Source organism: Myroides sp. C6-3 (assembly GCF_050522425.1).
In the GTDB taxonomy this organism is placed as follows: Bacteria; Bacteroidota; Bacteroidia; order Flavobacteriales; family Flavobacteriaceae; genus Flavobacterium.
The window spans coordinates 1-57,671 of sequence record NZ_JBMVQP010000010.1 but is presented as its reverse complement, the minus strand read 5'-3'; the positions used below and the strand labels follow the sequence as shown (position 1 = coordinate 57,671).

Sequence of the window (57,671 nt, the reverse complement as noted above, 5' to 3'; positions counted from 1 at the left end):
GTACTCCAATAATAATTAGATTCGTTGCATAATAGGTATATTCTCGTTGGGGTAAAATCCCAATAACCAAGAGTAAAATTGCGTGGTACATTTGGTATTTCACTCCCGTTTCATAACTTTCTAATCGTTCAGCATCCATGTGCTTTTTCAAAGCATGTGCGCCAAAAGCTCCGAAAATAATTGCCAAAGCGCCCAAAATACTTCCGGCGAGTAATGCTGTTGTATTGGTAATATCCATTGTATTTAATTTTCTAAGGTTTAATTTAATGTTAGTTGTCCTAAAATTTCTTCAGACATAAAAGGTCCACCAGGATAACGGGCCGTATAATCGAGATTAAGCCAAATTTGACCGCGTTCATCTACGTGATAATGTACTTCTTTCCCCGCACTCTCTTCTTTAAATAAAACCTCTTTGATCAAAAAGATGACTTTTTCCAAATGATCCTTATTTTCAATCAACATCTCGGGATACATATGTTCTTTGGTGTGAATTAACCTTGGAGTTCCCCCAATTGATCGAACCAAAGCGGCCATTAAAATAGAGTAATCATCACAATCACCCGAAAAATGCATGAGCGATTCAGAGGCAGTGGCGATATACTCTCGTCCCTTAGGATCATTGACGTAATTCCAACGTGTACGCACTTCTTTAAAAATGGCTAAACACTGTATAATTTGACGATATTCGCCATATCCCTGTACTTTTGAAAAATTTTTCGTCGTCGCTAATAAGGCAAAATTTCTCACTTTGGGATTATCGTATTCAATGGCTTTAATCACTTTAGATTTATTGGGAAACGGCAAAAGCTTAGAGATAATCAAATCTTGCGGATTTTGCGTACTGGCCATAGCGTATATCATAACGCGATAATCATCAAAAATGGATTCTAAATCATACTCGTCATGAGAGGTTCCAATGAAGAAAATACCGAGGTAAACTACAATACAGATAAACAGTATCGTTTTTAGTTTTAATAAAATAAACTGAAAGACCGCTAGAATTGCCAAGCACAATAAAATACGATCCAAATGATAAGGCCATTCAGGATCGATTACATTTTGATGGACAATGATAAATACAGGAATAGTAAGTAGTACGTTTAATATAAAAACAATGATATTATCCCATGGAGAAGGTATTCTCAGGTACTCATACCATTTTTTTTTCTTCTTTATAATTTGTACTTCTTGATTGTTCATCTATTTTACACAAAAAAAATTACATCTTGACTTCTTCGTATTTTTTTGGATTTTCAATTAACTGAAGGTCCATTAACTGTTGTTGTATTTTATTGTAATTAACGGCAGACAATTGTCTTTGCGACCATCGCGTAAGGGATAACCACTGTTGGATATCTTCTACTTTTTGATCATAGCGTTCTGCGAGCGTACGATCGATACTGGGAATCAGTTTAAACTCTTCGGTAGTTGTATTAATTATATCTACTAGATGTTGCACTAAGGCTTTGTTTTTTGCCACAAAATCTTGATTTCCGACGAGTAAAAAAGAAGGCCACGGTGTAGGGCACTCCCCTATTCGCCTGAATACTTGTTGATCAACGAGTGGTTGCGTCATGAATCGCTCCCACATAAAGTAATCTGCCTCTTTATTTTGCAAAGCAATCACTGCTTTATCCAGCGTATCAACCACGACAAATTCCAATTGATCTAAATCCCAATTCATTTGTTTGGCATGAACAATAGCCATTAAATGAGAGCCCGATCCATATCGGCTAATCGCAATGCGTTTGTGTTTTACATCCTCTATTGTTTGAAAAGGCGCATCTGCGGCAACGTGAATCCCCCAGAGTAAGGGAGAAGCAACATATTCTTGTACAATAGACGTGGGATTGCCCGCTGTAATGTCTTTGATAATTCCCTCTGATAAGATAATAGCTAGATCTGTTTCATTTTGACGTAGCATCTGACACATTTTACCCGTTCCCTCAGGAACATCTTGCCATTGTAAATCTATTCCTGCCTCATTAAATTCTCCGTTTTCTATACACAAATGCCATGGTAAATTAAAGTGTTCTGGCACACCAACAATTCTAACTACTTTCATTTTTATAAGTTCTGTACATTTTACTGCTAAGATAATAAAAAGTATCTTCCGTGGTTCGGAAAATGGTACACAACAAAAAAAATCTCTACAGTTTTGTAGAGATTTTAACGGTTATGGTTTCATAGAACCTGTTTGTTTTAGACGGGTATGAAATTTGAATGCTTCTTCCAAAATATGAGGAGTATGTCCTCCTAATTCCTTCGCGCGTTCAAAGTAATCTCTTAGCTCTGCTTTGTAATCAGGATGTACACAATTTTCAATGATCACCTCTGCTCGTTCACGCGGAGAAAGTCCACGTAAATCTGCTAAACCTTGATCTGTAACTAGAATATCCACATCGTGCTCCGTATGGTCTACATGGGAAACCATAGGCAGGACGTGAGAAATCTTATTCTCTTTAGAAGCCGCCTGTGTAACGAAAATACTCAGATAGGCGTTTCTTGCGAAATCTCCGGATCCTCCAATACCATTCATCATTTTGCTTCCACTGATATGTGTTGAATTTACATTTCCATAGATATCAAACTCAATAGCTGTATTGATGGCGATAATCCCCAACCTTCTAATCACCTCTGGAGCATTGCTAATATTTTGTGGACGCAAGACTAATTTGTCTTTATACTGATCAAAGTTGTTGATGATTTTTTCATAACAAGCCTCTGTCACCGTAATAGACGACCCTGAAGCAAAAGTCATTTTTCCAGAATCAATTAGATCGAAGGTACTATCTTGTAAAACTTCTGAATACATCGTTAGGTCTTTAAAAGGTCCATCAATAAAACCTGTCAACACCGCATTCGCCACTTTTCCAATACCAGCCTGTAAAGGCAATAAAGCCTCCGTTAGGTTTCCTTTTTTCACCTCTGCTTCAAAGAAATTTAATAAATGCGTAGATATCGCCGTTGTTTTCACATCTGGTTCTGGTAGAATAGCGGGGGTATCTTCAATACTAGAAAAAACAACAGCTACTACACGTGCAGGATCTAAGCGAATGAAGGATTCGCCAATACGATCTTTCACCGTGTGAATCGGAATCATCTCTCTTCTCGGTTGCTTCTTAGGCACACAGTTGTCGTGAATTCCTTCTACACTTAACGGAATAGCGGTATTGATCTCTACTATAATTTTTTGCGCAACACTTGCAAAATAAGCAGAGTTACCTATAGAAGTAGTCGGAATGATATATCCCTCTTCGTTAATATAAGTAGCTTCAATAATAGCAACTTCCACTTGTGGAATATGCTTCTCTTGTAACTGTTCAATGGTTTCACTTAAATGTTGGTCAATATATTTTACTTGACCACTATTAATAGCATGTCTCAAATCAGAATCTGCTTGGAAAGGCATTCTGCGGATTAATGCATTATTTTTTGCCAAATCGGCATCGGTTGTTTGACCTAAAGAAGCTCCCGTAATTAAGGTAATCGCTACTTTTTCATTTGCTGCTCGCTGAGCAAAAGCAGGTAAAACTGATTTACTATCTCCTGCTTTAGTAAAACCACTCGCTCCTACAATTGCTTTATCGTGAATTAACAAGGCTGCTTCTTCTGCAGATAGAATTCGCTCACGGTATGGGGCGAATTTGATTCTCTCTAAATTAGAATCTTCTTTCATCATTTCTCATTCGTTTTATTAGCTGCTTAAAAATAGAACTTTTTATTAATATTTAACGGGTATATAACTACTTATCGTTATTTATACGATAATTTACTCCCGTTATCATAAAATAATAAAAACAAATACTATATTTTAAGATTATAAAACGATTCTAATAATTTAACCTAAGTATTCTTCCCAAAAAGGGAAATAGCGGTCTTTTCTTTTTTCAGATTCTCATTTCCTTCTTCCTTCCAATCTTCTTTTATTTATAAAAAAACCGCCCTACCTCTTGTTTTATCTCGTTTTTTAACAATATTCCCTTTGCCTCCTAACAGGTAAGAAAGAGGAAAAAAAAGCGGTATACGACATCAAAATGAAACAAATACAACTAGGTCCTCACATAAAAAAAGGCAACAGCCGTACAGCTGTTGCCTTTTTTTTAGTATTAAGTTGTCGAATTAGACTTGAATCTAATTTCTTATTTTAAAAGTTCTTCAACTTTTTTATACAATTCTTCACCGTAAAGATTGATTGCTAAAATCTCTCCTTTTTCGTTGATCAAGTAATTGGCAGGAATTGCTCTCACACCGTATTCAGCAGCAATTTCATCATTCCAAAACTGCAAGTTAGAAACTTGCCCCCAAACTAAACCGTCTTTTTCGATAGCCTGTACCCATTTTTCTTGCTCTTTATCTAAAGAAACTCCAATGATATCCAATCCTTTGTCTTTAAATCCGTTGTATAGTTTTACCACATTCGGATTCTCAACACGACAAGGACCACACCAAGAAGCCCAAAAATCAATCAAAACTAATTTCTTTCCAGCTTTAAATGCTTCTAAAGACAATTCTTTTCCTTCAGGAGTTTTACTTGTAAAGTTTGGTGCGATATCACCTACTTCTAATCCTGCAGTAGCTTCATCCAAGCCCATCATTTTCAGCATTGAATCAATTTTCTTTCCTACTTTAGATTCTTTTAACTCTGCAGAAAACTTATCGAATTCTTTTACGAAATCTGTTTCTCCATCTTGAGAAGACATCATTTGTTGAGAAAGTAACAACAAGCCGAATGCATTGTTTTCATTGTCAGCTAAATACTTTTTATATACTTCGTTGATGCTCTCAACATAACCCATATATTCATTTTGCAGTGCCTCTAAAGCTTGGCGATCTTCATCGTTAGCGGATTGACTTAACTGCATCAATTTCATTTGATTTTCTTCAATAAACGATCTTAATTTAATCACCGTTGGCTTCACCTCTTCTTGCAATTTCTGCAATTTGACGTTGTTCTCACTTCCACCTAATACCGTTTCTGTAGGTTCGTCTTTTGTATATGAAATAGTAATATGTCCTGGTTCTCCAATGAAAAACACATTGTTTTGCATTTCACCTCCCAATACCATATAAGCTTCTTCTAATTCCGTAAAAGGATTGTCTAAAACCAATTTATTGTCTTTTACCGTTCCTGTGTAAACAACAGTTGGAGAAGGATTACCTACTTCCGAAGTCATGATCTCTATCTTTGTATCGTCAGCTACATCTTTAGTAGTAATCTCAATTGTATTATTTTGCTTACATGAAAACATTCCTAATGCTAGCAAAACAACTGCTAATTTCTTCATATTAATGATTTATAATTTAACGTCCTCGTAAAAGTATCAATAAAATCATGATATCAAAAAGAAGTTTCGTTAATAAATTCGTTAATATTAGTTTAGCGCCAATAATATAGAAATAATCTTCTTTTTTCTCAATAAAAAAAGGAATCTATTAACTAAGCCAAAGCTTAAAATCGTTAACTTTTTCTCTACTAACGATGAGTTCTTCCTCAAAATCAACGAGCAAACTCAACTTCAATCGAGAATTGCTATAGGCAATAATTTCTTTAATTGCATCCAAAGCGACGATGTGTTTGCGGCTAATGCGGAAAAACTGCTCTGCTTCTATTGTTTTTTCTACCTCATCTAAGGAATGATCCAAAATATAGTCTCTTCCTTCTTTTGTTTTGAGGTAGGTAATTTTGTTCGCACTAAAAAAACAGGCAATCTCTCCTACTGGAATAATTTTCAATTGCGTTCCGAGTTTAATGAGAAAGCGTTCTTTGCTTTCCTTTGGCGAAGTAGATAAAAAAGATTTAAACAAGTTCAACTGTTCAGTAAAGGCAAAAAAGGAAGCACGTTGTTCGTTAAATTTGTCAATAGCTCCTTTTAAATCTACGTCTCCAATTGGCTTTAACAAATAATCTATACTGTTGAGCTTAAATGCTCTCAATGCATAAGCATCGTAGGCAGTAGTAAAGATGATTGGACTTTTCACTACTACTTGATCGAATATTTCGAACGATAGTCCATCTGACAATTGAATATCCAAGAAGATCAGATCCGGTTCTTCTTCTTGTTGAAACCATTGAACAGCTTCTTCCACACTGGTTAATTTCTCCAATACTTGATACCCTAGTTTTTCTATTTTACGCTCCAACAAACGCGCTGCGGGTTTTTCATCTTCAATAATGACAATTCGAAGTGGTTTCATCTTTTAGTTTTAATTGATATTCGTAAGTGTATTTTAACCGTTCAAATTCCTTTTGCTCTAAATAATCTTGCCATTTAGACAAAAACGGAAGAGACTCAGCATAAAAAAAAGCAAATTGTATCAATAACAAAACGAACCAAAACAAAGGTAATTCATAAAACATTCGCTCTGAACTTTTATAGGTAGGCGTATGAATTCCGATTACCACATTTTCAAATCCAAAAAGTTGTTGGTAAAGCATGACAGCGGTGAACAACAACCACAAAACAACTTGAATACAAAGCCTTTTCAAATCCCCCCTTCTTTGCTGCTTATAACGCCCATATTTTTGTTCTACTTCTTTGCTATAGAAATTCATTATTTTCTTTATTTCCAATTCGTACTACGTTTATTCTGCTGCTCCATGTATTCGCGGATCTTGCGATCTTCCCAATCTTTTCCTAAGAAGAAATGATAGTTATAGGTTTTCATCCAATCCGCTACCAGTCCAATTCCCCAGGAAAACACGACAATCAAGCTCCACATAAAACGGGAATCAGTCATCATATTTAAAACAATTAAAAAAGTATTCACCATAATATACATGGTAAGGTGAGCGTAAAACTTTTTGATTCGTTCTACGTTCTTTTTGGCTTGAATCAAGATTTCTTGTTCATTTTCTTGTACATCGATTATTCTCATTGGTTCAAATAGTTTAGTTAGGATCGGTATGCGAACGGTAAATTCAGTTTCTGTTTGATCTATTTTAATGGGTTTACTAGTCAACAAGGCGTAGCGATCGGCAATATTAGTTAAGCCAATTCCCTTTCGATCTTCATTGATTTGGCGTAAATTCAAATTATTAGCTACTACTAGGTAGCCATTTTCTTGTTTAATAAGAATATGCAGGGGCTTATTCGACGTGGCCTTATTGTGTTTAATTACATTTTCCAACAGCAACTGCAAAGACAACGGCACCACTTTAGCTCCTTCTTGTTTAATTTCTTGATCGATCTCAAAGGTCAGACTATCTTCAAAGCGCATCTGCAACAGTTCAATATACGTCTGAGCAAAATCCAATTCCTCTTCTAATGGAACCAGTTCTTTGTTTTTTTGATCTAAAATATAGCGGTAGGTTTTAGACAACCCGCTGGTAAATTCTTGCGCTTTTTCAGGATTTTCTTCAATTAAAGCATTCAATACATTCAAGCTATTAAATAAAAAATGAGGATCGAGTTGATTTTTCAAACTTTCAAATTGAGCAGAGACACTTCCTGTAATAACCTTCTGCTCGGCGATACTCCTTTTCTTATCTAAAGAAGTAAAGTAGGTGTAATAATAAATATACACCAAAATACTAAAGAAAAACGAAGTACTAAAAATGGAACTAAAACTACTCGTATCCATAAAGTAATCAAAGGATCTCCCTCCGATAAGATGCGTATCAAAAATTTTCAAGGCTAAACTAACCAACCAAATAAATCCAAAATTTACGGCTGTAACGATAGCTGTCACTTTGTGTACACTGTTTTCCTTTCCATCTAAACTTTGCGTCAACTTGGTCCAATAATTTTCTTTCCAATATTGATTCACAAGTACAATGATGCCTACGAAAGAAACCAAATAGCCTAAAAACAGGGATAAATCCATGAAATGAAGCTTCAATACTTGTGTAAAAAGAATAAAAACGATAAAAGCTAAGAGTACTAATTTGAAGTAATTATTTCTCATTTTGTTTTTTATAAATTTTAATTCCCTTACTTCTATAGCTAGTTTCCTCTTTTTCCTGCTGCACAGCAGTTTCCTCACTATACGTTGAAGGGACAGAGACTAACGTCACAAACTGAAAGGCGAATTGTATTAGTGTTACAATCATCAAAAATATAAATTTCATAACTACTTCATTTGATTTACAGGACAAAGATTAGAGAATAGTAAATAGTAAAAAAAAAATAGTAGACGAACTGTTATTTTAGAACGATGAATTGTAAAAGACAGTAATCTTTTGATTTCCAACCGAGAAAAAACAGAAGCTTGGTTTACAAATAAAAAGAGTTCATTTATAAGAAAAGAGTTAATAATAATTTTAAATTTGCAGTTCTAATTGGTTTAAAAAATTATGGTTTATAAATTCAGAGTTATCCTTGATACTGAGGAAGATATTTTTCGCGACATCGCTATAGTAGAAGACGACACCTTAGAAGATTTGCACAATGCTATTGTAAATGCATTTGGCTTTGACGGTATGGAAGCGGCTTCATTTTATGCTTGTGACGACAGCTGGACCCAACAAGAGGAAGAGATTTCTCTTTTTGATATGAGCGACGATCAACAGGCAGGAAGAACAATGGCTTCGACATCTATCAATTCGGTTTTGGATGAAGATCAAACGAAGATCATCTACGTTTATGACTTCCTTAATATGTGGACATTCTTCGTCGAATTAGCTGCTATTGAAGAAGAAGAACCAGGGGCACTATATCCTGAATTGTTATTCTCTCATGGTATTTTACCTGACCACATTCCTACAAAATCATTCTCAGCGGATCCGGTATCGAACGATGATATTTTCGGTGATTTTGACGATGATTACGACGAGGAAGATTATGATATGTTTGAAGGCGATGATAGCTTTACAGACTATGGAGAAGATAATTGGAATTAATTTTTTAATTTAAAAAATAACAGATCTATAAACGATCTACTACATATATAACTAGTATTATGATCAACCTTTTTAATGCACACGTAGAAACTTTATCTATCCATAGAGTTGGAAATAAAAGTAGAAATGAAGCAATCTTTTTATCAGATGAGCCTTACAGTTTGAATGACGAAATCGCACCTCTATTAAAAGAATATTTCTTCAAACCTTTCCGTGAGAAAGAAGAAAATTATTTTCAATTTGTACATGATGTTGATTTAGAGTTCAACGATATGTTTAATTATGCGGCAGAATTATTCAATGCGCCTTCAACAGAAAAAGCACATGAAATCTCTCAGAAAATAACCAGACATCTATTTGAACAATCCAATCATCCGCATATTAAAAACGGAGAAGTTTATGTTACGTATTTAACGAATACTTCGATTGACAACAATGTAGTTGATGCAATTGGGATTTTCAAAAGCGAGATCAAGTCTGATTTTTTACAATTTCAAGAAAACGGTTCTAATTTAGAAATGATTTTACAACAAGGTATTAACTTAAACAAGTTAGACAAAGGTTGTATCATCTTTAATTACAAAAAAGAGGAAGGATATAAAATCCTTACTATTGACAGTAACCGTTATGATGCGCGTTATTGGTTAGAGCACTTTTTAAGTGTTGATATTTTCCAAGATGAGGCGTATATGACAAAAAAATACTTGAAGTTTTGTCAAGATTTCGCCAAAGATGTAGTCCTACCCGCAGAGGATAAGAAAGAAGAAGTGATGTTTATGAATCGCTCTGTAAACTACTTTGCGAAAAATGACGAATTTGAAGAAACTAATTTCTTAAATGAAGTGATCGACAATCCAGATCTAATTTCAGAGTTCAAAAACTACAAAGTAGATAAAGGCGAAAAATACAGCATTGAAGATACGACTTCGTTTCCTATTGCAAATAACGCGGTTTCTGATGCGCGTAAGAAAATTAAAAACGTAATTAATTTAGATACGAACATTCAGATTAAGTTAGACTTTATCAACCCTGAAAGTGCAGATAAATTTGTAGAAAAAGGATGGGATGAAGAAAAGCAAATGTACTATTACTTAGTATACTTCAACAAGGAACAAAAATCATAAAGCATAAAAAAACCGAGACTTGAGTCTCGGTTTTTTTATGTATTTATTTCACAATAATTTTCTCTGTTATCTTGCGTTCTTTACTCTCGTAAACAACGATATAGTTTCCTGTTTTCAACTGCGGAATTTGGATTTTATTTTCTCCTTTTTCCACGGTAAAATCTTGTGTTACTTTTTGTCCTGCCATAGAAAAGAAGGTCACACTTCCTTTTTCATCCTTAATCAATACGGTTAATTCTCCGTTTGAAACAGGATTAGGATACATGCTAAACACTTCTTCTGTCAGTTCAAAGTCTTCAACCCCCATATTTTCTCTTGGCGTTTCTAATAGACCTACAGCATACCAAGCGTCGTAAACCGTTAGGTATTCTTCAGAATCTTCTCCAAACAGATCTTCTGCTGCCGTTAAAGAACCTTCAACTGCATCTGCAAACTGTGAGTTTCTACCTAATTGAGTCATTAAGGTATGATAGGCAATTTTTTCTGCTCTTTGCAAACCAATTCCCGACACAATATATTCTTTCGCAGGGGTGATGATTTGACCTTGGCGATCTAGAATAGGATCTGTCATTCCCGTACCACCTTCGGTTAGCAAATAGTACCAATAGTTGATCACACCACTGTTGATGTGTACACCACCATTGTCCCAATCCATAAATCCTGTTGCTGCCCAAAACTCACCTTTGTAGGTATTAGGCTGTCTCGCATATCCACGTCCCTCTTTCGGGTTTTTCATGTTTCGCATAAAGGGATATGCATTGTCTTTTAGCACGCCCATTCCCATATACCAATCCGCATGATCAACTGTATAAAACTCAATTGATGTTCCAAAGATATCAGCAAACCCTTCGTTTAAGGCACCTGATTCTCCTTGGTACTGCAGTCCACCTCTATCATTGTTATCTACAACTAAATGCGTGAACTCATGCCCTGTAATATCCAAAGCTGTCAATGGATTATAGTCTCTTGATCCTCTTCCAAAAACGAGAATATTAAAGGGTGATGACATAGCTACTGCATTGTTAGGAAATCCTGATTCATCCCCATCCATTGCCACTGGATTATAATAAGCGGTTATTTCTCCATTATCATTATCATAACTCTTTCTGTTGTGCACTTCACGGTAATAGTCATACGTTTTCGCTAATCCCCAGTGAACGTCATTGGCAGGACTTGGAGCGAAAATTGGCGTATCACTTTCATATACTGTTCCTTGTTTTCTGTAAAACTCCCAATCTTCACTTACTGTTGTTCCATCTATGGTTTTTAATTTTCTTTCTGTATCATGCATTTTGTATTTACCGTCTTCCAACGTTAAGTTTAGCGGCAAATTATCAGCATAAAACCCATCACCTGAACCCGTTACATTTACATGCGCTAGCAAAGAGATTTCGTTTATAATTTCTCCTTTTTCAACACTGATGAAAACGTTTTTACTCATCATTCTTGCTTTGGAGAAATCTTCAATTCGAACCTTATGCGCGAGAACAAATACGCCATCCTCTTTAGCAGAACGCATAAATACCGTTTCTACGGGATAATCCGTTTGGCGATCACCTGTTATTTTATTCGCTTGCAGTGCAATATCCAATGCCTTAGCTGAAGTAATCACTGGTTTTCTATTTACATTGGCTCGTAAACTGTATAAACTCTTTTTATTTTCAATGTTGATAATAGTTCCATTTACAGAAGTTACTCTTCCATTCTTATCTTGGTGAACAATAAACATTTGTCCTTCTACTGCGTACTGGCCAACATAGTGTTGGTAGGTATTGTGTATTTTACCTAACACATCGGTATAAGAACTCAATAACTTAAAGGAATTGGTTTCGTTTAAACCAAAAAAAGTATTGGCTTTTGCTAGAAACTCTTGCTCTGTCAGGTGGGTCTTTTTATCCATTCGAATAACAAAAGAACCATAATCATTCAACGGTTTGTAAGTGGGTAATTGTGTTGCATACACCTCTACTCCAACCGTATTATCAAGCTCTACTGTAGCCGCATAGCCCGTTCCAATCCAGAGAAAGGAAGCTAAAGCAACATAGATAGAAGAAAGCCTTGCGTAATTTTTTTTCATGTATTTGTTTTGTTTTGCATTTGGGTTATTAACATTTTGGAAATATACCAAAATATATCTAATATTTATTTAACAAAACATTTATCGCAAATATTTAACATTACCCACAAACAAATCCTCCGATAAACTAAACAATTAAGTGTCTGTATTAAAAAAATCAAGGCTTTACACTACAAAACAAAGAATGAAGCAAGAAAAGCCTTAACTTTTTTTTATACTATCTCACCACAATCTTCGTTGATATTTTTTTTGTATTACTTTCAAAAAACACAATATAAGTACCTGTTTTAAGCTGAGGAATATGAATTTTATTTTCTCCTTTTTCTACTGTAAAATCGGGGGTTGCTTTTTGCCCTGCCATAGTATAGAAAGCAACACTTCCTCTTTCCTCTTTGAGCAAGATGGTTAATTCTCCATTTGAAACAGGATTCGGATACATACTGAATACCTCTTCGCTCAATTCAAAGTCTTCGATTCCCATATTTTCTCTTGGCGTTTCCAATAAACCGACAGCATACCAAGCATCGTAAACAGCTAAATACTCTTCAGAATCTTCACCGAACAAGTCAGTTGCAGCCGTTAGCGTACCTGCTACTGCATCCGCGTATTGTGAATTACTTCCCAATTGACTCATCAAGGTGTGATAAGCAATTTTTTCTGCTTTTTGTATCCCTATTCCCGATACAATATAATCCTTCGCTGGAGTTACCACTTCGTTTTGTTCATTGAAAATAGGATCTGTCATTCCACTGCCTCCCTCAGCTAGCAAATAGTACCAGTAATTCATCACACCACTATTAACGTGTACACCGCCATTATCCCATGCTCCAGCCCTTGTATCAGCCCAGTTTTCTCCTAAATACGTATTGGGTTGTCTACTTGCTGGATGGTTGTTTTTAGGGTTTTGCATATTGCGCATATAGCTATAACCTGTAAAATTCACAATACCATCTCCGATAAGCCAATCGGCATCATCCGTAGCAAAATGCTCAATAGACGTTCCAAAAATATCCGCAAATCCTTCATTTAACGCCCCTGATTCACCTTGATAGACCAAACCACCACGTCCGTTATGTCCCACAACTAAATGACTGAATTCATGGCCTACAACATCCAAAGTAACCAACGGATTAAAATAACCTGATCCACGGCCAAACACTAAGAAATTTCCCCGGATATTATGCATGGCAAAGGCATTATCAGGAAAACCAGAGTTTGAATCCCCATCTAAAAAAATAGGATTGTAATACGCCGAAATCTCCCCGTCTTTTCCGTCAAAGCTATTCCTATGGTGTCTTTCTTTATAATAATCGTAGGTTCTTGTTAACCCCCAATGCAGATCATTTACAGGGCTTTGAGGAAAAGTAGGCGTTGACGATTCGATCAAGTCTCCTAATTCATCATAGAAATCCCAATCACTAGTCATATTTTCAGCATTGTATGTAGTGATATTACGCTCCGTATCAACCAGTTGATACTTGCCATTTACTGCTGTTAACTCCAAAGGTAAATTGGGGCGATAAAAGCCATTTCCACTACCTCTTACATTGGCATGAGCAATAAGAGAAACCTCGTTTACAATTGCTCCATCTTCCACATCAACAAACACATTTTTACTCATTAAGCGAAGACCACTGCTATCCTCTACGCGAATTTTATGCGCCAAGACAAAAAGCCCTTCCTCTTTTGTTGATTTGACAAAAACGGTTTCTATGGGGTAGTCTTGTGCTTGATCCCTTTTGATCTGATTCGCCTTCAACGCAATCTTCACCGCATTTTCTTTGGAAACAATCGGTCTTTTCTTGACATTGCTTCTCAAGCTATACGTGCTTTTCTTATTTTCAATGGGAATGATTGTACCATTTACCCCCGTTACACGGCCTTTAGCATCACTGTGTACAATAAACATCTGTCCTTCTACGGGATACTGTCCTACAAAATGTTGATAGGTGTTATGTACTTTACCTAACTCGTCTGTATAGCGGTGTATGAATTGAAACGTATTGGTTTCATTCATCCCAAAAAAAGATCGAGCTTGCGCTAGAAACTCTTTTTCCGTCCAATTGGATTTTTGATCCATTCGAATCACAAAGGAGCCATAGTCGTTTACTGGTGTATACGCAGGTAATTTCGGCTTGTAAACTTCTACCCCAACTGCTCGATCGTCCACCATTGAACTCGCATAACTACTACCTATCCATAAAAACGAAGCTAGTGCGACATATAAAATTGGAATGCGTACATAATTTTGTCTCATCAGTTATTTGTTATTTAGATTAAATTAAATTAAAGCCGAAATATACTACAAATTACCCGATCTATCGTTCACAAAACAACTACAACTAATTTTTAACACTCTCCTGTTCTTTTATCTCATTTTTCAAAACAAACACCTGTAATTTTCCATACTATTATTTCTTCTTTTAGAAAAAAGGTTTCTTTATAAGTTGTATTTTCTTTTCGATTTTTGCGTTTTCTTTCCCTATTTTTACGCTTTCGTCTTCATGCTAAAAAAACACCATTGAAATTTGAAAGTAGTACACTACAATACACGCCTAAAAAACGACTGGAACAACATGCTCCAACAGGCGACAAACGCCAGTTTTTTATTCCAACGCGAATTTATGGAGTATCACGGAGATCGCTTTTGCGATCACTCTCTTTTACTATACGAAGGTAAGAAGCTAGTGGCACTTCTTCCTGCTCATTTAGAAGATGGTGTCCTGTGTAGTCATTTTGGGTTGAGTTATGGGGGTATTATTCATGCCTCATCTTTGACTTTTACGCAGTTTATTGCCATTATAGAAGCCCTTGCTCAATATTGCAAACTACACGATATTTCATCGGTTATCCTCAATGAAATCCCCGTTATTTACAGTCAAACCCCTACCAATAACCTTGCCTTTTTAAGCAATGCCTTGCGTGGAAACTTACTCAGTGTACAACTGTTATCCACGTTGGATCTAGCAAGCCCTAACCCATTAAATACCAATAGAAAAAGAATGATACAAAAGGGTAAAAAACAAGGATATTACATCGCAGAAGACCCTTCGGCTACTTCTTTTTGGCAAGCTGTACTTGAGCCGCGTCTGCAAGCGCGCTATCACACTACTCCCGTACACTCACTTGAAGAGATTACACACTTGATGCAAGCTTTTCCAACTAACATCAAACAAATGAATGTGTACAACGCACAAGGGGAAATAGTTGGAGGAACAACCTTGTTTATACACCCTCAAGTCGTTCACTTACAATATATAGCAGGTAAAGAAGAAGACAATAAAAACGGAGCGCTTGATTTGCTTATGTACACCCTTATGGAGCAATACAAGTCAACGAAACGCTATTTTGATTTTGGCAGTAGCCACAGCAGTCCCAAACAACTCAATCCGGGTTTACTCTATTGGAAAGAGAGTTTTGGCGCGCGCAGTGTACCCCAGTATTGCTATGCCTTAACCGTTGAAAACCTTTTACAAGCGCCTGCATTAATCGGGAGATAATCCTTACTTTTGTAGGCATTGATTTTTGTTTGACTTGAACCATGGCACAATCGTTTTCCCTACCGTATAACCGCTTGATACAAATAGACAAAGCTTCTACAACGCCTGTTTATATGCAAATTGCCAATCAGTTTAGCAATGCCATTCAACGCAATATTATTCCCGTACAAACTAAATTACCAGGAAGCAGAAAATTAGCGGAACTCTTAGGGGTGAATCGCAATACGATTATTGCTGCTTTTGACGAACTCACTACACAAGGTTGGCTGGTAAGCTATCCCAATCAAGGAACGTTTGTTCATCATCCGAGAGAACAGGTACACCGCAATTCACATCCCTTTTCGCCAACTACTGCATATTCTTTTCGCACAGATAATCGCCTGGATTTACCTTATGAGCAACATACTTGTACCTACTACTTTACGGATGGTATCCCCGATATTCGCTTGGGACTTCAAGAAGAACTAGCAGCGATCTTTAGCGCTAATCTCAAGCGGAAACAACACAGTACATACTTTGATCCTTATACGAAAAAAGCGGAACTGCGTTTTAAAAAACAAGTGGTCAACTACCTTAACGTAACGCGAAATATTCAAGCAACTCCTGCAAATCTACTCACTACAACTAGTACGACCTCAGCTTTATATCTCTGTGCTAGATTATTACTCCAAGCAGGGGATCACGTAGCCATTAGTGAATACAGCTATTATGGCAGCAATGTCATTTTACAACATACAGGTGCTCAGTTGCACCCGATTCCCTTACACAAAGAGGGAATTGACCTCGCTGCCCTAGAAAAGTTGTGTCAACAAACGCCACTACGTCTCGTCTATTTAAGTAGCAACCATCAATATCCAACAACGGTTTCTCTTTCTGCACAACAGCAAATGAAATTGTTGCAACTGGCTCAACAGTATGGATTTATTCTCTTAGAGGATGATGTCAATTTTGATTTTCACTACAACCACACCCCTCCGCTTCCTTTAGTAAGTGGGGATACGAAAGGTTTGGTGATCTATCTTAGTTCAATTGGAAAGGCCTTGGCTCCAGATTTTACAACAGGCATTATCATTGCGCCGGAGAACCTCATCGCAGAATTAGAAAAACACAAAGCCTTACTGGAGAATCCAAATAACTTTTTTACAGCGCATACCTTAGCGGAATTAATAGAGGAAGGTACTTTATTTAGGCATCAAGTGAAGGTCAACCGAATCTACAAAGAAAGACGCGATTATTGCTGTCAAGTCTTGCGTACTTTATTGGGTGATCGCATTGAGTTTACAGTACCTGACGGGGATCTAGCCGTTTGGATTACCTTTACGCAACCGATCAATTTAATGCGTGTACGTACATTTTGCATACTCAATAACTTGTATATTCCCACGACTTTATTGTATCAAAGCAAAAAATTAACGGGCATGCGCTTGGGGTTTGCTCATCTTAGTTTAGATGAAATTGACCATTGCCTGTCTATTTTGCATCAAGCTTGTTTGGCGTAATAAAAAAAACCGAGCCTAAAAAGACTCGGTTCTTCCATTATAACTATAAAAACTTTAGGGTTCTTATTTTACTTCTTCGTACTCCACATCTTGAGGTCCTTCAGCATCTCCTCCACCTTGGTTAGCCCCTTGGTTTGGTTGAGCGTCTTGTGCACCTCCTTGTTGAGCCTCCGCTTGCGCTTTGTACATTTCTTCAGAAGCTGCTTTCCAAGCCTCATTGATTTTGTCTAAAGCTGGAGTGATTGTAGCTACGTCTTTTGTTTCGTATGCTTTTTTCAACTCCTCTAAAGCTCCTTCAATCGCCGTTTTATTTGCTTCCGATAATTTATCTCCAAATTCTTTCAATTGCTTGTCTGTTTGGAAAATCATCGCGTCAGCCTCGTTAATTTTATCCGCCGATTCTTTTGCTTTTTTATCTGCATCAGCATTTGCTTCTGCTTCTTTTTTCATTCTTTCGATTTCTTCTTCTGTCAATCCTGACGAAGCTTCAATACGAATGTCATGTGATTTACCTGTTCCTTTATCTGTTGCAGATACTTTGATGATTCCGTTAGCGTCAATATCGAACGTTACTTCAATTTGAGGCACCCCTCTTTGTGCAGGTGGAATACCGTCTAAGTGGAAACGACCAATCGTTTTGTTGTCATTTGCCATCGGTCTCTCTCCTTGTAATACGTGGATTTCAACAGATGGTTGGTTATCTGCAGCTGTAGAGAACACTTGTGATTTCTTCGTTGGAATTGTTGTATTCGCATCGATTAGTTTCGTAAACACACCTCCCATAGTTTCAATACCTAATGAAAGTGGTGTAACGTCTAATAACAATACGTCTTTTACATCTCCTGTTAATACCCCACCTTGAATAGCAGCTCCAATAGCAACTACCTCATCTGGATTTACTCCTTTGTGTGGTTTTTTACCGAAGAATTTCTCTACTTCTTCTTGAATTCTTGGGATACGTGTTGATCCACCTACTAAGATTACCTCATCGATATCCGATTTTGACAATCCAGCATCTTTTAATGCTTTTTCACAAGGGATCATTGAACGACGTACTAAATCATCTGACAATTGTTCGAATTTCGCTCTTGTCAACGTTTGTACCAAGTGTTTCGGTCCTGAAGCTGTAGCCGTGATATACGGTAAGTTGATCTCTGTTTGTGTAGCAGATGACAACTCTACTTTTGCTTTCTCAGCAGCTTCTTTTAAACGTTGTAATGCCATTGCATCTTTGCGTAAATCTACACCTTCTGCACTGTTAAATTCTTCTGCTAACCAGTTGATGATTACGTTGTCAAAGTCATCCCCTCCTAAGTGTGTATCTCCGTTTGTAGATAGTACTTCAAATACTCCATCACCTAATTCTAAGATCGAAATATCAAATGTACCTCCTCCTAAATCGTATACAACTACTTTTTGATCTTTTCCTGTTTTGTCTAATCCGTATGCTAAAGCAGCCGCTGTTGGCTCGTTAATGATACGTCTTACTTTTAATCCTGCAATTTCACCTGCTTCTTTTGTTGCCTGACGTTGTGCGTCATTAAAATACGCTGGTACCGTAATTACAGCTTCTGTTACTTCTTGTCCTAAGAAATCTTCTGCTGTTTTCTTCATCTTTTGCAAAGTCATGGCAGAAATTTCTTGCGGTGTGTATAAACGTCCGTCAATATCAACGCGAGGGGTATCGTTATCTCCTTTCACTACACTGTAAGGTACAGCTGTAATTTCTCCAGGGATTTGGCTGAATTTTTCACCCATGAATCGCTTGATAGACGCTACTGTTTTTGTAGGGTTAGTTACTGCCTGACGTTTTGCAGGGTCTCCAACTTTAATTTCTCCTCCTTCAACAAATGCTACAACTGAAGGGGTTGTTCTTTTACCTTCCGCATTCGTGATTACTACTGGCTCGTTACCTTCCATTACAGAAACACATGAGTTCGTAGTTCCTAAGTCAATACCAATTATTTTACTCATAATATGTTTATCGTTTATCTTTTATACTTAATTTTCCTTATTCGTTTTTTGAACCTCAGGCTCGCTTACTAATAGTCAATCTTTGTGCCAAGAACAATTTGTGTCATTTCTGACTCTTTTTTTGTGCAATTTTATTTCCCACAATGCCACTTTGTCACAAAACAAGTCATTCCTCCTCATTTTACCACCAACTTCGTCAGATTTACTGACAGGTATTTTTCCACACTATTCCCATCTATTCTCTTAAATACCTATTGTTTCCACTCCTTCTCTTCCAATTTATACCGAATTCAATGTACAATTCATCGACTAAAACTTTAATTAGGGTATACGTTAAATCCAAATCCGACCGTTGTGACTCCGCACTTTTTACTTATCTTCGTAACGATTAAATCATGCAACATTATGGAATGTATATCTGTTTTTGATATGCTCAAGATTGGCGTTGGACCTTCGAGCTCACACACATTAGGTCCTTGGAGAGCCGCAGAGCTTTTCTTGAAAGAACTAAAAGAACGTCACCTATTTACCCAAGTGCAAGAGCTAACCATTGACTTATTTGGTTCGCTTTCTTTAACAGGTGTTGGACACGCAACGGACTTGGCAGTTATGCTAGGACTTAGCGGTGCCGATCCTGAATATGTTCCCGTAGAAAATATCAGCGCTATTATAGCCGAAATTAATACGACTAAAACCATCAATTTAGGAGCGGAAATACTCCTTACTTTTGATCCTAAAGTCCATATCGTTTTCAATAAAAACTTCTTGCCTTTCCATGCCAATGGGATGACCTTTACGGTACAAACAAAAACAGGAGAAACGTATGCTTCTACTTTTTACTCGATTGGCGGTGGATTTGTCGTAAAAGAAGAAAGTGCTGCAAATGTAAAAAACGATGAGATAAAGGCGAATTTTCCTTATCCTATCGACAAGGCTACGGAACTGTTAGCCTACTGCAAAGAACAAAATATGACGGTTTCTCAACTGGTTTATGAAAATGAAAAATCTTTGCGCAGTGAGGATGAGATTCACCGTGAACTAATGCGCGTGTGGAACACCATGCTCGAGTGTATGTACATCGGTTGTCATACGGAAGGGGTTTTGCCTGGGGGACTCAATGTTCGCAGACGTGCGTATGATTCACACCAAAACCTCAAAAGCGATTTGCCTTACACCAATCCACAGGAATGGTTGCAAACAATCCGCAAAACAAAAGTATACTTCCGCCAAATCTTGAAATGGGTAAGTTGCTTTGCGCTAGCGGTTAATGAGGTAAATGCTGCTCTAGGACGTGTGGTTACCGCTCCTACCAACGGAAGTGCAGGTGTGATTCCGGCGGTATTGATGTACTACTTAGTGATCGAAAACCACAAAGCCAGCGAAAAAGAAATTAAACAATTCTTACTCGTTGCGGGTGAAATTGGCAGTATCTTCAAAAAAGGTGCGACTATCTCAGCTGCTATGGGTGGTTGTCAGGCAGAAATTGGCGTTTCTAGTGCAATGGCCGCTGGTGCATTGTGTGAATTAATGGGTGGTTGTCCGGAACAAGTGATGATGGCGGCAGAAATTGCCATGGAACACCACTTAGGTCTAACTTGTGATCCTATTGGAGGCTTGGTGCAAATTCCGTGTATCGAACGCAATGCTATGGGTGCCATTAAAGCAATTAATGCTGCTGAATTAGCATTGGATACAGACCCTAAAAATGCTAAAGTACCGTTGGATAAAGTAGTGAGTACTATGTGGGAAACGGCTAAAGACATGAACAACAAATACAAAGAAACTTCTGAAGGCGGATTAGCTGTAGCAGTGAACTTATCGGATTGCTAGATTGGTTTACAGTTAACGGTTAACGGAAAATATTCATAAGAAAGATAAACCATCCCTTTGTAGGGGTGGTTTTTTTGTTGTTTGTTTGGTGTTTGGTGAGGTAGTGAGTTTCTCATTGAGACAACAAACAAACAAACAAACAAACAAACAAACAAACAAACAAACAAACAAACAAACAAACAAACAAACAAACAAACCTCAATTTCTGCAACTCCCAGCCAACAACGAACAAAAAATCTAAGTCTACTGATAACCGATAACTGATAACTTTGATTTACACGATAGGTAGCAAGTAGGAGTTAAGTATACTATGTATCAAAGGTGACTTAATGGTGTATCTATAGTGCGTCTATTCAAAACAGTCTTTTTAATGGAGGTACTATGGACACACCATGGACTCACTATGGACACACCCCTTATAAAACCCCTTATAAACCCCCTACAAAACACAACCCATTCTACTACTCTATTTGTACCGTTCTTTTAGACAGGTCTGCTGCTTGTGATACCACAAAAATTACAAACTATTTTATAAAACAAACCCCGTTAATCCTTCGACTAACGGGTTTTTATTTTTTATTTAGGCGCACGGATTGCACCCGAGGCTTTAGCCGAATTGAACGAAGTTCAATCCGTGCGATTGGGTAGAACACTGATCAAGGCAAATCAGTAAAAATCAAACACAAACCACAAATTTCGTTCACAAAAGAAATAACCACCTAAAAATCAGTGTTTTAAATTTTAAATTAAAAATAAAAATACTTTATTTTACAATGATTATGTCATCTAGCCTAGTCGTTTAATCATGTGACTTACAATTTGAAGATAAATTCCTTCCTATTGAAATTCACACCGTATTAATCTAAAAATATAAACCATGAAAAAAGTATTAAATCTATTGCTGATTAGCCTATTGTTTTTGAGTTTTAGCTGTCAAAAGGACGATGTAGCAGAAATAAGGAGTTATGCTGAAGATTCAAGAATATTGCAAAATTTTGTATCGATTGACAAAAAGAACTTAACTTATTACTTGAATCTAAATGCTAAAAGTGACTTTTTAAAGCTGCTTCCGACTAGTACGATTAACCAATTAGACAAAGTATCAGAGGAGCATTTCACGCGATTTAAAAGCGAAATAAGCCAAGTAAATGCATTTTTACAAAACGAGATTAAAAACGGAGCTTCCTATGTTGAGATGAATACGACTAGTGACCGCTACTTCAAAGAAATAAACACGAACGGAATTCACCTTTTACAAAAGAATATCACTCCCGCTTCCGGCAAATTAGAAGCAGGAGCTGAAATTGGCAATGTCTTTTTTTATAGAACAGGAGAAGCTTCTTCCCCCGAACATTTTATGGGAAAAGACCATGTCAATGCTCAAATAAATATAAATGGTTCTATAAACAGTATTTCAGCTACCCTTTTATGCCATACAGGAACGAGTCCTCAAGGTTCAGCAAACAATTCTTCCTTACTTGTGCTATCTTCTATGTCAGGTTTTTATTCTGGAACTTTTAATTGGGTCAATAACGAATCGGGAGATCCTGTCAATTGGACGTTCGAAGGAAAACTAAACACTGCGGATTTTTCTGTGTTGGGCTATGCCACGCTTACAGATTAATTTCCTTTTGTGCTAGTTTTATTGGCGGTTTAGGGTGGGTAGATAGATTAAAGGAAGGAGAAAAAAACACCTATTACGACAAAGAAACAGAGCAACACATCAACGATATACAAAAAATGGATGACGAAACTAAAAAACATGTTCAATGTCATTGATCCCGATAGCGTGGATTTACAATCCGTGCCTTTCTATACCTCATACATGCTATGTTCACTTCAAAACTCACAATAAACCTAAGGCTTTAGTCGAACGTCTTGAAATTAAATCCGTGGGCTCGCTCAACTTACAAAACCAACTACCCCCATAAAAGTAGGATTTTATTTGATTAAAAAAGACTACTAAAAAAATCACAAGCTATTTTATAACACAAAACCCGCTAATCTTTCGACTAGCGGGTTTTTCATCCTTTATAATTTATGCGCACGGATTGCACTCGAGGCTTTAACCGAAGGGCTTGAAGTTAAATCCGCGCGATCGGGGTTGGGGTGGTGTTTTATTCTTCGTCAATAACGACTACTTTTTTTGTTACTCTTACTTCATCTTCTATCCATCTTATCATCTCTTCACCATTACTATTTTTTTCTTCCAAATCAATTAAAACTACATCATTTATTAATCCATCAATATATGTAGTACCTAATTTTTTAAATTTCAACAAAAAATCAATAGTTCTATTATCATAAGCTCCAAAAGTATCTTTAACAATACTTTTAAGATATTTATAATCATAATCAACTGTTTCGGTAGTTGTCATAATTAATCTCACATACCTATTTTTACCTTTAACACCAAATTTAGTCGTTACAGAATCTAAGCTACTATTGTAGTTAATTAATCCGAAGTACTCTTTACCAATAATAACTGTATCTGGAAAAATCATCTCATACCTAATTCTATTATTTGTTTCAATTTTACTCTCATTTTTTAGTGCATTTTTATTATTACATGCTCCTAAAAACAGTAATAAAATTACTAAACAATTTAAATATTCTTTTTGTATCATTTATCTACTATTTTTTAAATCTCTTAATCTCATTGCTTTTAACGAATCATTGGTATTATTTTTAATTACAACATGTCCATTACCTTTTACTACTGAAGTATCTCTTGGATACGGTGTATGAATTACAGAAGCATTATTTCCTATTCGATCAGTTGCACTATAATCTATTCGTTGCATTGTAACTCTATCTGTAGTAGGCACAACAGGCACTATTGGTTGTGGTGAAATCGATTGATTATTTGCTTTAGGCGCAAAAGTATTACTTCCATCAGGCGCAACTCCAGGTAACACTGTTTCAGGCCCAAATACATCCATGGCAAAAATCATTAACACCGTCATATCTACCCATGGGGTAAATCGGCTTCCTTTTGGAGCTTCCCAAGGAGATGACTTGCCGCCTTCCATTGTAAAACTTAATCCATTAAAGACTCCTCCATTTAATTTTGACATAGTATCATCTTTACCAAAAATAAATTCATGATGACACGACACACAATTTTCACTTCCCGAATCAATCGATTGATGTGTTCCATCAGCATTATAAATTGTTTTATCACCAATTATTGCACTTCCATAGTACCATCCATCAGGTGTATTAGTTCCATCATAACTTTCACTAAATTTTGCTTCACCTGATTTTTTATTAATAATCCACCCATCAGCTGCCATCCCCGTAGGATCAATCAAATTAATCGGATTATTGTGTACATAATGATACGGATTCCAAGCCGGAAACTCTTCCGCCAACGGATCCACATTCATCCATCGACCAATTGCGGCATCATAGTTCCTTGCACCGTAATCGTACAAGTTTAATCCTAACTCATCCTGTAATTCAGCACTACGTGCGGTATTTTCACCTAAAGCTAAACGCTTTATTCTCAATAATCATTGTATTGATACTTATATTTTTCTCCAATGGTATTATTCTTCTCGTTATAGCCACGATGTGCCAAGCCAAAAGGATAATAGTTCGTTTCTTCAATGATCTCACCAACATCTATTTTGTCGTTTTTATTCGCATCGGATTAAGTAAAGCATTATAACCTAATGTTAAAGATAACTAACTTTTGCATTGTAAATAGACTTTGGTAAACGAATACGAAAATACTTCAACAATAAAGTCTTATCCCATATCATGAATAGCGCGGATTTAAGGTGCAAATCCGCGCGATCGGGTTTTCTCTCTATCTCCCTAGAGTATACTTGTAAGTAATTCATCATCAATTGCAACCTCTTCCCCACCTCCCCAGAAATAGTGAAATTCAGCCATCCCTTGCATTTTTCTATTTTCAGCATTGATTTTTTTAGCACATTTGCGCTCTCAATTAACGATATTGAATAATAGAACAACCGTATGAAAACACTCGTTCACACCTTGCTGATCTGCTTATCTTTACACGCAGTAGCACAAGCACAGACCCTTTACACCACCAAACCCACAGAAGCTTACAAAGACAAAGCAGGAACGCAAAAAGCGGGAATCTTCATCTCCAATGCGCACCTGTCTTACTATGAAAAAATCAACAAGCGCTTGGTGCAAATTGACCGCGATTATGAGAGTCCGCTTTATATTGTGGATACCCAAAATTTAAGCGAATACTACACTGAAGATTCTCCTGAAGCTCCCACCCCTTTAATCGAGTTAGATGAATACTATGGATCTCCCCATCTATTTACAACCGTTGCGGGTTTAAAAGTACGCGAATATCCCAGCAGTACAGCAGCTGTATTGGGAACCGTTTTAATTGGTACAGCGGTTGCTATGGAGTTTTATCCGTATGATAAAAACGCTTGGGTGCCGATTCCCTACAAGGAAGGTTACGGCTATGTATCTGTACAGTATTTAGGAGAACGCCCTGTAATGAGCGAATTAATTCAAGCATATAAGACGGCAACTGACGTCAGTGAACAACGCAAATATGCGGAGCGCATCTTAGAATTGGGATGGAATAGCGAAGAGGCAACAACGCAAAAAGCGATTCAACTCTACATCGACTTCGCTACGAAGCAGGAGGAGACAGACAAGGTAGCGCTATTAAAAATGCAATTAGAAGTATTGAAAGCCATGCCTAAAATAGACGATTCTTCTAAAGTCAACAAGCTAATTAAAAAAGGACAATTTGGTTTTGCCTTAAAGGGAAAAATTGAACCAACAGATGGTTTTGATCTCGATTGGATTCACACTTATTTAGGGTATCCTATCGATGAATCGGCTAATTTAGAAGATTGTGCCTTGGGCGATTATGAAGGTAATTCCTACTTCAATTCAGCAGAATTCATTACGCATGATTTATACCATACCTACAAAGTAAGGAAAATGGATATGATCAATCAAAATGGTTTTATCATCAACAACCACCTTTTGGAACAGTATACAACAGAAACGATGTTCCTTCAACTAGCCAAGGGACTAATTACCACAATCGATCCCGTAGAACACCTCTATTACATTGCGGTGGAAGATGTTCTCTACAGTTTTGAATTCTACAATAATGAATTATTGCGAATAGAATTGATTTATTACTGCTAATTTTTTTATTTGAAGTCTTTTTACTCTACTTTTACAAGGAATTACAAAATAAACAACAAATGTCAGTAGCAAAGAAAGATTATAAAAAAGTGACTACTAAGTCGCTAATTGATATGAAAGCCAATGGAGAAAAAATATCAATGCTTACTTGTTATGATTACTCAATGGCCAAAGTTTTAGAAGCTGGTGGAATTGACGTGATGCTAGTTGGAGATTCTGCTAGTAACGTTATGGCGGGACACGAGACGACCTTGCCAATTACACTAGATCAGATGATATACCATGCACAATCGGTCGTACGAGGTGCTGATAGAGCGCTTATTGTCGTGGATTTACCTTTTGGTTCTTACCAATCTGATCCCAAAGAAGCGTTGCGTTCTTCGATTCGAATTATGAAAGAAAGTGGTGCACATGCGGTGAAAATGGAAGGTGGTATTGAAATAAAAGAGGGAATTAAGCGCATTTTAGAGGCGGGTATTCCAGTAATGGGGCATTTGGGATTAACACCACAATCTATTTACAAATTCGGAACTTATACTGTACGAGCAAAAGAAGAGGAAGAAGCAGAACAATTGATGAAAGACGCTAAGATGTTAGAGGAAATCGGATGTTTTGCTGTCGTATTGGAAAAGATTCCAGCATCGTTAGCGAAAAAAGTTGCAGAGAGCATTTCGATTCCCGTAATCGGTATTGGAGCAGGAAATGGCGTAGATGGGCAAGTGTTAGTGATCCACGATATGATTGGATTAACACATGAATTCAACCCAAAATTCTTACGTCGTTATTTAAATATTTTCGATCAGATGAAAGAAGCTGTTGCTCAATACGTTGACGATGTAAAAGCGGTAGACTTCCCCAATGAAAATGAGCAATACTAAGCTGTTTTTGCACAAAATATACCTACAAAAATATCCTTTTACATTTAAAAGGATATTTTTGTTTTAAATTACACCCTATGAAAGTTGTTACTACTCCAGATAATCTACAAATCCTACACGAAGACAATCATATTATTGTTGTCAATAAACGCGTAGGTGATTTAGTACAAGGCGATCAAACTGGTGATATGCCGTTAAGTGAAATCGTAAAACACTATATAAAGAAAAAATACAATAAACCGGGAGAGGTTTATTTAGGAGTAGTCCATCGTTTAGATCGCCCTACTTCGGGTCTGGTTGTATTCGCAAAAACCTCAAAAGCACTGACGCGTTTAAACGAGTCTTTCAAAAATAGAGAAACGAAAAAAACGTATTGGGCTGTGGTGAAAGATGCACCACCGAAAGTAGAAGACACACTAGAACACTACTTGGTACGCAATCCCAAAAATAATACATCCAAAGCCCATCACAAAGAAGTTTCCAATAGCAAAAAAGCGAAGTTGACCTATCGATTATTTCATCAATTAAAGTCGTATTCCGCCTTGGAAATTGATCTACATACAGGTCGTCACCACCAAATCCGCTGTCAGTTAGCAGCGGTAGGATGCCCAATCAAAGGAGATCTCAAATACGGTGCAGATCGCAGTAATCCCGATGGAGGTATTCACCTACACGCAAGAGCTCTGACCTTTACACATCCCGTAACGAAAGAAGTCTTGACAATTGTTGCTCCTACACCAGCAGATGTGATTTGGGATGCGATAAACAGTTAACGGTGAACGGTGAACAGTGAACAGTGAACGGTTAACAGAAGAATATCGATAAAAGAAAAACCATTCCTTTTGTAGGGTGGTTTTTTTTTGGAGAGAAGAGACAGTACCTAATGTTCGTTGTTCGTTATTTGTCGTTATCACCCCTTTCTATCTCATCTATTTATACTGGTTTTGGTATTCAATAAATCTACGCTGCACTCCGATTTCTTCTCTCTTCTTTCTTTCCTCTTTCCAAAATAATATAAGCCTTTCCAAAAATTATATAACAGTTACTCCTTAAAAAGGGCGAACTTAGTATATTGAAAAAACATCTAATTTCATGAAAAAAATATACAAAGTAAGTGGCATGAGTTGTGATGGTTGTCGTACGAAAGTTGAAAAAACGCTCAATGAAGTCCACGGTGTTCAAGCGACTGTTTCCTTAGAACACGAACAAGCAGACTTAGATTTACATCACGATATTGATACCCTAACCCTACAGAAGGCATTACTTCAAAAGGGGAACTACATTTTACAAGAAGTAATCACCAAAGCGGATGGCACACAGGAAGTACTTCCCCCCATCGAACTAAGTGAAGAAGATCACTTTCACCAAGAGATTCCAGCAGATATGATGGATAAAGCAGGGAAATACTTTTGTCCGATGCTATGTGAGGGGGAGAAAGTCTACGATACCAATGTAGGTTGCCCCGTATGTGGAATGAATTTAGAACAAATTCCTGCGGCTAAGGTAGAGCAAACGGTTTACTACTGTCCGATGTTATGTGAAGGCGATAAAACCTATGACGAAGCAGGATCTTGTCCGGTTTGTGGGATGGATTTGGTGGCCAAAACTATACATATTGAACCCGAAGACACCACCTATCCCAAGATGTTGCGCAAATTAAAATACGCGATTCTTTTCACCTTACCTGTATTTATCTTATCAATGGGCAGCATGTTGCCGGGCGATCCGATTGGAAAAATAATTCCCATGCACCTCAACAACTACATCCAATTGATTTTTACGATTCCTGTAGTCTATATTTGCTGGACGTTTTTCCAACGCGCTTGGGTTTCCTTTAAAACGTGGAACCTCAATATGTTTAGCTTAATTGGATTGGGTGGTGCTGCTGGTTTACTATTTAGTGTAGTGGCGCTATTCTTTCCTTCTCTTTTTCCTGAAGACTTTAAAGGAGAGCACGGGATTCACTTGTATTTTGAGTCAGTAGCCGTTATTTTGACCTTGGTAATGTTAGGGCAAGTAATGGAAGCCAAAGCCCATAGTAGAACCAATACTGCCATCAAAGAATTACTCAAACTATCACCTACGGAAGCAACGCGCATCAATGAAAACAACATAGAAGAAAAAGTAGCCATTGAATCCATTTTAAAACACGATAAATTACGTGTAAAACCAGGAGAAAAAATACCCGTGGATGGAATAATCCTCGAAGGGCATGCTACTATTGATGAATCCATGATTACGGGAGAACCTATTCCCGTAGAAAAAACAAAAGATGACAAGGTTGTAGCAGGAACGATCAACAGCAATACCGCATTTATTATGCAAGCAGAAAAAGTTGGTAAAGACACCTTGCTTGCTCAAATTATTGACATGGTAAACAACGCCAGTCGCTCTAGAGCCCCGATTCAGAAATTAGCAGATAAAGTATCTACATATTTTGTTCCAACGGTAATCTTGATTGCAATTGTGACTTTCGTTCTGTGGAAATTCTTTGGTCCGGAACCGCGATTAGCTTATGCTTTCATCAATGCTTTAGCGGTGTTGATTATTGCTTGTCCTTGTGCTTTAGGACTAGCTACTCCGATGTCTATTATGGTAGGAATAGGTAAAGGAGCACAAAACGGAATCCTCATTAAAAATGCAGAAGCCTTAGAAACGGCCAATAAAATAAATGTATTGATTACGGATAAAACCGGTACGCTAACCGAGGGAAAACCTTCTATTGAAAAGATTGTTTCTACCCAAAAAGACTATGAAACCCAAACCCTATTACAACTCACTGCCTCTTTAAACCAAAATAGTGAACATCCTTTAGCCTTAGCTTTCACACAAGCAGCTAAAGAAAAGGAAATTGCGTTAACACCAGTTAAGATGTTTGCTAGTGTAACGGGGAAAGGAATTCAAGGTATTGTAGATAAAAAGCGTATTTCACTAGGTAATGCTGCTTTAATGGAGTCCTTGCATGCATCAGTAAGCGAAGAATTACTAGCGGAAGTAACGGCTATCCAAAAAGAAGGAAAAACAATTTCTTATATCGCAGAAGGAGCTATGGTCATCGGCTATGTAGTGATGCACGACAAAATCAAAGCCTCTAGTTTAGCGACAATCGAAAAACTAGGCCAACAGGGAATCGAGGTGATTATGATCACAGGAGATAACCACAACACGGCACAAGCTGTTGCTAAGCAATTAGGAATTAAACACTTCATTGCAGAAGCTCTTCCAGAAGACAAATTAAATGCAATAAAAAAACTGCAAGAAGAAGGTAAAGTTGTAGCGATGGCTGGAGACGGAATCAACGATGCCCCTGCCCTTGCACAAGCGAATGTAGGAATCGCTATGGGAACCGGAACAGATGTTGCTATTGAAAGTGCAGAAATTACGCTATTACAAGGTGAAATAGACAAAATCCCACAAGCGATTAAACTGAGTCACAACGTAATGAAGAATATTAAAGAAAATCTATTCTTCGCCTTTATTTACAACAGTATTGGTATTCCTATTGCAGCTGGTATTTTATTCCCTTTTTTCGGGATCGTGCTTTCACCTATGATCGCTGCCGTTGCGATGAGTTTTAGCTCCGTTTCTGTTATTGCAAATTCACTGCGTCTGAAAAATACGAAGTTGTGAGAGAGATCGTTGTTAGTCGTTAGTCGTTAGTTGTTAGTTGTTAGTCGTAAAGATTATCATTTAGAGACACTATACCAAATAACCGATAACCGATAACTCATAACCGATAACTCATAACCGATAACTCATAACCGATAACCAAAAAGGGTTGCTTCACAGCAACCCTTTTTCAATTTCTTTCGCATTCGTTCTATTCTCAAACCAAGTCCCCACAAAGTAAAAAGAATCACTAAACACGTTTTTAACAACTAATAAAAAATACAGTAATACATTTATTTACCCTATGCAAGATACAAAAAAAATATAATAACCAAATATTTTAATATAAAAATTATATAAAAAATCAAAATATTAGTAAAATTAAAACATTTACCCCTTCTCAAACCTTTATTTACTAGATAAAGTAAAAAATAAATTCTACAGCTAAACCGTTCTTTGCTTGTCTTTCTCTTTTTTTTTTACCCATAAAAAAGCCTACTCCCTAGGGGGAATAGGCTTTTTTTATCAATATTTCTTGTATATTAACTTTTCATTAAATAGCTTTGCTAAGCTTGCGTTTAGCAGTAAACATGGTAATAGCTAGAAAGGCGATAATTGCTCCGTGTAAAACCATCCATACCGTTGATCCGAAAGGCAAAGGAACGAAAGGTTGAAACAAGATAATTAAAGCAATGTAAAGTCCAGTAGCTTTGATATTGGCTTCCACATGTGAATTATAAGCTAGGATTCCGAATAATGCAATTAAGATGAATTTTGTCAATTCATAAAAATCATTTGGCACACTTAACATCCCTGTTACTAACAATAAAATTGCGCCTATTTTTAATCCTTTTTCCATAGTTTCTATTTTTTTAAAATATAGTGCAAAGATACAACCTAACAAGCTGAAAACCAAGTTGAAAAGGTTTTTTCGAAAATTCAAAATAAATACATCATTCCTCCACAAACAATCAATTTTTATCTTAATTATGTTGTAAATATCTCAATTTCAATACGCATTTATTGAATATAAAATCCTTCTTTCAAATCCAATAAAATTAGTTTACTTTAGCGCTATTATTAAAATTGATATACAACACGATGAAACAAGTAACTTTAAATCACATTCACGAAGGTTTAGGAGCTAAGATGGTTCCATTTGCAGGTTTTTCAATGCCTGTTCAATACGAGGGTGTAAATGCAGAACACGAAACGGTAAGAAACGGTGTAGGAGTATTTGATGTATCTCACATGGGAATCTTCAAATTAACTGGACCCAATGCTTTGCCCTTAATTCAAAAAGTTACTTCAAACGACGCGTCTGTTCTCGTTGATGGAAAAGCACAATACTGCTACTTCCCTAACGAAAAAGGAGGTGTAATCGACGATATCATCACGTATAGAGTAAGTGAAAATGAATACCTTATGGTGGTTAACGCTTCTAATATCGATAAAGATTGGACGTGGATCAACCAGCATAATGATGTAAATGCAACAGTTGAAAACTTGTCTGACAGCTACTCTATCTTGGCTATCCAAGGACCTAAAGCTGTTGAGGCTATGCAAAGCTTAACTTCCGTAAATTTAAGTGAGCTTAAATTTTACAATTTTACAATTGACACTTTCGCTGGAGCAAAAGACGTAGTAATTTCTGCAACTGGATATACAGGTTCGGGTGGATTTGAAATTTACGCGAAGAATGAGGATATTGAGATGATCTGGAACAAGGTTTTTGAAGCTGGTGCAAACTGGGGAATTAAACCAATCGGATTAGCTGCTCGTGATACATTGCGTTTAGAAATGGGGTATTGTTTATACGGAAATGAACTAAATGACGAAATTTCTCCTCTAGAAGCGGGATTAGGTTGGGTAACGAAATTTACCAAAGACTTCATCAGTTCGGATCTTTTAAAAGCACAAAAAGAAGCGGGATTAAAAAACAAACTAGTAGGTTTCGAATTAATCGGAAAAGGAATTCCAAGACACGATTACGAAATTGTTGATGCAACTGGTGCAGTAATCGGAAAGGTTACTTCTGGTACGATGTCTCCCTCTTTAGGAAAGGGAATTGGAATGGGATATGTAACCCTTGCTCATGCAGCAGAAGGAAGTACAATCTTTATCCGCATTAGAAAAAATGATGTTGAAGCAAAAGTGGTGAAAACACCCTTTTACAAAAAATAATTCAAACAAAAATTAGGGGCTTAAAATAAGCCCCTCTTTTTTATGATATATTTTTTTTATCTTTTATTTTTGCATTATTAAATCAAGTTATAAATTATTATGGGAAGAGCGTTTGAATTTAGAAAAGGACGTAAGCTAAAACGTTGGTCTGCTATGGCAAAAACGTTTACGAGAATTGGTAAGGATATTGTGATGGCTATTAAAGAAGGCGGACCTAACCCTGAAACGAACTCTCGCTTACGTGCAGTTATGCAAAACGCTAAGGCAGCTAATATGCCGAAAGAAAACGTTGAGCGTGCAATAAAACGTGCTACAGACAAAGACACAGAAAACTATAAAGAAGTAATGTTTGAAGGATATGGTCCACATGGTATTGCTTTCTTAATCGAATGTGCTACAGATAACAATAACCGTACAGTTGCAAATATTAGAAGTTATTTCAATAAATGCAATGGTACGCTAGGTACTTCTGGATCTGTTGAGTTCATGTTTGATCATACGTGTAACTTTAGAATACCTACAGATTCTAATCGAGATCTAGAGGAATTCGAATTGGAATTAATCGATTTTGGAATTGACGAAATATTTGAAGATGAGGATGGTGTAATGATCTATGCTCCTTTTGAAAGTTTTGGTGCAATCCAAAAAGAATTAGAAGGCAGAAATATTGAAATCTTATCTTCAGGATTTGACCGTATTCCACAAGTTACAAAAGAATTATCAGAAGCGGAACAAGCCGATGTTGATAAACTACTCGAAAAAATTGAAGAAGACGACGACGTGCAAAACGTATTCACGACAATGGCGTAATCTTTATCTTATAAAAAAAGCTTTCTTTTTAGGGAAGCTTTTTTGTTTTGCGTTTAGCGTTGAGTTGGCCGTGGGTCGTTAGTTGAAATACAAAAGCCCTGTTTTCTATAGAAACAGGGCTTTTGTATTTGTTCTAATCAGAAGAAACTATTGTGCTTTTGCTTCTTCTAAATTGTAACCGATAATCTGTTTATACAATGTAAAATAGATCGAGAATAAGTACGGTAGCGTAATAACGATACCAATTAAAAAGAAAAACAAGCCCGAGAATACTAAAAAGTAATTGAGTATTACAGTCAATATAATGGGAATCGGTTGTTTGTTTACAACTTGAATACTCGTTTTAATCGCAGCTAAAGGCGACATACGTCCAAAAATAATCAAGGGAGTAACGAATAGCGTTAGGATATTCACTAACCAGTTGATAATAATCGAAACCATTTCCAATTGATACTCTTTAAGCAGAACAGAGAAAACAGTAAAAAACAAGGTAATAGTTCCCTGAGCCATAAACACATACAGTCCTCTTATGCTGAAAAAATACTTAAAAACACTGATAAAACGCGGTGTTTTACCAAGTGCAGCCTCAGCGTTTATTTTGTAAAAGCCTGCAATGAGTATACTAGATAACGCAGAAAAAATAACCGCAGAAATCAAATACGCATACAAAAGAGGTGGTTGAGAAAGCTGGTTGGTCAGTTTAATTACTTGTTCTTGAATTTCAGCTGGAGTAGCCGATTCATTAATATCAGTTAGTTGAGTTAAAGCAATCGATCCTAAGAATGAAACAAAGAAGAACGATAATAAGAGGCTGACAACAACGAGTAGTATTGTTTTTTTGTAGTAAAATGCAGCTTCTCGCATAACAAGAAATGGTTGAATATTGTATCCTTCGTCTTTTATTCTTTGAATAGTTTGTTTTAATTGGTCCATTAGTTTGTTTAAGTAAGTTATTATTTAATGAAATCGAATGTATTGCCTTGGTTGATGTCTCCTGTTTGGTAGCCTTTCATAAACCACTCTTTGCGTTGTTGAGAAGTACCATGTGTAAAAGAATCTGGATTTACTTGTCCTGAAACTCTTTTCTGAATAGCATCATCTCCTACGGCTTCTGCAGCACTTAGGGCAATATCGATATCTTTCGGTTCTAAGTATTTCTGGGCGTGTTTAGCCCACACACCTGCGTAAAAATCAGCTTGAAGCTCTTGAGCCACCGATAGTTTATTGGCCTCTTTTTTCGATAAACGTTGTTGTTTTTCCCATACCTTGGCATTGGTACCCATTAAGTTTTGAATGTGATGCCCTACTTCGTGCGCTATAACATAAGCAACGGCAAAATTACCTCGTTCAGCGCCAAAGCGTTGGTGAAGCTCTTCAAAGAAGCGCAAATCCATGTAAACCGTTTGATCTGCCGGACAGTAGAAAGGACCAACACTAGCTTGTGCATGACCGCATTTGGTTTGCACTTGGTCGTCAAATAAGACTAAGGTAGGCTCTTGATAAATTTGTCCCTGTTGATCAAAAATAGCATGCCAAACATCTTCCGTATATCCAAACATATAAGAAACCATTTCACCCATTTCTATTTCTTCAGCATCGAGTGTACGTGTTTCTACTTGCTCCGTTGTATTCCCTTGGTTGAGCTGTTCTAATACCGGTGCAATTTGCTGTCCTGTTTCCCCTCCAAAGATAACAAGTAGCATCGCTATGATACCTATTAACCCTCCGCCAATAGCGGTTTTTCCTGCCATAGACTTTCCTCTTCTGTCCTGAACGTTTTTACTTTTTCTGCCACTTCCCCATTTCATAATAGTAGTTTATTTTTCGTAAATGTATGAAAAAAAGAGAGAGGAAATGGGAACGTAACGAAAATCGAAACGAAGTTGTTCGTCGTTTGTTGAGACGATGAGGCGGTGAGACCGCACAAAATCTCTACAATCAACGACCAACGACGAACAACCACTAACGCTCCTCAACTAAACCACCCTTCACGGTCTAAGCTTCTGTACTGAATTGCTTCTGCAATATGATGGGATAAAATAGCTTCTTGCCCCTCTAAATCGGCAATGGTTCTCGCTACTTTTAAAATGCGATCATAGGCACGAGCTGATAGGTTCAATCGATCCATCGCAACTTTGAGTAATTGCAGTGACTCTGAATCTAAGAAACAGTATTCTCTCAATAATGGTGTTGTCATTTGCGCATTATAATGAACACCAAGATGAGAGCGAAATCGTTCTATTTGTCTTTTTCGAGCTTCAATTACGCGTTTTCGGATTGCTTCACTGGGTTCTGCTAGCTGCTTATCTGCTAATTTTTCAAAGGGTACTGGATTGACCTCAATATGTAAATCAATGCGATCCAACAAAGGTCCTGATATCTTGTTGATATACCTTTGCATTTCTGCTTGGGTAGATTGCACTTGGCTTCCTGGTTCATGAAAGTAACCACTAGGACTAGGATTCATACTCGCTACGAGCATAAACGACGAAGGATAGGTAAGGGTAAACTTTGCACGAGAAATCGTCACTTCACGATCTTCCAAAGGTTGTCGCATAACCTCTAAAACTTCTCGTTTAAATTCGGGTAATTCATCTAAAAATAAAACGCCATTATGTGCTAGTGATATTTCTCCAGGTTGAGGATAACTTCCCCCGCCCACTAAAGCAACGGAAGAAGCAGTATGATGCGGATTGCGGAATGGACGAACGCGAATTAATCCTTTGTCTTTCGCCTTCCCCACTACACTGTGAATTTTAGTTGTTTCTAGTGATTCTTCTAACGTCATTGGTGGCAAAATACTAGCTAATCTTTTGGCTAACATCGTCTTACCCGATCCTGGAGGACCTATTAAAATGATATTGTGTCCGCCTGAAGCAGCGATCTCCATGGCGCGCTTAATACTCTCTTGTCCTTTAACATCCCTAAAATCGCGATCTAACAATTCTTCTTGATTGAGCATATCCGCCTCAAAATCCAATCGATAAGGCTCTACTTGTACTTTTCCTTCAAAAAAAGCAATGACTTCCCCTATGTTAGTAACCCCATAGACTTCAAGTCCATCAACTACTGCTGCTTCTTTTTGATTCTCGACGGGTAAAATGATTCCCTTAAAACCTTCTTCTTTAGCCTTAATAGCAATAGGTAATGCCCCATTTATCCCTTGTAAAGTACCATCTAATGACAATTCCCCCATAATAACGTAATGCCCTTCCTCTACTTTCATCTTGAGTTGACCCGAAGCAATCAAAATTCCCATGGCTATCGGCAAATCATATGCAGAGCCTTCTTTTCGCATATTAGCTGGTGCGAGATTAATTGTGATTCGCTTTCCCGGTAATCGATATCCGTTATTCGACAAAGCTGCTGCAATGCGATAGGAACTTTCCTTAATCGCATTATCCGCCAAACCTACTAAATAGTAACCAATTCCCTGATCTACATTTACTTCTATCGTGATCGTGGTAGCATCGATCCCAAAAACCGCACTTCCGTATATTTTAGTTAACATCTCTTCTTTTTAGAATTCAACAATAACGCATGCAAAATGTATTCCTAATTTGAAGAAAGTAGGGAAATAATTGTTCGTTGTTCGTTGTTCGTTGGTTTTCGTTTAAAGAAAATACATTCTATTTCTGCAAAATCTACTGTTAACCGTTAACCGTTAACTGAAACGCATGGATACAAAAAAAGTTCACTACCAAACGATACTGAACTTTTTTTATAACATTACAATTTATACTTTATCTTATTCACCTGATTTAGTGTAGGGTTAGAAGGTGAAGAAATCACAACATCTTGGTTGTCGAAATGCATCTTTCTATATCAGAGAATTAAACCTAAAGGTAAGGACTATAATATTAAAAAACAAAGGCAACACCCTACAACAATTAAACAAATAGTATCTTATTTTTGAAATAAACCGATATAGAACTAAAAATCAAACGCTTTCAAATCTATTTCCTTCTCTATTTTTGTTAAATTTGCGATTCTATTTTAATACAAAAATCAAAAAATAATCTTAACTTAATTGGTACAATATGTAGAGTTGTAGAACACATCCCCAACTTTCAACATATTTATTGGATACATTTTTTTTAAAAGCAGGTATATTTATTCAAAATAAACATCTTACAATCCTTAAAATCACTCATTTACAATAAAAAACAGGATTACTATGCATCTACTTCCATTTTTTGGCACTCTAGTTGAATAAATACTAGTAATCGAAGGAATTAATTCATCACCTACAACAATTAAATAAATAGTATGAAAATGATCACAAATAAAAAAGTGTTTTTTATTGGTTTTGCAGCACTACTCCTAATCGGAACATTAGTTGCAATCAATAGTTGCAATATTGGCAATTCAAAGACACTAGATCCGAGAGAAAATGCAATTGCACTACCTATTATCCAAGTTGATACAACAACAGCTATAACCATTAAAGATTATATCGGAAATATCGAGGGAAAAATCAATGTTGAGATTCGCCCGCAAGTGGAAGGTACACTGGATAAAATTTTTGTGGATGAGGGAGCTTATGTACAAGAAGGACAGCCGTTATTCCAAATCAACCCACAACCTTATCAAGAGGTGCTCAATAATATGATTGCGACTGAAAATGTAGAGAAAGCAAAATTAAAAAATGCGCAACTCGAAATAGATCGCTTAAAACCGTTAATCGACAATGAAGTAATTGCGGAAGTACAATTGGAGACAGCTAAATCAAACTATGAAATTGCCCGAGCTTCTTTAGCAAAGGCTACAGCTGCAGTTGCTAGTGCGCAAATCAATTTAGATTACACAACGATAAAAGCTCCTGTTAGTGGTTATATTGGTCGTATGCCCAAGCGTATTGGGAACTTAGTCAATAAAGGAGACAAAGAACCGCTAACCGTATTAACGGATGTAAGTGAGGTTTATGTGTACTTTGGAATGAGTGAATCTGATTTTCTTTACTTTACCAAAGACGCTAAGAAATCAGATGGTACACGTATTACTTCATCAGGACAAATCTTACCTGAAGTGACTCTAATCTTAGCGGATGGACATGAATACGGCGAAAAGGGAAAAGTAGATATGGTTAATGGACAAGTGAATCGAAATACAGGTTCAATATCGCTACGTGCTTCTTTCCCCAATTCACAAGATGTAATGCGTTCAGGAAATACGGGAACGATTAAATTGCAAGAAACAAAAGCGCATGTTATCCTAATTCCACAGGAAGTGACGACATCCATACAGGATAAAACTTTTGTTTATCTGTTGGATTCGGATGATAAAGTGAAATTACAAGCAATTCAATTAGATGGTGTTTCGGGAACGAATTACATTGTCTCTGAAGGGCTTCAAATTGGTGATCGCGTGATCAAAACTGGATTTGACAAATTAACAGAAGGAATGTTTGTAAAAGCGATAAACTAATTGCTTCACTCCTATCTCTTTATTTTCACCTCTACTAAAATTTAAAAAGTATGCTAAAGACTATTATAAATCGTCCCATACTAGCTACAGTAATTTCGATTATGTTCGTTTTACTAGGGTTAGTAGGACTTACCTTATTGCCTATTACTCGATTTCCTGAAATTGCTCCACCGAGTGTAAGTGTTTCAACTTCATACCCAGGTGCAAATGCGGAAACGGTAGCTCAAAGTGTATTACTTCCCATTGAAGAAGCTATTAATGGGGTAGACAATATGACCTACATTAGTTCCAAAGCGAGTAACAGTGGTTCAGGTACAATCAATGTGTTTTTTAAAGCGGGTACTGATCCCGATCAAGCGGCAGTAAATGTACAAAACCGCGTAAGTAAGGCAGCCAGTGATTTACCTTCTGAAGTAAATGAAAATGGTATTTCGGTAACCCCTCGTCAGAGTGGTAACATCATGACGATAAACTTTTACAGCGACCATCCTGAAGGGATCTACGACGAAACTTTCTTACAGGCGTTTACGCAAATCAACATCAATAGAGAATTATTGCGTGTTCCTGGTGTGGCGGCAGTGGGTCGTGTTGGGGCTCGCGATTACTCGATGCGTACGTGGTTAAATCCAGAAAAATTAGCTCTATATGGCCTAACTCCTCAAGATGTTATCGCTTCTATCAAAGATCAAAACTTTGAAATTGCACCAGGTAACTTCGGAGAAACTTCAGAAGAAGCATTCGAGACGGCTTTAAAGCACAAAGGAAGATTCAGTCAACCGGAAGAATACGAAAATATTGTCATCAAAACGAATATTGATGGCTCTGTACTACTATTGAAAGATGTGGCTCGTGTTGAATTCGGAGCTTCTAACGTAGGAAGTGACAACAGTGTCAATGGTTTTCCTGGTTTAACGATGAATATCACACAAACTGCTGGATCGAATGCACGTGAGATAGATATTGCCGTTCGAAAGGTATTAGAACGCATTTCATCTACGTTCCCCAAGGGAATCCATTATGAAATTAGTTATTCTGTAAAAGATCAAATTGACGAATCAATCAATCAGGTAAAGACTACGCTTTTCGAAGCCTTTTTCTTGGTGTTTATTATCGTTTATTTGTTCTTACAAGACTTTAGATCTACGATTATTCCGGTTATAGCTATTCCTATCTCGCTAATTGGTACGCTCTTCTTTATTTATTTGATGGGCTTTTCCATTAACGTATTAACGATGTTTGCTTTAGTACTCGCTATTGGTATTGTAGTAGATGATGCCATTGTCGTCGTGGAGGCCATTCACGAGAAAATGCATCAAACAGGATTAAAGGCTAAAGAGGCAACTCTGGAAACGATGAGCGAAATTACGCGTGCGATTATCTCCATTACTTTGGTGATGTCAGCGGTATTTTTACCCGTTGGCTTTATGCAAGGTCCGGCGGGAATCTTCTACAAACAATTCGCATACACCCTTGCCTTTGCTATTTTAATCTCGGCTGTGAATGCCTTGACTTTAAGTCCTGCTTTATGTGCGTTATTTTTAAAACAACCTAAGGCAGAAGATCTCGCCCAAAACAAAGAAAAAAATCCAGTAAAAAGAGTAGCTGCACGTTTCTTCTTTGCTTTTAATACAGCGTTTGATTCCTTTACCAACAAATATGTTGTGACCATTGGCAAATTAATTCGCAATAAAAAGGTAGCGATTGCTGGACTTGCTTTAATCATAGGACTAGGTATATTCTATTTATATAAAACACCTTCTTCTTTTATTCCAAGAGAAGATGACAGTTATATTACTTATTCCCTAGCCATGCCGCCAGGTGCATCCCTAGCGCGTACTAAAGTTGTTTTAGCTAAAGCGGATAGTATCCTAAAATTGAGAACGGATATTGAAGGAATGACAGCTATTTCGGGGTACAATACGATTGACGCCAATGCGAGTCCTTCTTTTGCAGTGGGGTACATTAATCTAAAACCTTATAAAAAAAGAGGAAAAATCAAGAATATCGACCAAATCATCGAAGAGATTCAAAAGGATCTATCAGTAATCAATGAAGCTACTTTTAATGTGTTCCCTCGTCCAACCATTCAAGGGTTTGGAGATTTTGGAGGAATTGAATTTGTCATTCAAGATCGCTTAGGTGGAGATTTCAGCTCGTTTAGTGAAGCAGCAGATGATGTGATCAAACAATTGAATGAACGCGAAGAGATCGGTTCTGCCTTCACTTCCTTTAAAGCAAACTTTCCACAGTATCTCTTGGAGATTGACTATATCAAGGCCAAATCTTTAGGTGTAAGTGTAAAAGACTTAATGACAACAATTAAGAACTATTATGGAAGGGTAAAAGCAGGAGATTTTAACCGTTTTGGACGTACTTATCGCGTGTATATGCAAGCTGATATTGAGTATAGAGAAAATCCTCAGTCCTTCAATTCGATATACGTCAAAAACAAAGACGGTGAAATGCTACCCGCCAACACCTTAGTGAAGTTGAAAAAAGTATTAGGTCCACAAACGGTGAATCGCTATAATCTATATAACGCTATTACGGTTAAAGTAAATCCAAGCCAAGGATACAGTACAGGTGATGCGATGAAAGCAATTGAAGAAATAACAGGCAAAATGCCGGGGAACTATTCCTACGAATTTACGGGTATGTCTCTAGAAGAAAAAGATTCAGGTAACCAAGCAATTTTCATTTTTGCTTTGAGTATCATCTTCGTTTACTTTCTTTTAGCGGCTCAGTATGAAAGTTATTTCTTGCCGATTGCCATTTTATTAACGGTACCAACAGGACTTTTAGGGGTTGCTTTATTTGTCAATTTAGCTGGGCTTCAAAACAACATTTACGTTCAAGTAGGTTTGGTGATGTTGATTGGTTTACTGGCAAAGAATGCGATCTTAATTATAGAATTTGCCTTACAGCAACGCAAAAAAGGTTTATCGGTTGTTGAAGCAGCTACTGAGGGAGCTAAGATGAGACTTCGTCCTATTTTAATGACTTCTTTTGCCTTTGTTGCAGGTTTGATTCCGTTGATGTTTACTGTCGGTCCATCTGCACAAGGAAATCACTCCATTAGTTTTAGTGCAGCGGGAGGCATGTTATTTGGTGTAGCAGCGGGTATTTTTATTATTCCAGTGCTCTTTGTTATCTTCCAAAATATAGATGAACGACTAAAAGCAAAATTTACAAACGATTAAAGAGAACAGCATGATTAATAAAAGTAAAATACCGCACATCACCCAAGTTTTTATACTGGGAGCTGGCTTGACTTTATTTCAGGCTTGTGCACCACAATCGAATTATAAAACACCAACCCTTGACTTGCCAGACGCATACAGGGGTCAACAAGATAGCTTAGCTACCCAAGATTCCCTGCATATCTCATCGATCAAATGGCGCGATTTCTTCCAAGATGAACAATTAACCGATTTAATTGACAAAGGACTTACGCATAATTTTGATATGCAAAACGCGATTAAGAACTTGGAAATTGCAGGACAACAAACAAAACAAGCGAAATTGGAGTGGTTACCTTCTCTCGGTTTAGAAGCGGGAAGTGTTGCCTATCAGTATCGATCTGAGAATTATTATGGTACACCATCTTCAAACTATTACAAAAACAAAGGAGAGGAACCACCAACGAATATGTATGTCAATTCTGCTCAGTACACTTCGGGCTTAGCCTTGAGTTGGGAGATTGATATTTGGGGAAAAATAAAAAGTCAGACGGCAGAACAATTAGCGCGTTTTTTACAAACAGCAGAAGCCAAAAAAGCCATTCAGACAGAGTTAATTGCAAAAATAGCGCAGGGGTATTACAATTTACTCCTCTTGGATGCACAGATGGAAGTAGCGCAGACCAACTATGAACTGACGAAAAACACGTTAAAAATAGTTGAATTACAACGAGATGCTGGTCAAATCACCTCGTTGGCAATTACGCAAACACGAAACCAAATGTTAGTAGCTAAAGCATTAATTCCATCGTTGAAACAGCAAATTGCCATTCAAGAAAACGCACTTTCTCTTTTAACAGGACAGTTGCCTACGAGCATTGTACGAGAAGTAAAACTTACAGAAGTAAAGCAACAAGAACTAGGCCGTACAGGTTTACCTTTGGCCTTGCTACAATATCGTCCGGATGTACAAATGGCAGAACTAGAACTCAAAGCTAAAAACGCAGCGGTTGGTGTTGCACAAACGGCTAGATATCCTTCTTTAACGATCAATTTGGAAGGTGGCGTTAACAGTATGCTAGGTGAGAATTGGTTTAATATTCCCGGTTCCTTATTTGGAAGTTTAATTGGCAAAGTAACCAATCCTATATTTAATAAACGCAAATTAAAAACAGCCTTTGAAGTAGCAAAAATAGAACGTGAAAAAAGTGAGATTGACTTTCAAAACACGGTGTATACCGCAATTACTGAGGTAACAGATGCTTTAATTAATCTACAAACATCGCAGGATCAAATTGAAATAGCGGATGAACAGGTAACCAATGCACGCTTGGGTGTCAAACAATCTAACTTGTTATTTAACAGTGGTTATGCAACCTATATTGAGGTAATTAATGCACAGAAAAACATGTTAGACAACGAAATAAACTTAAATAAATTGAAGTTAAACAAACTTCAATATGGCGTACAATTATACAAATCATTGGGCGGTGGTTGGCAATAGTAAGTTGATGTATTTTTAAGCACACCCCCTACTTAAAAAGCGAAAAGTGGAATTCTCCTCTTTTCGCTTTTTTTTATTCTTCTATTTGATGTAGTTCCGCTACTTTTTTCTCAAGCCAATCTTGCATCCACTCCTGAAAAGCCTTTACTTTTTTATCGTTTTTATCCAGCCATTTCTTATTTCCTCCAGGCATAGTTCGATAGGCATAGTTACAAAAAACATCTTGATCCGGGATGTCATAAAAAAAAGGAAGATAAAACACTTGATCTAATTCCAATAAAGAGGTTGGCTTTTCTATACGTACCCCCTTTAACAAACCTAAGAAATTAGCCGTATTATCACAAAACCCTTCCTTATCTTGCCCTAATTTTTTTTCAATATTTACAGCCGCATGAAGTACTAATCCCATCTCAACCATGCCATACTTTGCATCAGTATCCAAACTTTTCTCATCAATCGTGAGATTAACGAGATTCTTTTCTTTCGTTGAAACAGACACTCCATGTGTAAAAGATTCTTCAATCAATTGCAACATCTTTATACTACGGGCTGTGTTTTTTTCTAACAACAAGAAAAAATAAGCAGATAACATAGATTCGATGCGTAACCCTTGTTTTTCTTTTAAAACTGCTAACATATAATGCGAACTTGCATGCAGTGGATTATCATAAATACCCGCCACTAAAGCGCGTTCCGCACCATCGAGATTATTCAATTTAAAATAACAAATAGCCAAATTATAGTATACCATAACATCCACCTCGTATTTCTCAATCGTTTCTTCCAATAAGTCGATGGCTTTTTGTACGTGATTCTGATTGCTCAACGTCGATGCTTTTACAACAATAGCCGGAACCATGTATCTTCCGCCTTTTTCAATTGCTTTGTTACTGTATTCGAGTGCTAAATCATATTGCTTCGCATACATATAACTCATCCCTATTTCATAGCATGCAATACTAGAATTGGGATCTAATTCCAACATTTTTTGGTAGCTTTCAATCGCTTTCTCGTATTGCCCATTATCGTGAAAAGCAATTCCTTCTTTTAACAATTGCTCCAACTGATTCTGAGCTTGAACAGCCACAACAGCAAACAGCGATAAACACAAGACAATTACATATTTTTTCATAACTAAGGAGTTGATGTGGTTCGATATATGGTCAACCAAGATACTTCTTTTTTTATTTTCTTAACTAGCCCTATCCTTTAAATGTTACAACAAATATTCTCGAGGTTATAGTAATTAAATTTATACAACCTATCTTTGCAAGTTAAGAACTACGGCTAATTCCCTAATTTAATAAGACAAGTATGAAAGAACAATACGAGCAGATTGCTATCCAATATCACAGTGAAGTATTAGAAAAAGAGACAGAAGAGATTTTATGGGGAATTGTCGTTGATGCCGACAAAAACTTATTTCAAATTGACAATATTCCTTTCTACGGTCCAGAATTATCGTGTGAAGATATTGTTCAGGCGCGTTATGATGAAAAAGCAAAGCGCTATCAACTATCACGTGTAGAGACACCTTCAGGAAACACAACAGTACAAGTGATGGTGCTCAAAGAGACATACAATCGCGAAGATTTGTACAATGAAATTTTATATGCACAAACAGAGATTGAATTAGTGGATGAATACTATTTCGTTATCAATGTCCCTGCGAAGACGGATTACAAAAATGTATATGCGATTTTAGCGGCACTAGAAGAGGAACAAGTGATTTCATTTGCTGAACCTAATTTATCACCTAAGCACAATGCGGATATCCGAAAATAAAAAAAGCCTCGCTAGTGTCGAGGCTTTTTCGTATCTATTGTATTTTATATTTTAAAACTGGAAGTAAATAAAAGGTTGCGGACCAGCTGTAGCAGTCGCATACACGACCCAAAACACAAATCCCAACACCACTGACTTCACAAAAATAGGCGCTACATTAAACCACTGTTGAGGAATAGCCATCCAGCGTTTGGGAATAAAATGCCATACAAATCCAATCGCAATCAGTAGGAATACATTTTTATACCCTTGGATGATAATCTGCCAAGCCGCCCAATCAAACTCTAAATCAGCAATATTGTAAAGGATATGCAAGGCTGTTTCAAAAGAATTTGCACGGAAAAATATCCAACAAAAAGCGACAAAGTGAAACGTTAGTATAACAGAAATCACACGCCAAACAAAAGAAACTGGTTTGTCTTTTTTGCGAGGAAATAGTTCCATCACCAATTTGTGTACAGCTAATGCAATTCCGTGTAGCGCTCCCCAAACAATAAAGCGCAAACTAGCCCCATGCCAAAGTCCTCCTAACAACATTGTCGTCAACAAGTTAAAATTGGTAAATACACTTTTCTCTCTTGTTTTAGAAAAGGCAATCGTCAACAGAAACACAACAAGTGCTAATACACTGATAAGTAACGGATAAATACTGGTCTTATAGCTGTAAATTCCCCATCCAATAATGCCTATAAAAAACAACCCCGGGAAGAAGTACCCTCCAAAAGTTCCCTTTCTATTCCCTCCTACAGAAATATAGAGAAAATCTTTCAACCACGTGGACAATGAAATATGCCATCTTCTCCAAAACTCAGTAATGGAAGTTGATTGATAAGGTACATTAAAGTTCATCGGCAATCGATACCCCAAGAGCAAAGCAATTCCAATTGCCATATCCGAATACCCAGAAAAATCACAGTAAATCTGAATCGCATAGCCATAAGTTGCCATTAAATTCTCAAAGGCGGTGTAGCTATTAGGCGCATCAAAAACGCGATCCACAAAGTTAATCGAGATATAATCTGAAATCACAGCCTTTTTCAGAACACCCCCAATGATTAAAAGCATTCCTTCATTTACTTGATCCCGTGTAACTAATAAGTTCGAATAAATCTGCGGAATAAAGTCTTTCGCCCGTACAATAGGTCCAGCGACCAACTGAGGAAAAAAGGAAATGAAAAACAAATAATCTAAGAAATTCTTAGTGGGTTCTATTTCCTTGCGATAGATTTCAATGATATAGCTAATGGATTGAAAAGTATAAAATGAAATACCTACTGGTAGGATAATATCATCCAGATGGAGTTTGGTGTCTGCGAAGAAATTAACTCCATCCAAAAAGAAATTCGTATACTTAAAATACCCTAACAACCCTAGATTTAAAACCACACTGAGTGTTAAGAGCATCCTCTTTTTCACTTCGTTCGTGCTGTGGTGTATCGTATTAGCGAAGGTATAATCCATCAAGGAGGATCCAATCAAAATAAAAAGATAGAGTCCACTCGATTTATAGTAGAAAAACAAAGAAAACAGCACGACATACAACAAACGCGCATGAAAAGTTTTTCGTAAACCGATATAGATCAAGTAGAACACAATAAACATCCCTAAGAACAATCCCGAGTTAAACAACAGCGGTTCTTTAGGGTTAAATGTAAACCAATGGATGACGTCATCTAGGGTTACATTGGGCAATTCTATGTTAAATAGACTCATTTGTCTGTTCAATTTCTGTTGTAAAATAATTCTGATAGACTTGCATCAATCCTTCATAAAACAAGGTTCCTGTATACTCATAACCTTTGATTGTATAATGTACTAAATCTTTAGACAACAACTGTTCTTCTATAAGGTACGGCAAGCCTAATGTTCCACCTAAATTGTAATACATATCCCAAATCGCGTATTTCTGATCAATGCCATTGATGATAATCTCATTGGCTAATGTACTTGCAACCGTATTGGGAACACCTTTAGAAAAATAGCTTGGCGGCGGTGAAGTTACTAAAATAGAAGCTTGTGGATTTCGATCTTTCACTTCTTTTAAAAATCGATTGATTTCTGACTTAAAGTTTTCCCCATCCATTCGGTCAAAAGCCTCATTTGTTCCTAAAGATACAATAATCAAATCAGCCTCTAATCCTTCCAATTGGCTGAAGAATAAAGGATATTTGTTGTAATCAGAGTAACGCGCTCCATTGACACCTATCGTGTGGTATAAAATTCCCGCCTGATCATTTTCCAACACAATGCCATTTACATCATATTGATCCGCGTGTTGCACAGGATACAAATAAAACTGTTGCGTTGCATTGGGGAAATCAAAAGCTAAGAAATTCTTTTCTTTACTAAAGTTTACAGGATGAAAAACAGAAGTTGCAATTGTCGTAGGCTCTACTTGTGTTCCTGGTACAGCTAATGTCTTTCCTGCTTGGATATTGACAGACTTTAACTTATTTAGTTGCTTTAACTTAGCAACTGAAGTATTGTATTTCTTGGCAATACCCGATAACGACTCACCTGACTTAATCTTATGCGCACTAGTTTTAGCTACTGCGGTACTAGCCAAATTTAATTCGCGATCTGTTGTTCCTACACGATACACTACTTCATTGGTAGGTGTAAATAGTTTTACTCTCGTAAAAGCGTATTTACTTTCTCTTAAATCCACTTTAATTACCGCATCTTTGGCAGACGACGACAAAGCAATTCCACTCAATCCAACTTTAGCTCCATTGACGGGGTATATGTTGCGTCTATTTTCCCAAGTTGAATTGCTGGAATAACGGACGTAGTTATTGCTATTCGTACGCGCTAATTGATAAGGAAAGGTAAAACCTAAGCCTCCATTTCCAAATTGCTCTTGAATCAAGCTGCGCACTCTTCCACTAAAGAAATCCGCTTGAATATGAGAATCTCCAATATGCACAATATTTACCTTTCTTCTCTTTCCTTCGCTTAAATCCTTAAGGCTCGTAAAAAAGTGTTTCAGCTGTTCTGGATAGTAAATAAGATTCTTATACGCCTCACTTAAACTATCGTTTACCTGGTCGTATGCATTAATTTCTTCACGAAGTCCATCACTAACTTCCCCGTGAATTCCTTCCCTATTTTCTTGGTGAGTTTCTTCGGCTATTGTTTGATTTTGCTGCTTCCCTTGAGCAAAGACTCCCACACTCCATAAAAACAGTAGGGACGCCACAACGCTATTCCATCTTATCATTGGATACTGTATCTATTTCTTTTTGAACTTTATTTGTATGCTCAGTACGCTCTTTAGGTTTGACTCCTGATTGCCCTTCCTCTTTTCCTTTCTCTGCTTTAAAAGTCGCATATCCTTCCTCTAACTGTTTAAAAATGAGAGAAGATACCGCTTGCGCTCCTCTAAAGTTAAAGTGCGTATAATCTTTGTTTGCTTTCGTTGGAGATTCTTCTACCCATTGAACCATAGATCCTTTGCCTCCCATCGCTTCATACAAATTGAAAAAACCTGTTTTTGCCTCCATCGCATATTTGCGTTGCGCACGCATCAAAGGTGTTACGGCAGAGTCTGTTTCCATCGTCAAATTGTATTTCGTCGATTTATCTGCAGTTGAAATAACTAAAATAGAAGCTTTAGGAAAACATTGCCTTAAATGATTAACGACATTCTTCATCTGTTTGGTATACCAACTGTAGTTATAAGACCCATAATTTAACACATTTGTTCCATAGTGTAAAATGATCAAGCTGTAATCTAATTCTTTTTGGAACTTTTGCATTACACTAACATTAAATAGAGACAAGGGCAATCCTGAGTTTCCACGACTCGAATAGTTATCAACTTGAACCCCAGTCGCACTACTGAAATCAATACCGTATAAAGGAATGGAATCCGCTTGTACAAATTGCAACTTCAATTGTCTGACAGCTCCATTGTTCAATTTAACTTTGTTCAAAGCTTGATAAGCTTGTAGTGTTTTTCGCAGCGTATCCTTATTGGTGATAACCTCAACTACTCCTCTTGTATTAGCCGAACGACCAAAATAAAGTGTTGGTGTATTGAGCGTTGTCATATTTCGAATATTCCCTGCTTGATAGCTCACCCAGGTTGGTTTTACTGTATCTTTCACAAAGAACACTTGACCACCAACACCAAACGGCTGTCGCGGTCTTTTTATATTGAGGTACGATTGTACCTTCCAATTCGACGAGAATTTATGGGTAACCGATCCGCGAGACTGAGCAGATTCAGAAGTAATCTGAACAAAACCTACGCCTGAGCCTCCGTATTTATCTTGGTAACTTTTGCGCAAATCTTGTACGATCATATCCCCATCTGTCATCGAATCTCCGTAATACGCAATTCTAACACGTCCTTGACTTTGTGTTTCCAACTGGTATAAACGCCCAAAGAAATAATCTAAGAATACCATTCCCTTAAAACCTGCCTCATTTTCATTGGAAAACAGATCTTCTTCTTGAATGATTAATACTTCCCCTTCGTTTTCTTTTTCCTCCTCTTTCTCGTCTACTTCCGTTGGTATAGTTTCTTTTTCTTGCGTAAGCGCTACTTTTTCTTCTTCAATTGCCTCCAGTAACAAGCTGTCAATTACAACATTGCTTGCTTTTGGTTTTACTTCAGAAAAAATCTTTTGAGGCAAATTAGCCTTAAAGAATAAAAAAAAGCCACTAGCCAATATAACAATGGCTAATGACTGTATCATGTATGATTTTACTACTTTCACAAAGAACGAAATTACATACGATTTGGCACCGCAATTCCCAACAAGGAGAATGCGTCTTGGATCACCAAACCAACTTTTTGAGATAATTGTACTCTAAACGTTTTCAACGTTAGGTCTTCTTCTCCAAGAATAGAAACCGATTGATAGAATGAATTGTATTCTTTCACTAGATCATACACATAATTTGCAATTAATGCAGGACTATGTGATTTTGCAGCATTTTGAATTACCTCAGGGAAATCTTCTAATAACTTGATGATTTCTTTTTCCTTAGGATCCAAAGCAATTGCTGTAATAGCCGTTGTTAGATCAAAATCTGCACGACGCAAAATTGACTGAATACGCGCATAGGTATATTGTATAAACGGTCCTGTATTTCCAGCAAAATCAACTGATTCTTCAGGATTAAACAAGATTCTTTTCTTCGGATCTACTTTTAAAATGTAGTATTTCAGCGCACCTAAACCAATGGTATTGTACAATTTTTCTTTCTCTTCTTCAGAGTATCCTTCTAGTTTACCTAGGTCTTCAGAAATTGTACGTGCCGTATTGGTCATTTCTTCCATTAACTCATCCGCATCAACAACAGTTCCCTCTCTACTCTTCATCTTACCGGAAGGCAAATCAACCATCCCGTAAGACAAGTGATATAAGCTATCTGCCCACTCAAAACCTAAGCGTTTTAAAATTAAGAACAATACTTTAAAATGATAATCCTGTTCATTTCCAACCGTATACACCATTCCTCCGATATCAGGAAAATCTTTCACACGTTGAATAGCCGTTCCAATATCTTGGGTCATATAGACTGATGTACCATCACCTCTAAGGACCAATTTTTCATCTAGTCCCTCATCTGTTAAGTCAATCCATACCGAATTATCTTCTTTTTTAAAGAAAACGCCACGTGTCAATCCTTCTTCCACCACGTCTTTTCCCAACAAATACGTATCACTCTCATAATAGTTTTTGTTGAAATCAATACCCAAATTTGAATAAGATACCGCAAATCCATCGTATACCCATTGATTCATCTTTTTCCACAAATCAAGTACTTCTGGTTTCCCAGCTTCCCAATCGAGTAACATTTGTTTGGCTTCTTTCATGATCGGTGCTTCTACTTTCGCTTGATCTTCCGTCATTCCGTTCGCCATCAAATCTTTGATCTGCGCTTTGTATTCTACGTCAAATTTGACATAGTAGTTTCCGACTAACTTATCACCTTTTAACCCTGTTGATTCAGGAGTTTCTCCATTTCCAAATCTTTGCCAAGCCAACATCGACTTGCAAATATGGATTCCTCTATCGTTGATAATTTGTGTTTTATATACTTTCTTTCCAGCTGCTTTCAAAATTTCAGCGACTGAAAACCCTAGTAAATTATTTCGAACGTGGCCTAAATGTAAAGGTTTGTTCGTATTAGGAGAGGAGTATTCTACTAATACCGCTTTGTCGTCAGCTTGTGGTGTTCGATAGCCAAAATGAGTTTCTTTATTCATCTCTATAAAAGAAGATAAATAGTACGCTTCTGAGACTACCAAATTCAAAAAGCCTTTTACAACATTAAACCGCTCTATTTCAGTTGTGTTTTCAACTAAATATTCACCGATTTTAGTTCCTATTTCAATAGGATTTCCCTTAATCTGTTTTAAAAATGGAAAAATAACAACTGTAATATCCCCCTCAAACTCTTTTCGAGTCACTTGATATTCAACTTTATCAATTACTACATCATACAACTCTTGGGTTGCTTTTATAATCTGAGGAGTTAAAATCTGATTCAACATCATTAACAAAATTTAATAGGCAAAGATAATTCTTATTTTATCATGAATAAAATAGAAAAAAAGAAAATTTATACCCAAAGGAATAGGTTTTATCATTTTATTTTGGTCTAATTATTCTTTTACAGGATAAACACGACAAGACACCTATACAATCAGCAAAAAAATCACCCTAAACGGATGGAACAAATCCCTGTTACTAAAGAGAATATCTCCATATTTTATTTATTTTCTTTTCTTCTATACTCTTGAGGAGGTAAAGCGTGTCTTTCTTTAAACGCGCGATAAAAAGAAGTTGTTGAACTAAAGCCTACCTCCAATCCGATATCTTTTACTGACAAATGAGCATAGTCTTGATGCACCAATAATTCTTGTGCCCTTAACACTCGTATTTCATTGACATATTGATTAAAATTAGTGTGAAATTGAGTAGAGAACAAATGGCTTACTTCAAATTTACTAGCGTCTAAGGTATTGGCTAATTTTTCAAGTGTTAAAGTAGAATCAAAGAAATAATTCACAGGTAGTTGAACCAAAGAGTCTCCGATTTTTTTCGAGCGTTGAGGATCTACAGTTGATTTAACATATTTAGTTGCCAATTGTTTTTCTTTTTTCTCTAGATATTGAGCATCTAATTTAAGCCATGGAGAATCCTCACTTTGATGACTACTCGGTACAACAGCTTGAAGTTTATCGATATTTTCTTTCAGAAAAACCAAACTAAATAGCAGAAGGACTAGCGCAAAAAAGCATACATCTACAGTTATTACTTCTTTCAACATGTTCAAGAAAGCCACAAGGACCATACCCATGGTCAAGAGAAAAGCACTAATAAAAAGTAGTGAAAAGCACTTTTTATTTCCTTGTATAGTTCGCCAAGCAATTACAACTAAAGAACTATAATACAACAGTGTAACACATAAAAAAAAGAGCACCCCTAAGAATAAAAAATCATTTCCGTTGGTATAAAGATCATAAACAAAGAAATCAATCAAGGTCAATACCGCAAAGACATATGAAAAATAGAACTTAGCTACATAAACTTTTGCGCGTTTCGCACTTGAGTCAGAGTCTATAAAACTAAAGTAAAAACTAGGCCAAAACAAAAACAAAAAAGCAATACTAATATGAATACGGATGCTTTCACTCTGTCCAATAAGCACAAGTAATTGTAGGCAAGAAAACAACAGCATTAACGAGATAAACTGTCGTTTCCTACTTCTATCGTCTATTTTTAAAGCGTTAATCTTGCCATCCAAAACAAGCGAAATTACATTAACAACACAAAGTATGGTGAGCAAAAAAACGGTAATGAGATTTTGTATCGTAAACATTTACATCAAGAGCATTTATTTTTTTTCTATTTCCTCTAAATACTGAATAAAAAACGAGGGATTTACGCCAATATTCTTTTTAAACTCTATAGAAAAACTACTATGAGAACCAAAACCAACAACCTCTGCTAAGTGACTAATTTTGTAATCTCTATATTCCTTTTCGAAACGCATGAGTTTCACACTTTCGAACAGTCTCCATTGGGTAAGATACACTTTAAACTCGACTTGTTTTTGTTGCTGTAAGATCTTGGTTAATTCTTCTGTGGTAGTATGACAATGATTAGCTAGGGTTTCAAGAGTCATTGTACTATCAACAAAACCTTTTTCCTGTTCAAACCTCATCAAGGCTTCTATGGTTGCTTGATCTTCTTCTTTATAGGAGCTAGTGCACCAATTCACTCCTGGAAAAAAAGAAGCGAGGTCACTGACTTTCCCTTGTACAAATTTTTGTAAAAAAGCAGTAGAATGCAGTTCTTGTTCTTTTTTGTTGGATTTTCTTTGTCGCTTTACTAAAAAATAGATTCCTGGGGCGACTAATAAAACAACTAAAAAGGAGACAATTACAACTAAATATTTTTTATTTTTAGTTGTAATTTCATCTTTGACAATGTGTTGTTGTTCTAATAATTCATTGACTGTTTTTGTTCTAAACGCTTCTTTTTCTTGTCGTTCACTCAAATACAATTTATTGTATTTACTGTAATTTTTCCAATCCTCCACCGATTCATAATATTCTCTTAGGTAATCGTAGCAAATTTCCTTGAGATCACGATTATCATTAGCTATTGCAATATACAAGCCTTTGTGATAATAGTCTAGTATTTGATCAGCACTAATCGGTTTCTGTTGCAACACATAGAGTTTGGCTAGTCCGGCATAAATGTAGCCCAAAGCAAGGTAATCTTCGATATGCTCTTCTTTCATAATATAGTCATACCCTGCTTCGTAGGCTTTTTCCGCCTTGTCATATTGCTTCAGTTCCAAGTAATTAATCCCTTTATTTTGCTCTATTGAACACATATAGTGATTGTAGTGAACCAAAAGATCCCCTATTTTGGAAATATAACTCTCTGCACGTTGAATACTGAGTAGTGCCTCATCGTAGTTCTTTTGCTCGTAATAGCTAGCAGACAATAAATGGTAGTAATAAAAATAAGAAAAATTGCGATCGTGTTCATCCGAAACAAGTGGAATTACAGTTTCAATCTTATCAAAATACAACTTAGCTTCATTAAAAAGCCCCAAACGACTATATTCTGCACCAACGAAACCATATAATCGATTTAACCATTTATAGCTTTTATTTTTCTCTGCTAAGTCAATCGCTTGAAAAGCATATTGCAAAGAAGTGGGAATATTAAACTCATCGTGATAGAGATAAGCATGAATAAACAAAGCGTGTATTTTGACCTGAATATCTACGTCATTTTTATAAATTGAGTCCACCAAGAAAAAAGCTCTTTCTTTATTGGTAGATCTCACTTCTGTGAGAATACTTGACAAAATCATTTCCGATTTACTCCCTTGTGCTTGTGCCAAGGTACACATGAGAAGAGCAATAAAAATCCCTCTTTTTTTACTTTTCTTCATCCAATATTTCGTTTATCATACAATACTGACATCCTTTCGGATGTTTCAATCCCCCTGCTCACTGCAAAGCTTATACTATGCTAAAATTATGCAGTGAATTGTTCCTATTCAAATCAAATATGCAAATTAAGAAAGAATTTCAGACTTTTTAAAATCTATTATTCACCTACTTGCTTGCACGCATGGAAGATCAGTTTACTCCTTAACACAATTACCTTAATACACCCGATTTAAACTGATTTAACTTAATTTCCACAAAACCATCTCAAATTCTCTTTGCGTTTCTTTCTCTTTGCGTTTCTTTCTCTTTCTTGCGTTATTTTATTCAAATTAACTGCTATTCTTTTGTTTCTAAATGTTAAAAAAACCTTCAAGAGTAAGGTGAAAAAAAATTCTACAAAAAAAACACCTCAACATATTGAAAATCATCAAACAAAGACCTGTTACCAAATAATTAGAAAGATTTTACAACTTTTTTTGAAAAGATTATCCTTCCTTTTTTAGGCATTTTTGCATGCATTAGCATCACAACAGAGGAGAGCTATTTTTTTCAACCTTAAACATTACTAAAAAAAGTAAAAAATAATAAATAGTCCCCTCAATATGTAAAATACCACTCTTCCTCTTTGTGATTCTTTTATACCTATTCCAATTACATCCCCTCTCCTTTCGAGTACTGTAACCCTAAATAACAACGCTATGAAAAACAAAAAAAATCAGGTATTACTTAAACATCTACTCTCCTTGCTCTTCGTTTTGCTATTGGCTTACGAAGGAAAAGCTGCTCCAGTGAATTGTACGATTCCACCAAACTCAATTTTACTTACTCCAACTAGATCGATATTAGAAGCTGGAAAATCGTATCACATAACCGAAAACACAACCTTAATAGGAGAAGGTCTTACCATAGAAGCTGGTGCAAAATTATACATTCCTACAGGTGTAGTTCTTCAAGCTGGAGGCACCATGCACATGGAGGGAGGAGAAATCAACATCTGTGACCATGCTGGTTTTTTCTTCAAAGGAGCGGTAAATATTGGGAAATTAGCGAGTCAAAAGGACGCGATTATCAATGTAGGAAATTTTAGTTTTTTTAGCGTTAATGGATCCATCAGCCAACTTGACCCTTCTAGCGGAAACGCAGATATCCCAGGTAAAGCACAATTTAATTTAGGGGATGGGGCCAATATCAATGTTTGCGCTACCCTATCTATTGGTTCCCTTCATTACCCGATGGTAAACTATGTCGGTATTGGAGATGTTAACGCCAATGTAGTCAATCGCGCTCCTGCTGCAGGTACACCTGGCGCAAAATTATCTGACTCAGAATTTGTCAATTGGTTTGCCTTAGCTGGTTTGGCCCACGTATTACCAGGAAATGCAAACTTATGTACCAATGCTTCGGCTTGTCAAGACATGTGGCCTCCAGGACTAAAACAAGAGATTGAAGGTATCTGTTCTGAAACGGGAGGAAATGCTAATCCTAAACCTGCATTAACCCTAACAAAAACAGGAGAATTCAACGAAACAAGTGAGAATGAAGGCTATGCAAGTATTGGAGAAACCATCACCTATACGTTTAAAGTAAAAAACACAGGGAATGTTCCTTTGCGAAGAATTCTAATTACAGATGATCGTTTAACAGATCTTCCTACGCCTACCTACATGAGTGGAGACACCAACAACGACGGTTTACTCGATCTTACAGAAACCTGGACCTATCAAGCGATTTACACCCTAAAAGAAGAAGATATAGAGCGAAATGCAGTGTATAACATTGCTACTGTAACAGGATCTGATTTCAAGTTTAATACAGCTACTGCAACATCTTATGATCCTAACCCTTTGCCTTTAGACACACCGGATCACCCTGGCGTTTTAGCTGATTGTCCTAAATGTACGATTGTACTACTGAAAGAGTACTTCCTTTTAATAACCAATCCACATATTATACAATTAATGAGAAACCTCGATGATTAACTCCTGGTTTAAAAAATAGTCAATAAGAAAGACTTAGTATTCGAACTAAGTCTTTTTTTTACCTTAAGTTATGCTCTTTTCTTCTTTTTATCTATATTTAACTTGAACGTAATCAAATTGACGATGAAAAAAATTCCAGCAAAGAAAAAAGGGTTCCTTATATATCCGATTGTCGCGAGTATGATTCCCGCAATTATTTTTTTCACCCATGAAGGTAGCCTAAAACACCACTGGTTTGATTTTGTTCTAGGTAGTTTGCCCTTTTTGTTATTGCTTTGGGTTTACTTTTCTACTTCCTATTGGATTCAAGACCATCACCTGCATTATCGATCTGCTTTTATTCGCGGAAAAATAGACATCACTCGCATCAACGAGATACAATTAGACAAGACTTTATGGGTCGGATTAAAACCTGCATTATCAACCAGAGGCATGGTTATCAAATACAATACCTATGACGAAATTTATCTAGCACCTGTCAACAATGACACACTCACTGATGCCTTGGTAAAAATCAATCCCGACATTCAATTAATTAGGAAAGGTTAATGGATTAAATGATATAAATAAAAAAAGCCTATTCGCAATGAATAGGCTTTTTTATTGTGGGCGATGAGGGATTCGAACCCCCGACCCTCTCGGTGTAAACGAGATGCTCTGAACCAGCTGAGCTAATCGCCCGAATTGTATGCAATTTAAATATTGTGGGCGATGAGGGATTCGAACCCCCGACCCCCTCGGTGTAAACGAGGTGCTCTGAACCAGCTGAGCTAATCGCCCGAATTAACTTTTATTTAAAATATTGTGGGCGATGAGGGATTCGAACCCCCGACCCCCTCGGTGTAAACGAGGTGCTCTGAACCAGCTGAGCTAA

Annotated in this window: 44 protein-coding genes and 2 tRNA genes (1 of these 46 running past the window's edge); 18 read left to right on the top strand and 28 right to left on the bottom strand. The window is 36.8% G+C overall.

Annotation, left to right across the window (positions count from 1 at the left end):
• From ACPDG9_RS06110 to ACPDG9_RS06070, 9 genes are all read right to left on the bottom strand, one after another.
• Nucleotides 1-238: the 5' portion of a DUF423 domain-containing protein gene (locus ACPDG9_RS06110; protein WP_430526875.1), read on the bottom strand. 146 nt of this gene lie to the left of the window's left edge; the window shows 238 of its 384 coding nt (coding positions 1-238); it begins with the start codon at nucleotides 236-238; its stop codon lies beyond the left edge, outside the window.
• Nucleotides 239-258: 20 nt separating this feature from the next.
• Nucleotides 259-1,200, bottom strand: coding sequence for a transglutaminase domain-containing protein (locus ACPDG9_RS06105; protein WP_430526874.1), 942 nt, complete (start codon nucleotides 1,198-1,200; stop codon nucleotides 259-261).
• 19 nt (nucleotides 1,201-1,219) lie between these two features.
• Complete coding sequence (locus ACPDG9_RS06100; protein WP_430526873.1) at nucleotides 1,220-2,065, bottom strand: substrate-binding domain-containing protein; 846 nt, start codon at nucleotides 2,063-2,065, stop codon at nucleotides 1,220-1,222.
• A 111-nt stretch (nucleotides 2,066-2,176) separates the two neighbouring features.
• A complete protein-coding gene (locus ACPDG9_RS06095) occupies nucleotides 2,177-3,682 on the bottom strand; it encodes a succinate CoA transferase (RefSeq protein WP_430526872.1) in 1,506 nt (501 codons plus the stop codon).
• Between the two features lie 460 nt (nucleotides 3,683-4,142).
• Nucleotides 4,143-5,288, bottom strand: a complete 1,146-nt coding sequence (locus tag ACPDG9_RS06090) for a redoxin domain-containing protein (RefSeq protein ID WP_430526871.1) — start codon at nucleotides 5,286-5,288, stop codon at nucleotides 4,143-4,145.
• Nucleotides 5,289-5,436: 148 nt separating this feature from the next.
• Nucleotides 5,437-6,198, bottom strand: coding sequence for a LytR/AlgR family response regulator transcription factor (locus ACPDG9_RS06085; protein ID WP_430526870.1), 762 nt, complete (start codon nucleotides 6,196-6,198; stop codon nucleotides 5,437-5,439).
• Complete coding sequence (locus tag ACPDG9_RS06080) at nucleotides 6,170-6,556, bottom strand: hypothetical protein (RefSeq protein WP_430526869.1); 387 nt, start codon at nucleotides 6,554-6,556, stop codon at nucleotides 6,170-6,172. Before ACPDG9_RS06080 ends, ACPDG9_RS06085 begins: the two co-directional genes overlap by 29 nt.
• Before the next feature lie 8 nt (nucleotides 6,557-6,564).
• Nucleotides 6,565-7,908, bottom strand: a complete 1,344-nt coding sequence (locus ACPDG9_RS06075; protein WP_430526868.1) for a 2TM domain-containing protein — start codon at nucleotides 7,906-7,908, stop codon at nucleotides 6,565-6,567.
• Complete coding sequence (locus tag ACPDG9_RS06070; protein ID WP_430526867.1) at nucleotides 7,898-8,071, bottom strand: hypothetical protein; 174 nt, start codon at nucleotides 8,069-8,071, stop codon at nucleotides 7,898-7,900. Before ACPDG9_RS06070 ends, ACPDG9_RS06075 begins: the two co-directional genes overlap by 11 nt.
• Nucleotides 8,072-8,296: 225 nt before the next feature.
• On the opposite strand from ACPDG9_RS06070, the gene ACPDG9_RS06065 reads away from it, so the two are divergent.
• Nucleotides 8,297-8,842: an IS1096 element passenger TnpR family protein gene (locus ACPDG9_RS06065; RefSeq protein WP_430526866.1), complete on the top strand. Its 546-nt coding sequence runs from the start codon at nucleotides 8,297-8,299 to the stop codon at nucleotides 8,840-8,842.
• A gap of 59 nt (nucleotides 8,843-8,901) precedes the next feature.
• A complete protein-coding gene (locus ACPDG9_RS06060) occupies nucleotides 8,902-9,966 on the top strand; it encodes a nucleoid-associated protein (protein ID WP_430526865.1) in 1,065 nt (354 codons plus the stop codon).
• Between the two features lie 43 nt (nucleotides 9,967-10,009).
• On the opposite strand, the gene ACPDG9_RS06055 is transcribed toward ACPDG9_RS06060, so the two are convergent.
• Together ACPDG9_RS06055 and ACPDG9_RS06050 are read right to left on the bottom strand one after the other, a co-directional pair.
• Nucleotides 10,010-12,043, bottom strand: coding sequence for a M4 family metallopeptidase (locus tag ACPDG9_RS06055; protein WP_430526864.1), 2,034 nt, complete (start codon nucleotides 12,041-12,043; stop codon nucleotides 10,010-10,012).
• A gap of 217 nt (nucleotides 12,044-12,260) precedes the next feature.
• Nucleotides 12,261-14,300 (bottom strand): M4 family metallopeptidase, encoded by a 2,040-nt coding sequence (locus ACPDG9_RS06050; protein ID WP_430526863.1) that lies wholly within the window; start codon nucleotides 14,298-14,300, stop codon nucleotides 12,261-12,263.
• Between the two features lie 271 nt (nucleotides 14,301-14,571).
• Here ACPDG9_RS06050 and ACPDG9_RS06045 point away from each other — a divergent pair, with 271 nt between their 5' ends.
• On the top strand, nucleotides 14,572-15,543 hold the full coding sequence (locus tag ACPDG9_RS06045) for a GNAT family N-acetyltransferase (protein WP_430526862.1): 972 nt from the start codon (nucleotides 14,572-14,574) through the stop codon (nucleotides 15,541-15,543).
• Between the two features lie 41 nt (nucleotides 15,544-15,584).
• The gene (locus tag ACPDG9_RS06040; RefSeq protein WP_430526861.1) at nucleotides 15,585-17,042 is read left to right on the top strand and encodes a PLP-dependent aminotransferase family protein; all 1,458 of its coding nucleotides are present in this window, start codon (nucleotides 15,585-15,587) and stop codon (nucleotides 17,040-17,042) included.
• A gap of 63 nt (nucleotides 17,043-17,105) precedes the next feature.
• Here ACPDG9_RS06040 and dnaK read toward each other — a convergent pair whose 3' ends face one another.
• Nucleotides 17,106-19,016: a molecular chaperone DnaK gene (dnaK, locus tag ACPDG9_RS06035; protein ID WP_430526860.1), complete on the bottom strand. Its 1,911-nt coding sequence runs from the start codon at nucleotides 19,014-19,016 to the stop codon at nucleotides 17,106-17,108.
• 405 nt (nucleotides 19,017-19,421) lie between these two features.
• Here dnaK and ACPDG9_RS06030 point away from each other — a divergent pair, with 405 nt between their 5' ends.
• Nucleotides 19,422-20,846, top strand: a complete 1,425-nt coding sequence (locus ACPDG9_RS06030) for an L-serine ammonia-lyase (RefSeq protein WP_430526859.1) — start codon at nucleotides 19,422-19,424, stop codon at nucleotides 20,844-20,846.
• Nucleotides 20,847-21,723: 877 nt separating this feature from the next.
• The gene (locus tag ACPDG9_RS06025; protein WP_430526858.1) at nucleotides 21,724-22,470 is read left to right on the top strand and encodes a hypothetical protein; all 747 of its coding nucleotides are present in this window, start codon (nucleotides 21,724-21,726) and stop codon (nucleotides 22,468-22,470) included.
• A gap of 493 nt (nucleotides 22,471-22,963) precedes the next feature.
• Here ACPDG9_RS06025 and ACPDG9_RS06020 read toward each other — a convergent pair whose 3' ends face one another.
• The 3 genes from ACPDG9_RS06020 to ACPDG9_RS06010 all read right to left on the bottom strand — a co-directional run bounded on the left by ACPDG9_RS06020 (nucleotide 22,964) and on the right by ACPDG9_RS06010 (nucleotide 24,772).
• Nucleotides 22,964-23,473, bottom strand: coding sequence for a hypothetical protein (locus ACPDG9_RS06020; RefSeq protein WP_430526857.1), 510 nt, complete (start codon nucleotides 23,471-23,473; stop codon nucleotides 22,964-22,966).
• Nucleotides 23,474-24,358, bottom strand: a complete 885-nt coding sequence (locus tag ACPDG9_RS06015) for an RHS repeat domain-containing protein (protein WP_430526856.1) — start codon at nucleotides 24,356-24,358, stop codon at nucleotides 23,474-23,476.
• A gap of 168 nt (nucleotides 24,359-24,526) precedes the next feature.
• The gene (locus ACPDG9_RS06010) at nucleotides 24,527-24,772 is read right to left on the bottom strand and encodes a hypothetical protein (RefSeq protein ID WP_430526855.1); all 246 of its coding nucleotides are present in this window, start codon (nucleotides 24,770-24,772) and stop codon (nucleotides 24,527-24,529) included.
• Nucleotides 24,773-24,830: 58 nt separating this feature from the next.
• On the opposite strand from ACPDG9_RS06010, the gene ACPDG9_RS06005 reads away from it, so the two are divergent.
• The 4 genes from ACPDG9_RS06005 (at nucleotide 24,831) to ACPDG9_RS05990 (ending at nucleotide 30,514) form a co-directional block, all read left to right on the top strand.
• A complete protein-coding gene (locus tag ACPDG9_RS06005; RefSeq protein WP_430526854.1) occupies nucleotides 24,831-26,006 on the top strand; it encodes an SH3 domain-containing protein in 1,176 nt (391 codons plus the stop codon).
• A gap of 59 nt (nucleotides 26,007-26,065) precedes the next feature.
• Nucleotides 26,066-26,884 carry a 3-methyl-2-oxobutanoate hydroxymethyltransferase gene (panB, locus tag ACPDG9_RS06000; protein ID WP_430526853.1) on the top strand — a complete coding sequence of 273 codons (819 nt, stop codon included), beginning with the start codon at nucleotides 26,066-26,068 and terminating at the stop codon, nucleotides 26,882-26,884.
• Between the two features lie 77 nt (nucleotides 26,885-26,961).
• Nucleotides 26,962-27,657 (top strand): RluA family pseudouridine synthase, encoded by a 696-nt coding sequence (locus tag ACPDG9_RS05995; RefSeq protein ID WP_430526852.1) that lies wholly within the window; start codon nucleotides 26,962-26,964, stop codon nucleotides 27,655-27,657.
• A 319-nt stretch (nucleotides 27,658-27,976) separates the two neighbouring features.
• Nucleotides 27,977-30,514 (top strand): heavy metal translocating P-type ATPase, encoded by a 2,538-nt coding sequence (locus ACPDG9_RS05990; RefSeq protein ID WP_430526851.1) that lies wholly within the window; start codon nucleotides 27,977-27,979, stop codon nucleotides 30,512-30,514.
• A gap of 532 nt (nucleotides 30,515-31,046) precedes the next feature.
• Here ACPDG9_RS05990 and ACPDG9_RS05985 read toward each other — a convergent pair.
• Nucleotides 31,047-31,352: a DUF6804 family protein gene (locus ACPDG9_RS05985; protein WP_430526850.1), complete on the bottom strand. Its 306-nt coding sequence runs from the start codon at nucleotides 31,350-31,352 to the stop codon at nucleotides 31,047-31,049.
• A 242-nt stretch (nucleotides 31,353-31,594) separates the two neighbouring features.
• On the opposite strand from ACPDG9_RS05985, the gene gcvT reads away from it, so the two are divergent.
• Both gcvT and ACPDG9_RS05975 read left to right on the top strand, forming a co-directional pair.
• Nucleotides 31,595-32,677, top strand: a complete 1,083-nt coding sequence (gene gcvT / locus ACPDG9_RS05980) for a glycine cleavage system aminomethyltransferase GcvT (protein ID WP_430526849.1) — start codon at nucleotides 31,595-31,597, stop codon at nucleotides 32,675-32,677.
• 99 nt (nucleotides 32,678-32,776) lie between these two features.
• On the top strand, nucleotides 32,777-33,487 hold the full coding sequence (locus ACPDG9_RS05975; protein WP_430526848.1) for a YebC/PmpR family DNA-binding transcriptional regulator: 711 nt from the start codon (nucleotides 32,777-32,779) through the stop codon (nucleotides 33,485-33,487).
• A 147-nt stretch (nucleotides 33,488-33,634) separates the two neighbouring features.
• Here the strand turns inward: ACPDG9_RS05975 and ACPDG9_RS05970 are convergent, their stop codons facing one another.
• The 3 genes from ACPDG9_RS05970 to ACPDG9_RS05960 all read right to left on the bottom strand — a co-directional run bounded on the left by ACPDG9_RS05970 (nucleotide 33,635) and on the right by ACPDG9_RS05960 (nucleotide 36,998).
• Nucleotides 33,635-34,420 carry a hypothetical protein gene (locus ACPDG9_RS05970; protein ID WP_430526847.1) on the bottom strand — a complete coding sequence of 262 codons (786 nt, stop codon included), beginning with the start codon at nucleotides 34,418-34,420 and terminating at the stop codon, nucleotides 33,635-33,637.
• A 20-nt stretch (nucleotides 34,421-34,440) separates the two neighbouring features.
• Nucleotides 34,441-35,295 carry a KPN_02809 family neutral zinc metallopeptidase gene (gene ypfJ, locus ACPDG9_RS05965; protein WP_430526846.1) on the bottom strand — a complete coding sequence of 285 codons (855 nt, stop codon included), beginning with the start codon at nucleotides 35,293-35,295 and terminating at the stop codon, nucleotides 34,441-34,443.
• Between the two features lie 164 nt (nucleotides 35,296-35,459).
• Nucleotides 35,460-36,998, bottom strand: a complete 1,539-nt coding sequence (locus ACPDG9_RS05960; protein ID WP_430526845.1) for a YifB family Mg chelatase-like AAA ATPase — start codon at nucleotides 36,996-36,998, stop codon at nucleotides 35,460-35,462.
• Nucleotides 36,999-37,762: 764 nt separating this feature from the next.
• Between ACPDG9_RS05960 and ACPDG9_RS05955 the strand changes: the two genes are divergently transcribed.
• From ACPDG9_RS05955 to ACPDG9_RS05945, 3 genes are read left to right on the top strand one after another with little or no spacing between them, the layout of a single operon-like run.
• Nucleotides 37,763-38,914 carry an efflux RND transporter periplasmic adaptor subunit gene (locus tag ACPDG9_RS05955; RefSeq protein WP_430526844.1) on the top strand — a complete coding sequence of 384 codons (1,152 nt, stop codon included), beginning with the start codon at nucleotides 37,763-37,765 and terminating at the stop codon, nucleotides 38,912-38,914.
• A gap of 50 nt (nucleotides 38,915-38,964) precedes the next feature.
• Nucleotides 38,965-42,114 (top strand): efflux RND transporter permease subunit, encoded by a 3,150-nt coding sequence (locus tag ACPDG9_RS05950; RefSeq protein ID WP_430526843.1) that lies wholly within the window; start codon nucleotides 38,965-38,967, stop codon nucleotides 42,112-42,114.
• Nucleotides 42,115-42,124: 10 nt separating this feature from the next.
• Complete coding sequence (locus ACPDG9_RS05945) at nucleotides 42,125-43,597, top strand: efflux transporter outer membrane subunit (protein WP_430526842.1); 1,473 nt, start codon at nucleotides 42,125-42,127, stop codon at nucleotides 43,595-43,597.
• Between the two features lie 73 nt (nucleotides 43,598-43,670).
• On the opposite strand, the gene ACPDG9_RS05940 is transcribed toward ACPDG9_RS05945, so the two are convergent.
• On the bottom strand, nucleotides 43,671-44,729 hold the full coding sequence (locus ACPDG9_RS05940) for a tetratricopeptide repeat protein (protein ID WP_430526841.1): 1,059 nt from the start codon (nucleotides 44,727-44,729) through the stop codon (nucleotides 43,671-43,673).
• Nucleotides 44,730-44,911: 182 nt separating this feature from the next.
• Here ACPDG9_RS05940 and ACPDG9_RS05935 point away from each other — a divergent pair, with 182 nt between their 5' ends.
• Nucleotides 44,912-45,382, top strand: coding sequence for a DUF4265 domain-containing protein (locus ACPDG9_RS05935; protein WP_430526840.1), 471 nt, complete (start codon nucleotides 44,912-44,914; stop codon nucleotides 45,380-45,382).
• A gap of 51 nt (nucleotides 45,383-45,433) precedes the next feature.
• Here the strand turns inward: ACPDG9_RS05935 and ACPDG9_RS05930 are convergent, their stop codons facing one another.
• The 6 genes from ACPDG9_RS05930 to ACPDG9_RS05905 all read right to left on the bottom strand — a co-directional run bounded on the left by ACPDG9_RS05930 (nucleotide 45,434) and on the right by ACPDG9_RS05905 (nucleotide 54,817).
• Nucleotides 45,434-47,095 carry an MBOAT family O-acyltransferase gene (locus ACPDG9_RS05930; protein WP_430526839.1) on the bottom strand — a complete coding sequence of 554 codons (1,662 nt, stop codon included), beginning with the start codon at nucleotides 47,093-47,095 and terminating at the stop codon, nucleotides 45,434-45,436.
• Nucleotides 47,082-48,602, bottom strand: a complete 1,521-nt coding sequence (locus ACPDG9_RS05925) for a LysM peptidoglycan-binding domain-containing protein (RefSeq protein ID WP_430526838.1) — start codon at nucleotides 48,600-48,602, stop codon at nucleotides 47,082-47,084. The genes ACPDG9_RS05930 and ACPDG9_RS05925 overlap by 14 nt, the downstream gene beginning before the upstream one ends.
• Entirely contained in the window at nucleotides 48,586-50,085 is a 1,500-nt protein-coding gene (locus ACPDG9_RS05920; RefSeq protein WP_430526837.1) for a hypothetical protein, read from the bottom strand. The genes ACPDG9_RS05925 and ACPDG9_RS05920 overlap by 17 nt, the downstream gene beginning before the upstream one ends.
• A gap of 32 nt (nucleotides 50,086-50,117) precedes the next feature.
• Nucleotides 50,118-51,896, bottom strand: coding sequence for an arginine--tRNA ligase (gene argS / locus ACPDG9_RS05915; RefSeq protein WP_430526836.1), 1,779 nt, complete (start codon nucleotides 51,894-51,896; stop codon nucleotides 50,118-50,120).
• Between the two features lie 215 nt (nucleotides 51,897-52,111).
• Nucleotides 52,112-53,224: a helix-turn-helix transcriptional regulator gene (locus ACPDG9_RS05910; RefSeq protein WP_430526835.1), complete on the bottom strand. Its 1,113-nt coding sequence runs from the start codon at nucleotides 53,222-53,224 to the stop codon at nucleotides 52,112-52,114.
• 15 nt (nucleotides 53,225-53,239) lie between these two features.
• A complete protein-coding gene (locus ACPDG9_RS05905; RefSeq protein WP_430526834.1) occupies nucleotides 53,240-54,817 on the bottom strand; it encodes a helix-turn-helix domain-containing protein in 1,578 nt (525 codons plus the stop codon).
• Between the two features lie 699 nt (nucleotides 54,818-55,516).
• On the opposite strand from ACPDG9_RS05905, the gene ACPDG9_RS05900 reads away from it, so the two are divergent.
• Together ACPDG9_RS05900 and ACPDG9_RS05895 are read left to right on the top strand one after the other, a co-directional pair.
• Nucleotides 55,517-56,797, top strand: a complete 1,281-nt coding sequence (locus ACPDG9_RS05900; protein ID WP_430526833.1) for a DUF7507 domain-containing protein — start codon at nucleotides 55,517-55,519, stop codon at nucleotides 56,795-56,797.
• Nucleotides 56,798-56,920: 123 nt separating this feature from the next.
• On the top strand, nucleotides 56,921-57,346 hold the full coding sequence (locus ACPDG9_RS05895; RefSeq protein WP_430526832.1) for a PH domain-containing protein: 426 nt from the start codon (nucleotides 56,921-56,923) through the stop codon (nucleotides 57,344-57,346).
• A gap of 57 nt (nucleotides 57,347-57,403) precedes the next feature.
• Here ACPDG9_RS05895 and ACPDG9_RS05890 read toward each other — a convergent pair.
• Together ACPDG9_RS05890 and ACPDG9_RS05885 are read right to left on the bottom strand one after the other, a co-directional pair.
• Nucleotides 57,404-57,478, bottom strand: a tRNA-Val gene (locus ACPDG9_RS05890).
• 24 nt (nucleotides 57,479-57,502) lie between these two features.
• Nucleotides 57,503-57,577 (bottom strand) — tRNA-Val (locus tag ACPDG9_RS05885).
• Nucleotides 57,578-57,671 lie beyond the last annotated feature (94 nt).

Coding starts and splice junctions, on each gene's coding strand:
- ACPDG9_RS06055 (WP_430526864.1), bottom strand. CDS start 12,043: ATGAAAAAAAATTACGCAAGGCTTTCTTCTATCTATGTTGCTTTAGCT.
- ACPDG9_RS05900 (WP_430526833.1), top strand. CDS start 55,517: ATGAAAAACAAAAAAAATCAGGTATTACTTAAACATCTACTCTCCTTG.
- dnaK (WP_430526860.1), bottom strand. CDS start 19,016: ATGAGTAAAATAATTGGTATTGACTTAGGAACTACGAACTCATGTGTT.
- ACPDG9_RS06070 (WP_430526867.1), bottom strand. CDS start 8,071: ATGAAATTTATATTTTTGATGATTGTAACACTAATACAATTCGCCTTT.
- ACPDG9_RS05940 (WP_430526841.1), bottom strand. CDS start 44,729: ATGAAAAAATATGTAATTGTCTTGTGTTTATCGCTGTTTGCTGTTGTG.
- ACPDG9_RS05895 (WP_430526832.1), top strand. CDS start 56,921: ATGAAAAAAATTCCAGCAAAGAAAAAAGGGTTCCTTATATATCCGATT.
- ACPDG9_RS05975 (WP_430526848.1), top strand. CDS start 32,777: ATGGGAAGAGCGTTTGAATTTAGAAAAGGACGTAAGCTAAAACGTTGG.
- ACPDG9_RS05920 (WP_430526837.1), bottom strand. CDS start 50,085: ATGATACAGTCATTAGCCATTGTTATATTGGCTAGTGGCTTTTTTTTA.
- ACPDG9_RS06105 (WP_430526874.1), bottom strand. CDS start 1,200: ATGAACAATCAAGAAGTACAAATTATAAAGAAGAAAAAAAAATGGTAT.
- ACPDG9_RS06075 (WP_430526868.1), bottom strand. CDS start 7,908: ATGAGAAATAATTACTTCAAATTAGTACTCTTAGCTTTTATCGTTTTT.
- panB (WP_430526853.1), top strand. CDS start 26,066: ATGTCAGTAGCAAAGAAAGATTATAAAAAAGTGACTACTAAGTCGCTA.
- ACPDG9_RS06090 (WP_430526871.1), bottom strand. CDS start 5,288: ATGAAGAAATTAGCAGTTGTTTTGCTAGCATTAGGAATGTTTTCATGT.
- ypfJ (WP_430526846.1), bottom strand. CDS start 35,295: ATGAAATGGGGAAGTGGCAGAAAAAGTAAAAACGTTCAGGACAGAAGA.
- ACPDG9_RS05910 (WP_430526835.1), bottom strand. CDS start 53,224: ATGTTTACGATACAAAATCTCATTACCGTTTTTTTGCTCACCATACTT.
- ACPDG9_RS06065 (WP_430526866.1), top strand. CDS start 8,297: ATGGTTTATAAATTCAGAGTTATCCTTGATACTGAGGAAGATATTTTT.
- ACPDG9_RS06030 (WP_430526859.1), top strand. CDS start 19,422: ATGGAATGTATATCTGTTTTTGATATGCTCAAGATTGGCGTTGGACCT.
- ACPDG9_RS05945 (WP_430526842.1), top strand. CDS start 42,125: ATGATTAATAAAAGTAAAATACCGCACATCACCCAAGTTTTTATACTG.
- ACPDG9_RS05935 (WP_430526840.1), top strand. CDS start 44,912: ATGAAAGAACAATACGAGCAGATTGCTATCCAATATCACAGTGAAGTA.
- ACPDG9_RS05985 (WP_430526850.1), bottom strand. CDS start 31,352: ATGGAAAAAGGATTAAAAATAGGCGCAATTTTATTGTTAGTAACAGGG.
- ACPDG9_RS06095 (WP_430526872.1), bottom strand. CDS start 3,682: ATGATGAAAGAAGATTCTAATTTAGAGAGAATCAAATTCGCCCCATAC.
- ACPDG9_RS05950 (WP_430526843.1), top strand. CDS start 38,965: ATGCTAAAGACTATTATAAATCGTCCCATACTAGCTACAGTAATTTCG.
- ACPDG9_RS06025 (WP_430526858.1), top strand. CDS start 21,724: ATGAAAAAAGTATTAAATCTATTGCTGATTAGCCTATTGTTTTTGAGT.
- ACPDG9_RS06060 (WP_430526865.1), top strand. CDS start 8,902: ATGATCAACCTTTTTAATGCACACGTAGAAACTTTATCTATCCATAGA.
- ACPDG9_RS05970 (WP_430526847.1), bottom strand. CDS start 34,420: ATGGACCAATTAAAACAAACTATTCAAAGAATAAAAGACGAAGGATAC.
- argS (WP_430526836.1), bottom strand. CDS start 51,896: ATGATGTTGAATCAGATTTTAACTCCTCAGATTATAAAAGCAACCCAA.
- ACPDG9_RS05930 (WP_430526839.1), bottom strand. CDS start 47,095: ATGAGTCTATTTAACATAGAATTGCCCAATGTAACCCTAGATGACGTC.
- ACPDG9_RS06005 (WP_430526854.1), top strand. CDS start 24,831: ATGAAAACACTCGTTCACACCTTGCTGATCTGCTTATCTTTACACGCA.
- ACPDG9_RS05995 (WP_430526852.1), top strand. CDS start 26,962: ATGAAAGTTGTTACTACTCCAGATAATCTACAAATCCTACACGAAGAC.
- ACPDG9_RS06080 (WP_430526869.1), bottom strand. CDS start 6,556: ATGAATTTCTATAGCAAAGAAGTAGAACAAAAATATGGGCGTTATAAG.
- ACPDG9_RS06085 (WP_430526870.1), bottom strand. CDS start 6,198: ATGAAACCACTTCGAATTGTCATTATTGAAGATGAAAAACCCGCAGCG.
- ACPDG9_RS05905 (WP_430526834.1), bottom strand. CDS start 54,817: ATGAAGAAAAGTAAAAAAAGAGGGATTTTTATTGCTCTTCTCATGTGT.
- ACPDG9_RS05955 (WP_430526844.1), top strand. CDS start 37,763: ATGATCACAAATAAAAAAGTGTTTTTTATTGGTTTTGCAGCACTACTC.
- ACPDG9_RS05960 (WP_430526845.1), bottom strand. CDS start 36,998: ATGTTAACTAAAATATACGGAAGTGCGGTTTTTGGGATCGATGCTACC.
- ACPDG9_RS05925 (WP_430526838.1), bottom strand. CDS start 48,602: ATGATAAGATGGAATAGCGTTGTGGCGTCCCTACTGTTTTTATGGAGT.
- gcvT (WP_430526849.1), top strand. CDS start 31,595: ATGAAACAAGTAACTTTAAATCACATTCACGAAGGTTTAGGAGCTAAG.
- ACPDG9_RS06010 (WP_430526855.1), bottom strand. CDS start 24,772: ATGCTGAAAATAGAAAAATGCAAGGGATGGCTGAATTTCACTATTTCT.
- ACPDG9_RS06100 (WP_430526873.1), bottom strand. CDS start 2,065: ATGAAAGTAGTTAGAATTGTTGGTGTGCCAGAACACTTTAATTTACCA.
- ACPDG9_RS06050 (WP_430526863.1), bottom strand. CDS start 14,300: ATGAGACAAAATTATGTACGCATTCCAATTTTATATGTCGCACTAGCT.
- ACPDG9_RS06020 (WP_430526857.1), bottom strand. CDS start 23,473: ATGATACAAAAAGAATATTTAAATTGTTTAGTAATTTTATTACTGTTT.
- ACPDG9_RS06040 (WP_430526861.1), top strand. CDS start 15,585: ATGGCACAATCGTTTTCCCTACCGTATAACCGCTTGATACAAATAGAC.
- ACPDG9_RS05990 (WP_430526851.1), top strand. CDS start 27,977: ATGAAAAAAATATACAAAGTAAGTGGCATGAGTTGTGATGGTTGTCGT.